Source organism: Polaribacter sp. PL03, assembly GCF_033875165.1.
GTDB lineage: Bacteria > Bacteroidota > Bacteroidia > Flavobacteriales > Flavobacteriaceae > Polaribacter.
In genome coordinates this window covers 1-57,671 of the sequence record NZ_JAWZSV010000007.1, presented here as the reverse complement: position 1 = coordinate 57,671, position 57,671 = coordinate 1, and the positions used below count along the sequence as shown (strand labels likewise).

Annotated in this window: 41 protein-coding genes (1 of these 41 running past the window's edge); 7 read left to right on the top strand and 34 right to left on the bottom strand. The window is 30.5% G+C overall.

The annotated features are described in order from the left end of the window. The 8 genes from SHK09_RS14125 to SHK09_RS14090 form a co-directional block, all read right to left on the bottom strand. On the bottom strand, positions 1-235 hold the start of the coding sequence (locus SHK09_RS14125) for a CRTAC1 family protein (protein ID WP_319811433.1). The gene continues 1,673 nt to the left of window position 1, outside the view; only the first 235 of its 1,908 coding nucleotides appear in the window; it begins with the start codon at positions 233-235; its stop codon lies off the left edge, out of view. 10 nt (positions 236-245) lie between these two features. After that, positions 246-1,898 carry a sulfatase gene (locus SHK09_RS14120; RefSeq protein ID WP_319811432.1) on the bottom strand — a complete coding sequence of 551 codons (1,653 nt, stop codon included), beginning with the start codon at positions 1,896-1,898 and terminating at the stop codon, positions 246-248. A 112-nt stretch (positions 1,899-2,010) separates the two neighbouring features. After that, positions 2,011-3,588 (bottom strand): sulfatase, encoded by a 1,578-nt coding sequence (locus SHK09_RS14115; RefSeq protein ID WP_319811431.1) that lies wholly within the window; start codon positions 3,586-3,588, stop codon positions 2,011-2,013. A gap of 433 nt (positions 3,589-4,021) precedes the next feature. After that, positions 4,022-5,434, bottom strand: a complete 1,413-nt coding sequence (locus SHK09_RS14110) for a carbon starvation protein A (RefSeq protein WP_319811430.1) — start codon at positions 5,432-5,434, stop codon at positions 4,022-4,024. Next, complete coding sequence (locus SHK09_RS14105; protein WP_319811429.1) at positions 5,431-6,552, bottom strand: hypothetical protein; 1,122 nt, start codon at positions 6,550-6,552, stop codon at positions 5,431-5,433. The genes SHK09_RS14110 and SHK09_RS14105 overlap by 4 nt, the downstream gene beginning before the upstream one ends. A gap of 84 nt (positions 6,553-6,636) precedes the next feature. Further along, positions 6,637-8,559, bottom strand: a complete 1,923-nt coding sequence (locus SHK09_RS14100; protein WP_319811428.1) for an FAD-dependent oxidoreductase — start codon at positions 8,557-8,559, stop codon at positions 6,637-6,639. Positions 8,560-8,583: 24 nt separating this feature from the next. Continuing rightward, the gene (locus SHK09_RS14095; RefSeq protein WP_319811427.1) at positions 8,584-10,236 is read right to left on the bottom strand and encodes a sulfatase; all 1,653 of its coding nucleotides are present in this window, start codon (positions 10,234-10,236) and stop codon (positions 8,584-8,586) included. A gap of 17 nt (positions 10,237-10,253) precedes the next feature. Next, positions 10,254-11,159: a hypothetical protein gene (locus SHK09_RS14090; RefSeq protein WP_319811426.1), complete on the bottom strand. Its 906-nt coding sequence runs from the start codon at positions 11,157-11,159 to the stop codon at positions 10,254-10,256. Between the two features lie 150 nt (positions 11,160-11,309). On the opposite strand from SHK09_RS14090, the gene SHK09_RS14085 reads away from it, so the two are divergent. After that, complete coding sequence (locus tag SHK09_RS14085; RefSeq protein WP_319811425.1) at positions 11,310-12,923, top strand: hypothetical protein; 1,614 nt, start codon at positions 11,310-11,312, stop codon at positions 12,921-12,923. A 183-nt stretch (positions 12,924-13,106) separates the two neighbouring features. Here SHK09_RS14085 and SHK09_RS14080 read toward each other — a convergent pair whose 3' ends face one another. From SHK09_RS14080 to SHK09_RS13965, 24 genes are all read right to left on the bottom strand, one after another. Continuing rightward, positions 13,107-14,675 carry an MFS transporter gene (locus tag SHK09_RS14080; RefSeq protein ID WP_319811424.1) on the bottom strand — a complete coding sequence of 523 codons (1,569 nt, stop codon included), beginning with the start codon at positions 14,673-14,675 and terminating at the stop codon, positions 13,107-13,109. Positions 14,676-14,724: 49 nt separating this feature from the next. Continuing rightward, on the bottom strand, positions 14,725-16,590 hold the full coding sequence (locus tag SHK09_RS14075) for a CRTAC1 family protein (RefSeq protein ID WP_319811423.1): 1,866 nt from the start codon (positions 16,588-16,590) through the stop codon (positions 14,725-14,727). 137 nt (positions 16,591-16,727) lie between these two features. Next, the gene (locus SHK09_RS14070; protein ID WP_319811422.1) at positions 16,728-18,563 is read right to left on the bottom strand and encodes a hypothetical protein; all 1,836 of its coding nucleotides are present in this window, start codon (positions 18,561-18,563) and stop codon (positions 16,728-16,730) included. A gap of 15 nt (positions 18,564-18,578) precedes the next feature. After that, positions 18,579-20,963, bottom strand: coding sequence for a hypothetical protein (locus SHK09_RS14065; protein WP_319811421.1), 2,385 nt, complete (start codon positions 20,961-20,963; stop codon positions 18,579-18,581). Positions 20,964-21,184: 221 nt separating this feature from the next. Then, complete coding sequence (locus tag SHK09_RS14060) at positions 21,185-23,176, bottom strand: glycoside hydrolase family 127 protein (protein WP_319811420.1); 1,992 nt, start codon at positions 23,174-23,176, stop codon at positions 21,185-21,187. 44 nt (positions 23,177-23,220) lie between these two features. Next, positions 23,221-24,702 (bottom strand): family 16 glycosylhydrolase, encoded by a 1,482-nt coding sequence (locus SHK09_RS14055; RefSeq protein ID WP_319811419.1) that lies wholly within the window; start codon positions 24,700-24,702, stop codon positions 23,221-23,223. Between the two features lie 12 nt (positions 24,703-24,714). Further along, positions 24,715-26,199, bottom strand: a complete 1,485-nt coding sequence (locus tag SHK09_RS14050) for a family 16 glycosylhydrolase (protein WP_319811418.1) — start codon at positions 26,197-26,199, stop codon at positions 24,715-24,717. A 4-nt stretch (positions 26,200-26,203) separates the two neighbouring features. Continuing rightward, positions 26,204-27,619: a sulfatase gene (locus SHK09_RS14045; RefSeq protein WP_319811417.1), complete on the bottom strand. Its 1,416-nt coding sequence runs from the start codon at positions 27,617-27,619 to the stop codon at positions 26,204-26,206. 204 nt (positions 27,620-27,823) lie between these two features. After that, the gene (locus SHK09_RS14040; protein ID WP_319811416.1) at positions 27,824-29,626 is read right to left on the bottom strand and encodes an arylsulfatase; all 1,803 of its coding nucleotides are present in this window, start codon (positions 29,624-29,626) and stop codon (positions 27,824-27,826) included. Positions 29,627-29,647: 21 nt separating this feature from the next. Then, positions 29,648-30,808, bottom strand: a complete 1,161-nt coding sequence (locus SHK09_RS14035; RefSeq protein WP_319811415.1) for a mandelate racemase/muconate lactonizing enzyme family protein — start codon at positions 30,806-30,808, stop codon at positions 29,648-29,650. 11 nt (positions 30,809-30,819) lie between these two features. Further along, positions 30,820-32,112, bottom strand: coding sequence for an MFS transporter (locus SHK09_RS14030; RefSeq protein ID WP_319811414.1), 1,293 nt, complete (start codon positions 32,110-32,112; stop codon positions 30,820-30,822). Positions 32,113-32,300: 188 nt separating this feature from the next. Continuing rightward, positions 32,301-34,022 (bottom strand): RagB/SusD family nutrient uptake outer membrane protein, encoded by a 1,722-nt coding sequence (locus SHK09_RS14025; RefSeq protein WP_319811413.1) that lies wholly within the window; start codon positions 34,020-34,022, stop codon positions 32,301-32,303. 21 nt (positions 34,023-34,043) lie between these two features. Further along, on the bottom strand, positions 34,044-37,136 hold the full coding sequence (locus tag SHK09_RS14020; RefSeq protein ID WP_319811412.1) for a TonB-dependent receptor: 3,093 nt from the start codon (positions 37,134-37,136) through the stop codon (positions 34,044-34,046). A gap of 329 nt (positions 37,137-37,465) precedes the next feature. After that, positions 37,466-37,633 carry a hypothetical protein gene (locus tag SHK09_RS14015; protein WP_319811411.1) on the bottom strand — a complete coding sequence of 56 codons (168 nt, stop codon included), beginning with the start codon at positions 37,631-37,633 and terminating at the stop codon, positions 37,466-37,468. A 26-nt stretch (positions 37,634-37,659) separates the two neighbouring features. Then, positions 37,660-39,876, bottom strand: a complete 2,217-nt coding sequence (locus tag SHK09_RS14010; protein WP_319811410.1) for a T9SS type A sorting domain-containing protein — start codon at positions 39,874-39,876, stop codon at positions 37,660-37,662. 320 nt (positions 39,877-40,196) lie between these two features. Then, entirely contained in the window at positions 40,197-42,101 is a 1,905-nt protein-coding gene (locus SHK09_RS14005; protein ID WP_319811409.1) for a sulfatase-like hydrolase/transferase, read from the bottom strand. 40 nt (positions 42,102-42,141) lie between these two features. Further along, the gene (locus SHK09_RS14000; RefSeq protein WP_319811408.1) at positions 42,142-42,786 is read right to left on the bottom strand and encodes a T9SS type A sorting domain-containing protein; all 645 of its coding nucleotides are present in this window, start codon (positions 42,784-42,786) and stop codon (positions 42,142-42,144) included. A 129-nt stretch (positions 42,787-42,915) separates the two neighbouring features. Then, positions 42,916-43,779, bottom strand: coding sequence for an AraC family transcriptional regulator (locus SHK09_RS13995; protein WP_319811407.1), 864 nt, complete (start codon positions 43,777-43,779; stop codon positions 42,916-42,918). A 117-nt stretch (positions 43,780-43,896) separates the two neighbouring features. Beyond that, positions 43,897-44,544 carry a bifunctional 4-hydroxy-2-oxoglutarate aldolase/2-dehydro-3-deoxy-phosphogluconate aldolase gene (locus tag SHK09_RS13990; protein WP_319811406.1) on the bottom strand — a complete coding sequence of 216 codons (648 nt, stop codon included), beginning with the start codon at positions 44,542-44,544 and terminating at the stop codon, positions 43,897-43,899. Then, positions 44,534-45,484, bottom strand: a complete 951-nt coding sequence (locus SHK09_RS13985; RefSeq protein ID WP_319811405.1) for a 2-dehydro-3-deoxygalactonokinase — start codon at positions 45,482-45,484, stop codon at positions 44,534-44,536. The genes SHK09_RS13990 and SHK09_RS13985 overlap by 11 nt, the downstream gene beginning before the upstream one ends. 80 nt (positions 45,485-45,564) lie before the next feature. Then, positions 45,565-47,049, bottom strand: coding sequence for a sulfatase-like hydrolase/transferase (locus SHK09_RS13980; protein WP_319811404.1), 1,485 nt, complete (start codon positions 47,047-47,049; stop codon positions 45,565-45,567). Positions 47,050-47,089: 40 nt separating this feature from the next. Next, positions 47,090-47,446 carry a hypothetical protein gene (locus tag SHK09_RS13975; protein WP_319811403.1) on the bottom strand — a complete coding sequence of 119 codons (357 nt, stop codon included), beginning with the start codon at positions 47,444-47,446 and terminating at the stop codon, positions 47,090-47,092. Positions 47,447-47,495: 49 nt separating this feature from the next. Then, the gene (locus SHK09_RS13970) at positions 47,496-48,458 is read right to left on the bottom strand and encodes a family 16 glycosylhydrolase (RefSeq protein ID WP_319811402.1); all 963 of its coding nucleotides are present in this window, start codon (positions 48,456-48,458) and stop codon (positions 47,496-47,498) included. 9 nt (positions 48,459-48,467) lie between these two features. Further along, complete coding sequence (locus SHK09_RS13965; protein ID WP_319811401.1) at positions 48,468-49,403, bottom strand: family 16 glycosylhydrolase; 936 nt, start codon at positions 49,401-49,403, stop codon at positions 48,468-48,470. A 678-nt stretch (positions 49,404-50,081) separates the two neighbouring features. Here SHK09_RS13965 and SHK09_RS13960 point away from each other — a divergent pair. The 5 genes from SHK09_RS13960 (at position 50,082) to SHK09_RS13940 (ending at position 54,915) form a co-directional block, all read left to right on the top strand. Continuing rightward, positions 50,082-51,347 (top strand): site-specific integrase, encoded by a 1,266-nt coding sequence (locus tag SHK09_RS13960; protein WP_319811400.1) that lies wholly within the window; start codon positions 50,082-50,084, stop codon positions 51,345-51,347. A gap of 13 nt (positions 51,348-51,360) precedes the next feature. Continuing rightward, complete coding sequence (locus tag SHK09_RS13955) at positions 51,361-52,374, top strand: hypothetical protein (protein ID WP_319811399.1); 1,014 nt, start codon at positions 51,361-51,363, stop codon at positions 52,372-52,374. Between the two features lie 98 nt (positions 52,375-52,472). Continuing rightward, complete coding sequence (locus SHK09_RS13950; RefSeq protein ID WP_319811398.1) at positions 52,473-52,760, top strand: DNA-binding protein; 288 nt, start codon at positions 52,473-52,475, stop codon at positions 52,758-52,760. A gap of 62 nt (positions 52,761-52,822) precedes the next feature. After that, positions 52,823-53,914, top strand: coding sequence for an AAA family ATPase (locus tag SHK09_RS13945; RefSeq protein WP_319811397.1), 1,092 nt, complete (start codon positions 52,823-52,825; stop codon positions 53,912-53,914). Between the two features lie 113 nt (positions 53,915-54,027). Then, on the top strand, positions 54,028-54,915 hold the full coding sequence (locus SHK09_RS13940; RefSeq protein WP_319811396.1) for a BT4734/BF3469 family protein: 888 nt from the start codon (positions 54,028-54,030) through the stop codon (positions 54,913-54,915). Here SHK09_RS13940 and SHK09_RS13935 read toward each other — a convergent pair whose 3' ends face one another. After that, on the bottom strand, positions 54,916-55,164 hold the full coding sequence (locus tag SHK09_RS13935; RefSeq protein WP_319811395.1) for a hypothetical protein: 249 nt from the start codon (positions 55,162-55,164) through the stop codon (positions 54,916-54,918). Between the two features lie 240 nt (positions 55,165-55,404). Continuing rightward, the gene (locus SHK09_RS13930) at positions 55,405-56,178 is read right to left on the bottom strand and encodes a LexA family transcriptional regulator (protein ID WP_319811394.1); all 774 of its coding nucleotides are present in this window, start codon (positions 56,176-56,178) and stop codon (positions 55,405-55,407) included. A gap of 52 nt (positions 56,179-56,230) precedes the next feature. Between SHK09_RS13930 and dinB the strand changes: the two genes are divergently transcribed. Further along, entirely contained in the window at positions 56,231-57,445 is a 1,215-nt protein-coding gene (gene dinB / locus SHK09_RS13925) for a DNA polymerase IV (RefSeq protein ID WP_319811393.1), read from the top strand. Positions 57,446-57,671 lie beyond the last annotated feature (226 nt).

Sequence of the window (57,671 nt, the reverse complement as noted above, 5' to 3'; positions counted from 1 at the left end):
ATAATAAATCTAAAAAACCATCTTGATCTAAATCTGCAATTACTGCATTATCAAACTTTCTTCTATTTCTATCTTCCAGAGGAATAATTTCACTCTTTTCAGAAAAAGCAAGCTCATTAGTTTCTTTTAATTTTGATTTTAAGTTCGTTGCTGTTTTTTGTTGTGTTGCACATCCAATTAACAAGGCACTTACTGTAAGTATTAAAATTGGAACTATCTTTTTGAATAGCATCATTTTTCTAAATTTAAATTTTCGCTAAATTTCCTTTCCAACCTTTGTTAAACTGCACTAATAATTGTTTTACCAATTCCGGATTTTCATCAGCAACATTTTTAGTTTCTGTTGGATCCTTTGTATGATCATACAATTCTATAAACAATGGTTCGCTTTCTGGTTTTGTATAATCTTTCCAAACAATTAATCTATAATTCTCTGTTCTCATTCCATAACCCATTAGGTTATTTTCAAACAATTCTCTGTCCCATTTAGAACCTTGTTGCTTTTTAATTTTAGCTTCTTGCTCTTCAATTAATGGCCCAAAATACGTTTCTCTCATTCCTTTAGATAAAGGATTCGCTGCCCATTCTCTTAAAGCAGGATTAGGAAATTGACTAAAAGCAGCTTGTTTCCATTCTTTCTTCGGATTAGATAATAATGGCACAAAACTTTGTCCTTCTAAATGTGCTGGTTTTTCTAAACCTGCCAATTCAGATAATGTAGGATACATATCTACCAATTCCACTAAAGCATCAGAACTTGTACCTCTTACTCCTTTTTTCATATCTGGTGTCCAAATAATTAACGGAACTCTTGTACCTATTTCATAGTTGGTAGCTTTACCCCAAATACCCATTTCACCCAAATGCCAACCATGATCAGACCATACAATAATTATTGTATTTTCTCTTAAACCTGCTTCGTCCAAAGCGTTAATCATTTTACCAATTTGAGCATCAACATAACTTACACATGCTAAATATGCATGCTTTAAAACTCTTGCTTGTTCATCACTAATAGGCCCTTTTTTAGGAATTCCGAATCTTGCACGCAATTCAAAAGAAGGATGTAAACCCATTGCTGCTCCATTTTCTGGTGCATTTTTTTGTGCTGCTAATTTGATGTCTTTTGGATCATATAAATCCCAATATTTTTTTGGCGCTAACCAATCTAAATGTGGTTTTTTCATTCCCATTCCTAAAAAGAAAGGTTTGTCAGGATTTTTTTCTAACATATCTTTCATTGTTACAATTGCCAATTCCGCATTGTACCCATCTTCATAAAAAGTATCTGGTACATCTGCATTTTCATAAGCTGGTCCTTTTCCCAAACCATTTCTTGGTGCATCTTTACCATATTTTGCAATCATATCTGCTCTGTTCTTTTTAAACATTGCTTGACTTTCTGGGTTTGCAAAACCACCAGGAGTATTACTTGCCTCAACTGTCATTTTATCATAAGCAGGTTTTCTACTCCAAGACAAACCTAAATCTGCAAATGCTGTTTTATGATAAATTTTTCCTGTATAGGTTGCCTCATATCCATTGTTTTTAAAATGTTGAGGAATTGTTATAATATCTGGATTTGCATCTCTAAAATACGTAAAATTCTCTATAACATTAATGGTTTCTGGTCTTGCACCCGTCATTAAACTTGCTCTAGAAGGGCTACAAATAGCTTCTTGACAATATGCTCTATTAAACATTAAACCATCTCCTGCTAATGCATCTAAATTTGGAGTTACTGCAATTTCTGAACCGTAAACTCCCAATTCTGGACGTAAATCATCAATGGCAATAAATAGAATATTTGGTTTCTTCTTAATTGATGCTTTTTCTTCTGTTTTAGATTTGCAACCAAATGCAATAGTTAATACTAAAAATAGTTGAAGGAATTTCATTTTATAAATTTTGGAAAATCAGTTAATAATATACTGCAAATTACAGTACTATTTCGAAAATACATTACTGAATTATATCTTAAAGTATTACAAAATTATCTTATGAAGGTTTTTAATGATCTCTTTTCAACAATGAAAATAATTCATTATTTAAATCATTTTTAATACTTAAATACTCTTTATTGTTAGCTAGATTATTCCATTCAAAAGGATCTTTTTTATGGTCATAGAGTTCTTCTTTACCGTTGAAATAAGAAATATATCTAAAATTTTTTGATCTTACAGAATAACTTTGTTCTTCTGGAATAATACTTTTCTTATTTCCTCTTACCACCGTTAAAGCAATATCTGGTCCTTGCCATTGTGGATTTTCAGGGTTTTCTAAAAAAGGTCTTAAACTAAAACCGCTTAACCGTTTTCCGAAATCATTTTTAGTATTACTCGATTTTATTCCAGCCAAATCAACTATTGTTGGATACACATCAATTAAAGAAACAGGATGATCTATACGCTGCCCTTTGCTTTTTTTAATTCTCGGATCTCTTATTATCATCGGAATTTTAGTACTTTCTTCCCAAAGACTATTTTTATATAAAAAATCTTTTTCGCCCATATTATATCCGTGATCACTTACTAAAATTACAACGATATTCTTATCAAAACGACTCTTACGTAACGTACTTAAAACTTTCCCAATTTGATCATCAGCAAAAGTAACACAAGCCAAATATGCTTGTACATATTTACGTAAACCATCATCAATAGTATTATAAGACGCCTCTAATTCTTGATAATGTTTTGTCCAAGGCATTGCCCAAGAAAACGTTGAACGATAATATGTATCTTCATTATCATTCTTTTTGATAACAGGAATTTTTAAAGTTTCTAAAGGATACATATCAAAATATTTTTTAGGAACCACCAAAGGTGTATGAGGTCTTACAAAACCTACAGCCATAAAAAAAGGTTTATCTGTATTAGAATTCTCTAAACTTTTTATTTTTTTTAACGCCCATTCAGCGCTTAATTCATCATTTAATAAATCACGATTATCATCATTTACATATTTAAACGGTTTCTTATTTTTAACATCGTACCACCCATAATATCCAGGAGCTTTATCAGTGGCTTTTACATTTAGCACGTCTGCTAAAGACATAAACAATCCATCATTTTTATTATCTGTATACTCTTTTGGCATTGATGGATGTTTAACTACCTTTTTACCATTAAAAGCATAAGGGCCAAAATCATTTTCGATTCCGTATTCTTGCCATTCAGATTTTACTCTGTGGTGCATTAGTTTTCCTGTTGCATAGGTATTGTAACCATTATCACCCATAAATTGTGCAATAGATTTACTGTTTTTTAAAACTGTATTGGTTGTCCAATTATCAAACCAGAAATTTTTAGAAACGTGTGGATAAATTCCTGTTAACATACTTGCTCTTGATGGCGCACAAATTGGTGTATTTGTATGCGCGTTTGTAAATACAGCTCCTTCTTCTGCCAAGGAATCCATATTTGGAGTTTTCACTTGTGGATGACCTCCTAAAAAACCTGTGTAATCATTTAAATCATCAACAACAATTAGAACAATGTTTGGTTTTTTCTCTTGTGAAAAACTATTAAAAAAAACACATAAATAAACTATGCCAAAAAGGATGTTTGAAAACTTAAAATTCATCATTGAATGGTTTTTATATTTCGATGATATAATTTGATTTAAAATTGAATAAGTAGTATCTAAATGTAATTAATATTCTTAAATGAGATAATTAAATAAGTAAAAAAACCGAACCTTATAATTCGTTTGCAACTACCTCAAAAACAAGATCCAAACTTGCAATATTAAGAAACTGAATTAAAAACATTTTACCTAATGGAAGCGGCACACAATCTACACCATCTTATTTGATTTTTGTCCATAAATAGTATTAGCTAAAAAAATAGCTGCTATAATTAAAAAAGCTTTTCTCATTTGTTTGAATTGTGTGTACCACAATATCATTCCAATTGGAAGCTTTTTTTGGATTCAATTTTATCCTATTCAAATAGTTATTTACCTTATTCTCAAAGTAAATTCATAATAAAGAATAATGATGTATGAACGTATTTTTTTATTAGTTTTTAAGTTTAGATATAATAAACCAAAAGGATAGTATAGTAGATGTAAGTAGTCCAATAACCAAAGATATTGTGTAATTTAAACCAAAACCTTCTGGTGCAACAAAAATATAGATAGTTACAACAGCTGTCATAAACGCAGCTGGGATAAGTATAAACCAATAGGTTTTCTTTTGTCTTTTTACATAAACTGCAATCGTCCAAAGAACAACAGTTGCTAACATTTGGTTAGACCAACCAAAATAACGCCAGATAATAGCAAAATCTATTTTTGTTAATGCAAAAGCAATTACAAAAATTGGGATAGTAATTAATAAACGTTTCAATAATTTACCTTGATCAAAATCAAATGCATCTGCAACAATTAAACGAGTACTTCTAAATGCAGTGTCACCAGAAGTAATTGGTGCCGCAACTACTCCAAAAATGGCTAAAATACCTCCGATTTTACCTAAAGTAGTATTGCAAATAATATTCACAACCCAAGCTGCATTGTGTCCTTCAATAGCCATTGTTTCTCCAAGTTCTCTAACCCCTCCAAAAAACGCCATTGCAATTGCTGCCCAGATTAACGCTACAATTCCTTCTGTAATCATCGCACCAAAAAAAACTTTTTTACCTTCTTTTTCATTAGAAATACAACGTGCCATTAATGGAGATTGTGTTGAGTGAAATCCTGAAATTGCACCACAAGCAATCGTTATAAAAAGAAAAGGAAATACAGGATTATCATCTGGATTTGAGTGTAAATTCTTAATGTTTTCAAAAGATAATTCAGGAATTGTATAATCTTGAAAAATTAATGCAAAAAATAAGCCTACTGCCATAACTAATAGTGAAGCACCAAATATTGGATACACTTTTCCTATTAGTTTATCAATAGGAATCATTGTTGCTAAAATGTAGTATGCAAAAATAATTCCGATTAAAAGCGGCACACTTGTGCCCGTTAATTCGTGTAAAATAGTTGCGGGTCCTTTAACAAAAACAACCCCAACTAATATTAACAAGATCACAGAAAATACGCGCATAAAATATTTTACACCTGTTCCTAAATATACACCTACTATTTCAGGAATACTATCTCCTCCATGTCTAATGGATAACATTCCAGAAAAATAATCGTGCACTGCACCTGCAAATATAGACCCAAAAACAATCCACAAGAAAGCAACTGGACCCCATAACGCGCCTGCTATTGCCCCAAAAATTGGACCTAAACCTGCAATATTTAAAAATTGGATTAAAAATATTTTTCCTAATGGAAGTGGCACATAATCTACACCATCTTGTTTGGTAATTGCTGGAGTTGGTCTGTTTGGATCTATTTCAAATTTTCTCTCTATATAATTTCCGTAAACGAAATAACCTAGGACTAAAACTACAATACTTATTAAAAAACTAATCATAATTTATTCTTATTTTCTTGTTGAAAATTATTGAGAATTTCCTTTTGTGCTGCTGATAACTGCTGGTTATTTAAAAACCAATAGGCTCTTCTTGCTTTTATAAAATCTGATTTCAGCAATAAAAACACATTATCAACTACTTTTTTAGAATTAGGTTTTTTAGTTTCCATCAAATCTAAAAAAAACGAAACTTCTTGATACGACCTAAATTTTGTCATTTCATTGCTTAAAGTATCTAAATAAGAATTTGAAACTTTATATTTAATTGATTTTAAGGACCTAATTGCAGCTAATTTTTGTTCTTTTTTTCCTTTTAAAAATAGTTCTTGTGTTGCAGAAAAATAAGTGATTGAAGGTGCATTCTCTAAATAATTAAAAGTAGATTTCAATAAAGATTCTTCTTCTAAAACTCTTTTTGTAATAATACTGATAAATGTTTGTGAGTAATTTTTTCTGCGCTCTAAATCAACTAATGCAATATCAAAATAGGTCTCATTTTCATCAACTAAAAAATCTTGTAATTGCTGATTAGAAACAGATCTACCAGTAATTTCCTTAATCCTATCAACTATTCCTCCATTTGCCCAATGCCATAAAGTATAACATGTTAAAGCTGCTCCAGGAACGGTATCTTTTTCATCTAACTCTAAAGCGGTTGCTCCAGAAACAGCATCCGCATCTCCATGTACATCAACCACAGTCAATATTTCATCAATATAGACTTCTTTAAAAGGAGAATTTCTATTTGCTAAAATGGTATTTAACTTCGGATAATCTTGTGGATCAAATACATCATCTTCATATTTTTCTAAAGTTGCTCCTTTTTCTAATTCATATTTTTTGTAATCACCAATGTTATTCCAAAAAATACGAACAGGAATAATTTTACAAACTTCCTCTAAACAAATTACAGATTGAACATCCATATAATATGCTGCAGGAAGTCCATTTTCGTTTACACTTTGATAAAGAATAACATTTACAGATTCCTTTTCTCCCGGATGCGAGACAATAATATTATGTTTAATTATTGTATCTAAATTAACACCATCATTAGAACTGCTGATAAAAAAAAGTGGAAGAAATAACCAAAAATATGTTTTTATAAAATGTGTCATTTATTTTGATGAATCAGTAACCAATACTAAAATTTTTACTTTATTGATTTTATGTTACCCGAAAAGTGTTTATCTGTTAATGGATTATGCATAACAACGAATTTCGAAAAGTTTAACGTTTTCGGCACCATAAGTTTCCATCATTTTAACTCTAATCGCCGACGTTTTTACGCTATCAAATTTCATTTTTATTAAACGTGTTCTGTTGTCAGTAATTTTTCCTAGTGACACCCAATTCCCACGAACTCTTGCTTCAAAACTTAATGATTTCAGCATTTCTTTTGGAACAGAATTCCCGTACAAATCATCATTTTTACTGTCTTTACGCATCATAATATTACGCTTAACATTGGTATCACATTTAATTTCTATGGATGATAAATAAATCGGAGATTCCCATTCCGCCTGAATTTCCGCAGAAAGTCCTTCTGATTGCCAATGATTAATTTCACCATAAATATCTCTTGAAATTCCGTTTATTAATTTTTTTGCATCACCAGAAGAAGTAGAAGAACCAAAAATGGTACTTGCTTTTTTAGCCAAATCTTTTGGGTCGTTGGCATTTCTCTTCGGAATAAAAACATCATCCCTTAATAATTGTTCTTGCAATTCATTAATGTGCTTTTGGGCAACTTCTCTAGGTAAAATATTTCTCTTACTACAAATTGTTGCTGCTGTACCAACAGCTTGACCTTGCAAAGCACACGTTGCCATAATTCTACTCGATGAAAGCGCAATATGAGTCTGACTCACATTTCTACCAGCAAACATTAAGTTTGAAACATTTTTAGAATACAAACTTCTAAAAGGAAATTGATATACTTCTTTAAAGTGGTAGTGAAAATAACTTGGTGGTTCAGAAATATTTTCTATTCCTCCAGGGTTATGTTCATCTAAAGACCAACCTCCAAAACCAATTGCATCTTCAAAATGTTTATGTTCTGTCATGTCTTTTTCAGAAAGAATATGATCTCCTATAAAACGACGAGATTCTCTTCTTCCTGGTAAAGAACCTACCCAATCTAAAGCTAAATTTTCTGCTTCCGGGAATTTACCAGAGTTTTTAATATAATCCCAAACACCATGTAAATATCCCATTAATTTATGTCTATTCTCTTCTGCTTCGGCAATAATATCATCTTTACTTCCAACTTCTATCCACCAAATCCCTTCATGGAAACCTGCAAATTTTCTTCTTTTATGACCACCTTCATGGGTATATTTAATTGCATAAGATGGAGGTGAATATTTCATCGGTTTCCCCATATCTTTAGAAGACATTAATAAGGTTGCGCCCATTTGCCAACCATCTGCTTCATCTGGCGCGTACTTTTCATTAAATTCGGCTTTACCTTCTCTACCAGTTCTGTATTCTGCTCCAGAAGTTGCTGCTAATAATCCATCACCAGAACAATCTATAAATATTGGTGAATTAATAGTAAACATTGTTTCTGTAGTTGCTTGCCAACACATTGCAGATTTTATTTTATCTCCATCCATCACTGCTTCTACAGCTTGGGTATTCAACATCAAAGTTAAGTTGGGTTCTCTCACTACAAAATCATACAAAACATGATCAAAAACAGGAAAAGCCTCCTGTTCATTATCAAAACGATTGTGTAATAGTATTTCTTCTATAATACCTGTTTCACGTTCTGCTTTTCCTTTTATATTGTTTACTCCGTTTAAATGCACACGCATTTCACTAGAAGCATTTCCACCCAAAACGGGTCTATCTTGAACCAAAACAGTTTTAGAACCATTTCTTGCCGCAGCCACTGCCGCACAAATTCCTGCTGCTCCACCACCAATTACTGCAACATCATATTCGTCTGTTTTTTTTCTAGAATTTGTTCCTGTTTTACCAGTTCCTAAATGATACCATTTATCATTTTTTCTATCATACACCATATCATTTGTACTTGCACATGAAGTTGCGATCATTGGTATTGCTCCAACCGCAATTGCTGCAGTTGCTCCTTTTCTGAAAAAATCTCTTCTTTTCATTCTGATGTTGTTTTAAGTCTTATTTTATATAGATTGTTTAGGAGTATTTCCTTGCCAACCTTTGTTAAATTGTTTCATTAATTCGCCAACCTTTTCTGGGTTTTCATCGGCTATATTTTTTGTTTCTAACGGATCTATTTTATGATCATACAGTTCTATAAAAACGGGTTCTTTTTCTTTGTGTTCTCTGTCTTTCCAAACAATAAATCTATATTGTTCAGTTCTCATTGCATATCCCATTAAATTATTTTCAAACAAATCTCTGTCCCATTTATCTTTTTGCTGATGTTTAATTTTGGTTTCAACCTCGTCTAATAATGGTCCAAAATAGGTTTCTCTCATTGCAGGCCTTATTGGAAAAGCTCCCCATTCTCTTAATGCTGGTGATGGAAACTGACTAAAAGCAGCCGTTTTCCATGCTGTTTTTGGGTTTATTAATAAAGGAGTAAAACTTGTACCTTCAACATGTTTAGGAATTTCCAAACCAGCTAATTCTGCTAAAGTTGGATACATGTCTACCAATTCTACCAAAGCATCTGTCGTTTTTCCTTGACTTCCTTTTGGCATATCTGGTGTCCAAATAAGTAGCGGAACTCTTGTTGCAATTTCATAATTAGTTGCTTTTCCCCATATTCCCATATCGCCTAAATGCCAACCGTGATCAGACCAAACAATAATTATGGTATTTTCTCTTAAACCTTCTTTTTCTAGGGCTGATATCATTTTACCAATTTGCGCATCTACATAACTTACACACGCCAAATATGCGTGTTTTAATGTGATGGCTAACTCCTTATCAATCGGGCCCTTTTTAGGAATTCCACTTCTTACTCTTAATTCTAAAGAAGGATGTAAACCCATTTTTGCTCCATTTTCTGGACTTTCAGTTTGAGTAGATAACTTAATGTCTTCTCTCTTATATAAATCCCAATATTTTTTTGGTGCTACCCAATTTAAATGCGGCTTGTTAAAACCTAGTCCTAAGAAAAATGGTTTATCATCCTTTTTAGCCACCATTTCTTTCATAGTCGCAATTGCAAGTTCAGTATTATAACCATCAGAATAGGTATTATCTGATACATCCGCAGATTCATATGCAGTACCAGAAGCTAAACCATAACGTGCAACTTTACCATATTTGGTAACCATTTCCTTTCGAGTTTTGGCACGATCTATATTGTTCTTTTTTAAAGCGAAACCTACAGGTTTTTTAATTCCTTTTACAGTCATACTATCTGTTGCCGGAAGTCTGCTCCAAGATTTTTCTTCATCTAAATCTCCGTGATGGTAAATTTTACCCGCATAAACAGTTTCATATCCATTATTTTTAAAATGTTGTGGTAGCGTCACAACATCTGGATTCACTTCTCTAAATTTGATGTAATTATGAAATACTCCACTTGTTTCTGGTCGAATACCTGTTAACAAACTTGCTCTAGAAGGACCACAGATTGCTTGTTGACAATAGGCATTTTCAAAAAGCAAGCCTTGTGTTGCAAATTTGTCTAAATTAGGACTTATAGCTATTTCAGATCCATAGCAACCCAATTCTGGTCGCAAATCATCAATCCCAATAAATAATATATTTGGCTTTTTTTGATTTTTTTGATGGTTCTCTAGTTTTGATTTACATCCAAAAATGATGGTAAAAAATAAAATTATGTGAACTATTTTCATTTTAAGTATAGTTATTTTTAATTAGTTAGCTCTATTAGTTTATTTCTAATTATTGGATTCCAAATTGAATAACCTAACTCATTTAAGTGCATACCATCTGCAATAAAAACAGCTGTTTTTAATTTTCCATCAGAAAATAACATAGGTGAGGCCAAATCAATAAAATGAACGTTTTTTTCTTTTTTACTATAATCTAAAAGTTGGGTATTCGTAATCATTTTATTTTTACGAATATTTTCACCAATAAAGTCATCAACCATAACTGGTTTCATTGAAAGCAATAATATGTGGGTTTTTGGAAAATCTGATTTAATCTTATTTACTAATTTTTTAAATGCACTTACAGCTTCTTCTGGTACTTTTCCTTGTTCAACATCAATATCGCAATAAATAGCTACAATTGATGGAGTGTGTTTTTTTATGAGAGTATCATAATAATTTATAATTTCGTGCATATTCATACCGCCAATTCCTCTATTAATAATAGAGAATTCAGGAAATGAAATTGAAGTTTTCCACCCTGCAATACTTGAACTACCTACAAATAAGATTGAATTTTTTGAGAAAGTATTTCTATCATCAAAATTCTGAAAATTTTTAACAGCATTTTCAATTCTGTTTTTTCGTTTTGTATTTACTTTATGAATACTTCGTTTATATTTTTGTTGATTTTTATGAAATAAAGACATCGCTTTTTCATATTTCTCGGGATGTAAATTATAATCTAATTTTCTGTTTTTCCAGTAAGTTCTAGATGTTTTAAAAAAGACATTTCTTGTTTTTTCATTTATAAGTTCATTTTTTAAGGAATCCTCAAGGAATTCAACAAACTTTATGTCATCAACATTTATCTTCTCTTGAGCAAAAGTAGAAATACCAACAAACAATAACACTTTCAGAATTAGTCTAGTGATTTTTAACATTTAATTGTTTTTTTAATACTGCAATATAGTCGTAGTTTTAACGTAAAACACAATTTAAAGGATTACAAAAACTTAACATTAGAATAAATATCAGTATATTTAACTTAATTTTTAAGTTAAAAAACCATTAATAAATATTATCATAAAACATTGAATAATAAATACTTAAACTCAATTAAAAAGATAAATTACAGTTATTTACTACTTAACTTTATTTTTTTAGCATCCTTACAAGGTCAACAATTCAAAAGTTTCAATAATGATGGCATACATCTTATTGAAAGTAATTTTGAGTCTAACTCATCTTTTCTAAAAAAAGAATATGATACTTACCTCTATCAGAAAGACACTGTTAAAATTATTGAAAACTTACTTAATTTAAGTCAATTCAATAGAAAAAACTTAAAGTATGGAGATGCTTTTAATACTGCTGGCGAAGCTTTATTTATAGCCGAAGAATATAAAGACACTATACTGTTAGCAAAGTCTTATGAGGAATTAGGTGTTCTAAATTATTTATATAAACAAGATAATGAAGCAGGAATAAACTTCAAGAAAGCACATTCTTACTTCAAAGTTTATTACAAAAAGAACAGAATATCTGATGCTGTAATCTTTCAGTCTTATTACAACTTGGTTATGTATTATCAGCGTATAGAAAAGGATAAAACGTTATTAAAATATATTGATTCTTGTTATTCATTTTCAGAGATTTTAAAGAAGAAACCTATATTTAAAATTCAGTTAAAAGAAAAACTATCCAGTATTCAAAATAGAAAAGGGAACATAAAATCTTCTTTAGAAATACTATTAGCTGCCGAAAAATCTTATCAATTAATAGATAATAAAATTCCGTTTACCAACACAGCTAACAGTTTTTTAATAATACTATATGGACGAATTGGGAATGAATATATGAAATTGAATGACTTAGATTTAGCCAAGAGCTATTTCAAAAAATCAATTTATACAAAAGACTTTACGGGAGAAAATATTTTTTACAAATCATACATACATAATCGCCTTTCCAATATATTATCAGAACAAGGAAATTATAAATTGGCTTATGAAAATGAATTAAAATCTAATGAAATTAATTTCAAATATCTCAACCCAAGGAATGATAAAAATCAAGATTTTTTAATGATAAAGAATCGTTATAAAGATGAGTTATCAAAAAAGAACGTCTTATTAAATTTAAAAAACAAAGAACTCTCTAACAAGAAAACAAAAATCTTACGCTTTCAAATATTTTTTGTGATTTCAATGCTCCTAATCACTCTAATTGGTTTTATGGTTAGAAGCCGAATTCGTTCTTTAAAACACGAAAAAGTAATGCAAAGTTCACAAGAATTATTAAATATAAAAAATAAAGAACTTACTACAAATACTCTTCAATTAATTGAAAAAGAAGAAATTCTTAAAACCTTAAAAGATCATATTAAAAAGTCTAATTTAGATTCTGGAACTAAAGCTTTTTTAAAGTCAGTAGACAACAATTCAACAAGTTTATGGGACTCATTTAACAACCGTTTTTCTTCTTTAAACAAAGGTTTTTACGATCGATTACAAAAGAAAGTACCCGCTTTAACTTCTGCAGATTTAAAAGTTTGTGCGTTGATTAAACTTAATTTCTCTGGGAAAGAAATGGCGCATCTTTTGGGTATTTCTTTAGGAAGTGTTCACGTTGCTAGACACCGATTAAGAAAAAAAATAAATTTAAATAGAGAAATTAACTTGACAAGCTATATAAATTCTATTTAATAATTCAACTTTGAATGATTTTTATATTGTTGAGATATAACTAGAATCAAATCTAAAATTAAATAAAATGCACAAAGCCTTTTGCTGTAAATATGTGGTATCTATTCGTAAATAATAGAATATAATAAGGCAAAAAAAATCCATCAATAAATTGATGGATTTTAAATTATTTATAAAACTTAATTAACTCTTCTTTAATTTTTCTTGTATCTCCTCTAAAGAAAGTCCCTTGGTCTCTATAAGGTATTTGTATAAAATAATAAGACCAACAAGTACAATTCCTGCATAAATTATAAAAGTTGTGGCTGCTCCAAAAATATCCATTTCTAATGGAAATAAGTATTGAACTAACGCACTAACTGTGCTCGAAATTAAAGCAAATAAAGGAATTGCTACACCACGATTAGAAATTGGAAAAATCTCTGATAATAACACCCACATAATTGGTCCAATGGAAAAATTAAAAGCTGCAATAAATGTTAAAATACTTAACAATATTAATATCGCATTCATGTTAGCCGTTTCCTTAAATATTACAGCAGAATTATCACGAGCAGACTCTACTCCTAAAATTTCGCTTAAAGAGTTTTTAAACGCTACATCACTTTTAAATTCTTTTCCAACTATAGCATTTAACTTTTCTATGTTTGGAATATCTTTCATTTTAACAATAGCCTCATTAGTTACTTGGTATGTTGCTTGTTTAAATCCATAAGAAACACTTGATATACTTATAATAATTAAAACTAAACCACCAATTACTAAAGGCCTACGACCAAATTTATCTATTAAAGATAATGATATTAGAGTTGCAACTAAACCAATTACACCAATCCAAATGGTACTAGAAAACGCAGCATCTGTTCCTAAACCTAATTGCTCAAACATTGTTGGAGCGTAGATCATAACTGCATTCATACCCGTAAATTGTTGCACTACTGCCAATGTTAAAGCGATAATTAAAACGATTCTTGTTTTACTACTAAAAATCTCTTTTAATTGACCCCTTGTTGAAGAATTGCTGCCTTCTGAACTCTCTAAACTATGAACCATTTGCTTAATTTGCACCTCAACTTCAGCTTTTGGATATACTTTTGCTAACGATTTTTTTGCATCATCAATTCTGCCTTTATAAATTAACCAAGCCGGACTTTTAGGAATTAAAAACAATAATAAAAACCAAATAACAGCAGGAACTATTTCTATACCCAGCATCCAACGCCAACCAGTTTCAGTTAGATTTAAGTCTTTTACCCATTGTAAATCTGACCCCATTTGTTGTAAAATCCAATAATTTATTAAATAGGCAGCTGTAAAACCAATTCCCATATTTATCTGTAAAGTAGAAACCAACTTCCCTCTTTGTTTTACAGGTGCAATTTCACCAATATACATAGAAGCTAAAGTAACAGAACTAAAAGCTAATCCCCCTAAAAATCGAAACCAAAATAGTGATAGAAACGATGGTGCAAAAGCAGAACCAACTGCAGAGACAATATAAAATATTGCAATAATTTGTAATGTAAACTTTCTTCCAAATTTATTAGCAGAAAATGCTGTTAGAGGCAATGCAACCAACACTCCAATACCTGGCGCTGAACCAATTAAACCAACTTGTGATGCCGTTAAATTAAATTCTTGTGTAATAAACTTAAATCCTCCCGAAATTAATACAGCATCTAAACCAAAGACAAACGACCCTATAGCGACTATAATAGCATATAAGAATGCATTTTTTGTGTGTTTATTCATAGTTGTTAATTATTTTTTATTAATTATGACTCGAAAATTAAAGGTTTTATTAATTACCAATTACCACCTTATTATTAGTATTTACCATCTTTTCTAAAACTTCTCCGTTAGAATATTTAACAGTCACTTTTACCGTTTTAGCACAATTCCCAATTCCAAAATGAACAAAAGTATTATGGTTTAGCGAATATTGAGAAGCAGAAGCACCTACTCTTTGAACTTGTAAATTTCCACAAGATGAAATAGTAACCAAAGCTCCTAAAGGAGAAATGTTTCCTTTTTTAGAGTTTCTTACCTCAACTGTTAAAAACTTATTTTTGTTTGATAATTCATTTTTAAACAAGTGCCATTTTGCTCTTTCATCTCCAACTACAACATCTACTTTTCCGTCTTTGTTATAATCTAAGCTTTCAATAGCCATTCCTATTCCACCTAAATCTTTTGTTATAATATTATGATTTCCCACACGATTAAAACCAGATTTACCATTGTTTAAGTATAGAATAGATTCGTTTTCAAAAACCAATTTACCTCTTTTAATTACTAATAAATCTTTAAAACCATCATTATCATAATCTGCAACGGTAACTGCCATTGTATATTCTTCTAGTTCTAGATTTGCTTTTTTAGTAACATCTACAAATTTATTTTTTTTATTTTCCAGTAAAAAATCACTAGGTCCTTTTGCTATTTTTTTAGCATTGTATTTTTTTACATTATGAATAACACCAGTTGCTGGTGCCCAAAGATATCCTCCAATTCTCCATTTTTCATTTCCTACATAACCTATATACCATCCTTTTTTCTCCTTAAAATTTGCGTTATCAGGAAAACCTAAAGCATCACTCATTACCAAACTAATATCTTTACCAGAATGCGTTTCTCCACTAAATTCATAATCATAAGAAGCTTCACCAATATAGAATGTATCATTATTTGGCCATTGAGATTGAAAATTTTCCATTTCTAAAACTTCTCCAGAAACAAAATCATCTAATTTCAATTCTCCTCTTTTAGAGAAAAAACCAAGATCCTTGGTTTCTTTATTATAGAAAGTATCTCCTTTTTTGAATTCAGATCCTCTTGTAAAATACAAATCCATATCACCGTCATTATCATAATCTATCTCAGTAATTGCGGTAACTTCATCAATATTAAAAGGAAATATTTTTTTGGTAACTTCAGTAAAAGTTAAATCACCTTTTCCTTGAAACGTTTTTACATTTTCGTAACCATATAAAATAATATCAATTATAGTATCATTATTAAAATCTGTTAATAAAATTTTTTGTCCATTTACTTTACTCGCTGGTAAAGTTGAGTGTAAAATTAATTCTCCAGAACCATTATTTTCATACACATAATTTTCACTTGCTCCTTTTTTTGCCCCATCAGGAAAAGCGAAGTTTAACAAATCTAAATCGCCATCATTATCTAAATCTACAAACTTTACAGTTCTACCTCGCATTAGAGCTAAAGGCTCTGTAAAGTCTGCCATCGGTATAAATTCTCTTCCTTTCACTTTATATATTTTTGAGTTTCTAGCATTACTACCAGAACCTCCACCTCTAGACATAATTATTTCTAAATGACCATCATTATCAAAATCTCCTACAGAAACACCATGTAAATCGCCCATAATAATATCATATGGTTTTGCAAATTTTCCTTTATTATTCCATTGAACTTGAATACCGAAACCATGATCGTTTATCAATAAATCTGGATACCCATCTTTATCTAAATCAGCAATAACAGGTGAATCCCATTTTCTTAGATTCTTTTCTTGTCTAGGAAATTCTTTGGAAACTTCTTTAAATGTTGTTTGAGAACTTATTTGAAGAGTAACAACAAGTAATATTGTAAATAAAACGGATTTTATAAAGGTTAGTTTCAAATAGTTTTTAGTTATCATTTGTGAAATTTAATTTTTATTAGAAATGAAATAAATATGAACACCTACAAAGAAAAATATAAATTACAGATGTAATAACTTCAATATTATCAAATTACACGCTTATTTTATCTTTAGTTGAAGAATAATTTCAGAATTTAAATTTTAATCCTCAATTTCTTTTTATTTTTCTTTGCTGATTTAATATTGAAATATCTAATAGGTACGTTTCCTTCACCAATTTCAATGGTATATGCACCTAATTCTAATACTTTTGGTTGATATGTTTTCCCTATAATTCTAACCGAAGAAACGATTTCTCGAGTAGCACTTTTTCTAATAGTTACCACTTGGTTTTCTTTGGATAAATCTAACGTTGGTAGCAAGAAGAATTCTCTTGGATTAAAATTATCGAATTGAGAAATTGTTATTGGCCAGCCTTTATACTGTTTGGTATTTGGGTTCAAAATATCTACATTTCTTCCCCAACAATCAAAAGTTATAGTTCTTTTAGGTTTATTGTACTTAATAACTCCAAAACCAGCAACTCTAGTAGATAATTTTCCACCTTGTTTTATTTCTTCCAACGAAGGATTTCCAACAGCTTCTACAGTAATTTTATTTTGAAATCCATCTAAAAAATCTCCTGTATAATATGGCGAATTCTTGACTCTATTTTTCCCGGGACTTTTAGGATCCCACCAACGCATCCAATAGTTTGCAATTGCAGGAGTTACAAAAGAGTAACTAGCGTCTCCCCAATCATCAACGCCATGTTTTACAAAAGTAGCTAAATGTTGGTCTCCACCAATCATAGGAGAAAAGCTTTTTCTAATAACTGCTAAGGCTTTATTTCTACCAGATTGTGGCCAACCGTTGGTATCAAAATCTGCAATTATTTCTCTGTCGTGTTTACCTGTGTAATTATTTACCATGGCAAAAACACTTTGGGTTAATACTGTTTTCATTTCAGCGTTTTCCCAATCGGTAGTCCAATGTTCTAAAAACTTTAATTGACGTTCTCCTAACAATTTTGCAGTTGGAATGTCTAATTTTCTAGTATCAATCGTTGGATCAAAAATAGCATCTCTTGTTTTTCCGTTCGGGAAAATTTCTGGAGCATATTTAGGTAAATCTAACAAACCAGACTTAAATTTTCTGTCTTCTAAAATAGCAAAACTAATACCTCCCCAATTTAAATCTGTATAGTACACACCAATTCCTTGTGCAACAGGAGTTGAATCAAACGGATCTGGTAAATGAGCAGTTTGTGCTCTTTCAACTTCTTTTACATACTCAGCGGGTCTGTAATAACCTCCTGAAACCCCACTTAATGTTGGTGAGCTGTCTCCTTCTGCTCCCCATAAATTTCCTTGTCCAACATCATGATCATCAACAATACAAATGGTAGGCGTATTTCTTATGATTTCTTTAAAATCTGTCCCAAATTTTAACCAATACAAGTAATGTTGTGCATGATCATATACTTGATCTCCAGAAAAGAACAATAAATCTGGTTTTAGTTTTATTAGATTTTCTACAATATCTGTTCTTGGAATATCTCCACCATGTCTTGGATAAATAGAATTACAGGTTAAAGCCGCTAAAATAAAATTCTCTTTATGAATTGGATTTTTACGAATAATTCCTTCATAAAATGCTTTGTTATTATGCACAACTCTGTACTTAGCTTCTTTGGTATCATCCCAATTATCAATTCTAAAAAGAGATGTATAACCTGGATATCTAATTGCTGCTTTCGTTTTTTCTATCCATTTACCATTTTCTTCTATTTCTAAAGTAGCTTCAAAAGGTTCATAATTTATAATCGGATAAAATTGCGCTGTCATTTTTACAGTATTTTCATGTACTGTATACATTGCAAATGCAATTCTATCTTCTGGTTTTAAGTTTTTGGCTAAGGATAAATCTTGTCCGCATACAAAACCACCGAAAAAACAACCAATTATTATTACTAAAAATTTAGTTTTCATAATTACCTTTTTAAATTATTTTACCATTAACAACAATACACCATTAGACTTTAATTCGAAATTTGCCCCTAATTTTTGCCCATTCATCATATCAATAGCACTAGCTTTTTGGTTGTTTTTAAAAGATAAATTCAATTTTGCAGTATTTTTACCCACGTTTAAGATATTAATAATAAAACTTCCTTCTGTTGTCTTTGCAACTCTCCAAACACAACCTTTATACTCTGTTCCATTATCTTCCTTTAAAACAATTTCTGATAAATTATTTGAAATAGTTTCTAATGCTTGCTCTCTAATATCTTCAACAGAAACTTCGCCATCCATCATTATTAAAGTCCCTTTTCCTTTAAATAAAGACATCTTTCTTTTCTGTCCATATTCATTTAATGTCAAACTATTCTTACCATCCACAATTACAGATCCTCCTTGGTTTAAATAACTTTGCAATGCCTCAAACTCTCCATTGGTTACATAAGGTGTTTTGTAAACTAAAATTGCGTCCCAAGTAGAATTATCTTGCTTTTTTATTATATTTTCTGTTGCATATCCTACAGGAAATCCTTCAAAATAAAGTGCTTCGTACATATGAAATTGTTGTTTCATATGTAATTTTTTATTAATTGCAGAAGCTTCTGAATGAAATAATCTAATAGGCCTTCTTTGTTTTCTTAATTCAAAAATTTCTTCGGAATATGAATTCAAATCCATCATAACCTGAGTGTATTCATTCGCAACATGAGGCTGTTGATTTACAGAACCCGCCAATGAACCAGCCAATGCAGGGTCGAAAAAATCCAACTCTCCTTCTAACCTATCTTCAGGAGAACCGTCAGGATCTCTAGCCCAAAACCAAGCTAATTGTGCATCCATTCCGTGAAGTGTAGCCAACCAAGTTGTACTTCTTACATAATCTGCAGAAGTGTCTAATTTACGCCACCAAGCAGCAGATAAAAAATGAGATTCTGAATTAAAATGTATTTTATTAGGTGAAACAGACTCCATAAAATCGTATGCAACACTCATTTCTTCCCAGAAATAGGAATATCTTTCTTCCCATTCTTCTGGTTTTTTACTTCTTACATCTCGCTCTCTCATTTTTGCATCATTACCAATCATAGATGTCAAATCTGTTAACGCTTCCGTATCAATACCATGAGAACGCTCGTTTTCTGTGAACATATTTGGCATTATTTTGATACTTGTATCTGCATTCGGATTTACTTTATGAAGCTCTCCTTGCAAAAAAGTAAACCAATCTATACTTCTATCCATATTGTATCTGCACCAGTCATACCAAATTGGAGTTCCTCTTTTTGCTTTATCTATAGGGGTTTCTATTGCTACAGCTGCAAAATTTTTAAAAGAAGTTTTCCAGTTATCATTTAATTCCTTAATATTTCCTTTGTACTTCACTTCTAACCATTTTTGCAATTTAGAAATGGTATGAGAAGACAGTTCTGTCATTTCATTAAAACGAGCTGTCCAATGTTTTTTCTCAGAATACCAATGCGGTTCGTTCGCTAAAACATACCCCATTTGAGTTACTTTTTTATCTTTTGTAAGCGCTCCTGCTTTTTGAATAACATCACTCCAAACTTTTCTAGCTAACGGGTTATCAATATCAAAACCTGTAAAAAGTGAACGTCCTTTTGTAATATCGGGATCTTGTTTGTGTACCCATTCTGGCATCCCCATATTCCATAATATCATAAAACCAACGTTTGTATCTGGAATATCGGTAATCAGTTTTAGTTTTTCTTCATCAAAAGAACCGTCTTCATTTAAAATAAATGGATTAATTGCTCTGTCTTGATTTACCTCGTACAAAGTACTTCCTCCATGATAAATATTTCCTAAATGATCATTGTAAACACTTTTTGTAGTTAAGGGTTTACCTACAGTTTTAGAAAAATAATCATATAAAAAAATAGGTTTCCCGTGACTTAAAAACATATCTTTTGAAACTTCTATATTTTCCCAATCTACTTTAGCAACGGGTCTTCTTGTTCTTTCTCCTGCAATTAATTGTTCTAAATCATTGATAGATTTATCTAAGATCTCTATCACTTTTCTTCTTTCAAAATCAGGTAGATTTTCTGCAGATTTTTCTTTATCATCAGAAAAAGGAGTATAATAACCAAACAATTTCCCTACTTCTTCTTTATGAGCTTCATCCCAATTTGCAAATTTTAAAAACTCATTTGCAAACCAAAGTGTAGTTTCTTCTCTAGTAATATCAATAGAGTTAGCCCGCGATTTCTCTATTAACTTTTCTAATTTATCTACTTTAGACAAAGCCTCTTTTGTTAACGGGTTTCCTTGTTCACAAGAAATAAAAAATACCATTGTAAAAATTAAAAGCAATAATTTAATTATATTTAAATTTTCTTTTAGAGTCATTTTAATTGATGTTTATTTGGTTGTTTTATTTACCTATTACAACTTCTAAAGAACCGAAAAAAAAAGAAGATATTCTTACATTATTGTACCTCATCATATATCAATATTACCATAGTTTAATACAAAAAAAACAGCTTACTCTTTTCAGTTTCCCGAATTGAGTAAGCTGTTTTACCAGTACTAAAAATTTGTTGCCAAGAGACTTAAGTCCCTTGTATTATTTAATTATTCCAAACAACTGGCATAAATACCGTCATTTCTGCTTGCCCTCTATTACTCCACGCGTAATAAGGCACTAATTGTGTTTTAAAAGACTTAAAGACCGGTTTTTTAACGGTTTGATACATATCATCCGATTTACCTTCTCTTAATAAAAGTTCTGTTTCTATTACAGTAACTCCACCTAAAAATTCTGGCTTATGAACAGCTTTTAAAGCAGCATCTCCTTTTATATAAACATCTAAAATTGCTGTATCTTTAGGTAAATCTGGAGTTTCAATTGTATACACAATTGGTCCTCTTTTTACAGCTAATTGGTTTCTCACTTCTTCAATTCTGTTATGACCTTCAATAAAAGTTGGTTCCATTGGCATGTCTAAAACAATAACATCACCTACTTTCCAAGTTCTATTTATGTTCGCAAAATTACCTGGATTTATAACAACTCCTGCAGATTCTCCATTTACTTTCAGAGTACTTCCTACTGCCCATTTCGGAATTCTAACTTGAATTTCAAAAGCTTCACTTTTACATTCATCAACAGTTATTTTCACCAAACCTTTCCAAGGGTATTCTGTATCTTGAGATAATTTTAAAGCAGAACCATCTAACATTTTTGTATCAAGATTATTTCCACCAAATAAAACAACAGCTACTCCATTTTCTGATAAATTATACGCCCATCCAGATGTTTTACAAATTGTTCTCACCAAGTTTGGAGGACAACAGAAACATTCTAAATATGGTTGTCTAACTGGACTTTCTGTTACATCATCATGAGAATCATAATTTCTAGAGTTATTTACCATTCTTAAAGGATTCGAATAGAAATAATCTTTTCCTTCAATACTAATTCCTGATAAACCACTGTTATATAATACTAATTCTATAATATCTGCATATCTAGATTCACCATTAATCCCCATCATTCTATGACTAAACATTGCGTTACATAAGTTTGCACAAGTTTCGTTATAAGCAGTCATATTAGGCATCATATAAGCATCAATAAAACCTTCTTCAATCATATCTAAACTTGTTGAAGCTCCATAATGCGCTTGACCAACAGCTCCTGTTACATACATTTTTTTACCTGTAACGTTTTCCCATAATTTATCTAAAGAAGTTAATAATGCTTTTTCACCAGTTTCTGCATACACATCTGCAGCTCCTGCATAATAATACAATGCTAAAACAGCATGACCAACTGCTTCTTCAGACTCTCTAAAAGGAGTTCTTTCTTGAACCATATCTCCAATAGGATAACCAACTGTAGTAGAATCGTGTTCTATCTCGTAAGTTCCTCTTCTGTTGATAAACTTTTCTGCTAATTTTAAATACTTTTTATCTCTTGTAGTTCTATACAATTCTACCAAGCCCATAATCTGAGTTTGATTGAATCCAAAACGCTGATAATGCTTAGTGTCTGGCATAAAATAAGCATGTAATAAATCTGCCATTTTTACAGCAATATCTAAGAAATTGCTTTGACCAGTTAATCTTGAATGAACAGAAGCAGCAATAAACAAATGTCCAAAATTGTACATTTCATGATACTTTCTATTTTCAAAACGATCTACACCTTTTGTAATCTGAACATGTGTATGTATATATCCATCTTCTTCTTGAGCTTGCCCAATAATATCGATGTATTCATCTAATTCTTTTAGTAAAGTTGCATCTTTAGTTTGTGCATAGATATACATCTTTGCTTCCATAAATTTAAAAAAATCTCCATCATGCCAGTAAAAACCTTTATGTTCTCCTTCTTTTAAACCTGCAGCAATTTTAAAATTATTTAATCCATGACCAATATCACCACACAAAAGATCGCCCATATAGGGTAGCATCTTATCTTCTGCTGTTTTTACTTTTTCTGACCAAAAGCCAGTGCTCCATTTACAATCACCAAAATTGATGCTCTTTAGTTTTACAAACGGACTTTCTGATGTGTTTGTAATTGCCTTATTATGAATGGTTGAAGTAGTACTCATTAATTATAATTTTTGATAAGTTATCTTAACTTTATGTTTTTTTATTAATTTTTTTTGATGATAATATCGTCTATAAACAATTTAGCAGCTCTTGTTTTTGGTAAATCTGATTTATCAATTTCAATAGCAATTGCATCTTTTGCTCCTGATGCAACTTTTCTTGAAATTTTAGATGTTACAGTAATCCATTCTCTTCTTGGTAACTTTCTAAGATCACTAAATGTAACTTTTAATTCAGGATCTTGTAAAACAAGACTAATTTTATCTGCAATAACACCTTGGTCTAACCAAACCTTAGCAGATACCGAAAACTCACCAGCTTCTAATTTTAAAGAACCTTCTGGAGCCATAGCAACCGCTTTGTCCACTTCTAAACTTTCTGTTTTGCTAAAACCAGCAAACTCTAAACTGTTTACACCTTTGTAATAATCGCCATAAGCAATTGATAAATATTTTTCTGAACCACCTTCAATTGTCCAAAATTTCTGATAATCATCTGGCACAGAACTTTCTGGTAATAAGGTTAAAGGTCTTCCGTTTTCTTCAAATAAAACTGGCCCTTCAAAACCATAAAAAGCGGCATCTTTAGCTAACAAATTATCCGAAGGTTTTTGCCAAACTCTCATGTATTCTATTTCGAAATCTACCGGTAATTCTTCTTTATGAGGTAAACCTAACCAAAAGAAAATCTCTGAATCTAACCATACTTCCATAGGGTTATTTAACACAAAAGAAGTTCCTAATTGATCTTGTGTAAAATGACGAATTAGTTTTCCATCAATAAATAATTTTAAATAATCTACACCCCATTCCGCTCCATATACATGAAAATCATCTGCAGTTCTAAAGTCTAAGTTTTCATCATGATTAAATATTTTAGTAGGTCTTTGTGCTGGTGGTCTCCAATCATGTGCCGTTGCTAAATAAGAATCTGCTCTAATATTTCCCTTGTTTTTAGGGTTTCCCATTAATTCATACACATCTAATTCTTGCTCATGCCCAATTGCCCAAAATGCCCCTGTAATTGCAGCATTACCAACTTTAGATTTCACCTCCATATAACCATACAAAAAACGTTTGTTGGTTAAAACACCTGCTGTAGTAACTGGCATTGGAGATCCGTCTTTATAAATACCATATTGAGAAGTTCCCATGTTTCCATCGCCATAACTTTCTTTAATAAACGGATAATCTGGTTCCCAAGCTGTTCTTAGCTTTAACTTACCATCTTCTACTATTACATTTTTAGCAACAAATTGAGAAGGAGCACGTCCTTTCCAAATATAATACTTATCATTTCTACCTTCTACAAACCACTTTACTGTATCTATTTCTGTTCCTATAAATTCATCACTTAAATCTTCATTTAACACCCATCCATTTTCATTCTGTTGGTCAGAAAATGGCATCGGAGAAGTAGTTTCAGCTTTCACATTAACATCAGCATTATTCTGTGTACAACTAATACTAGCAATTGTTAACAATCCAGACAATGCTATAAAAGTATATCTTTTAAATTGTATCATTTAATTAAAATTTTAATTCACTTTTTTAATCTCAATATCATCAATATAAAATTTAACAGCTTTTGTTTCTGGTAAATCTTCTTTTCTAATTTCTATAATCATTCCATCATTTTTTTCTGATGCTTCTTTTCTAGAGAATTTAGTATCAATAGTTACCCATTCTTTTCTTGGTAACTTTTTTAAATCTAAAAAGGTTAATTTTAATTCAGGATTCATTAGAGTTACATGAATGCTATCTGAAATTCTACCTTGATCTAACCAAATTTTCATTGATAGTGAATAATTTCCTTCAGCAATATTTAAAGAACCTTCTGGTGTAGAAACAGTTACTTTTTCTACTTCTAATTTTTCATTCTTTCCATACCCAAAAAACTGCAATGCTTCTACACCACTTGCATAATGTCCTTCTGTAATTTTTAAATATTTTTCTGACCCTTCGTTAAAAAGCCAAAATTTCTGATACTCATTTGCTGTAGCATCTTCTGGAACCATTTTTAATGGCCTTGGGTTTTCCTCAAATAAAATTGGCCCTTCAAAACCATAAAAAGCTTTATCTTTTAATAATAGATTATTAGATTCTTTTTGCCAAACTCTCATATATTCTACTTCAAATGTAGCTGGTAATTCTTCTTTATGAGGTACTCCTAACCATTTAAAAATTTCTGAATCTATCCAAATTTCCATAGGGTTATTTAACACCCAATCTGTACCCAATTCATCTTGTGTAAATTCTTGTACGAATTTTCCGTCTCTAAAAATTTTTAAATAATCTTCTCCCCATTCAACTCCATAAACATGAAAATCATCAGAAGTTGTGTATGGTAAGTTTTCATCGTAACCAAATGCTTTTGTTGGTCTTGTAGAAGGTGGACTCCAATCATGAACTGCTGTTCTATTAGTATTACTACTTATAGAACCTTCTTTAGCTATTTTTGGAACTGCTAATTGCTCGTACATATCTAATTCTTGTTCAAAACCAATTGCCCAAAACGCTGCTGTCATTGCTGCTTTTGGTGCTTTCGATTTTATTTCCATATAACCATTTAAAAACCTTTTCTTACTAACAACAGCTGCAGTAGTTATAGGTAAAGGTTTCCCTTCATGAACACCATAAGTATCTTTATGAGCACCATCTGCATAACTTTCTTTTGCAAAATTATAATCTGGCTCCCATTGTGTTTTTAATATTAAATTCCCATTTTCAACAACTACATTGTGAGGAGCGTATTGAGAAGGAGCACGACCTTTCCAAATATAATAATCTCCATTTTGGCCTTCTACAAACCATTTAGCAGTGTCTATTTCTGTCCCTTCAAATTCGTCACTTATTTCTTCATTTAGAACCCAACCTTCTTTATTTTCTAAATCTGAAAAAGGATAATACTTAGATAATTTAACTTCTACTTTATTTTTTTCAACCTTACCTAAAGTAGCTTTATCACAACTATAGCCAAGGAATATAATGATAATAAATAATATTTTGAAAACTGTTTTCATCAATTTAGTTTTTAATTTTCTGATTTACATTAAATTCTTTCTTCTTATCAATTTCCCAATACTTATCCATCCTATCAATATCTACTTTTTCAAAAGATTTTTTCAGCATCCATCTTGGGCGTTCTAAAGTAAGTTCCCACTCATATAATTCCTTGTACATTTCTTTTAATCTATCTGGTTCTAAAGAAGCTAAATCTTTCAATTCTTTAATATCTCCAGGAATATAGAATAATTTTGCAGGTCTATCTGGAAAACGAATTAACTTCCAATCTCCTTTTCTAATTGTTGCACGTGCATCTTTCTTCCAAAATAAAGTTTCATGAGGCCTTTTGTTAATTTTTCCATTTATATAAGGCAATAAATCTACACCATCTAAGTCTTTTACAGAAGAGACATCTCCTCCTGCAGCCGCATAAAAAGTTGGTAATAAATCTAAAGTACTTATTGGGTTTTTAAAAGTAGTGTTTGCTTTTACTTTCCCTGGCCATTTCATTAAAAAAGGCACCCTAACTCCACCTTCTAAATGATTAGATTTAGAACCACTTAATGGATAATTATCTGATGCATTTTTATCTGAAGGTCCGCCATTGTCATTACTAAAAATTACAATTGTATTCTCTTCTAAACCTAATTCTTTTAACTTATCTAAAACCTTACCACAAGCTCTATCTAAAGCCAATGTCATTGCTGCAACTTCTCTACGCTTACCTGTAAGATTAGGAAACTTAGCCATATCTTCTGGGGTTGCGTTCATTGGTGTATGCACCGCATTAAAAGATAAAAAGGCAAAGAATGGTTTCTCTTTATTTCTTTCTATAAAATCTATAGATTTCTCTGCTAAAACATCTGTTAAATAACCTTCGTGTTCTTTAAAGTTGCCAAAACCTTCTTCTAATTTATTTAAAATTTCTTTTGGTGGATTCTTGTATGGGTAATAACTCCTAGCACCACCTCTAAAGCCATAAAACTCATCAAAGCCTCTTTTAGTTGGATGAAATTTATCTGCTCCTCCTAAATGCCATTTCCCGTAAAAAGCAGTTGCGTAACCTTCTTTTTTAAGATAATCTGCCATGGTAACTTCTTCTACAGGAACTCCCATATCTATACCATCTTGTGCAGAAACAGCACTCATATAACCAGGCACATTATTTTCTTCAAAACCAAAACGTTGTTGATATTTACCGGTTATTATACCTGCTCTAGAAGGCCCACAAGTGGGGTCTGAAACATAAGCTTGCTCAAAACGAACTCCTTGTTTAGCCAATTTATCTAAATTTGGCGTTATCATTACTTTACTTCCATGAAAACCAAAATCTGCATAACCAGCGTCATCTGCGAATAAGAAAACTATATTTGGTTTTTTTTGTGCACAACTAGAAATTGTTACAAGTGCAAAGATTAAAATTATAATATTCTTCATTCTTTATTGATTGAATAGTTCTTTATGAACATTAATAAACAAAAGCTACCCTACAAAGTAAAAGTAAAAATGAACTTTTTAAACGACAAAACTTACCTTTTAATAACACAATTTTACCATGCTAAATCTCCTAAATTAATGACGCAAATAATGCAATTAAAAGATCCAAAAACCTATTTTTATAAAATAAAACAAACTTTTTTTTTATAAGTCTGTTCTTATTACATCTACAAAATGAGGACCTACTGGCAATCTACCCGCTTTAATATACGCATGAAAATTACCTTCTCCTTTTGGTAGTTTTACATTTTTAAAAGTAACTCTTTTTTGATTTTTCCCTAAATTAATTGTCAAATGAACCTTCCCATATTTTAAATGGGCAATTCCTCCATTTTCTAACGTTGGTAAATCATAAGAAATACTGTAAATTCCTTCTTCTGTTTTTACTTGCCAATAACCTAACTGATTATCTTCAACAACTCTTGGGCCGCCATAATCGAAACGTGAAATTACACGTGGACCACCCCAATCGAAACGAGATAAATTAACATGAGGCTGCATTTTATTTCCTAAATAAATTTTCTGAATCCCTCTTGCGTCTCTTTCTTCTGTAACCTCATCAAACCAATCTTCATAACGAGATAACATCTCATTTACAATTACTGGATATTCATTTGCGATGTTTATCCTTTCACTCGGGTCTTTTTCAACATTATATAATTCTAAGTTTTTAACCACATTTCTTAATTCGAAATCTGTAGGTTGATGTACAATTCCGTGTGGAGAATCATGTGGACTTACCAATTTGTATTTTGGCGTTCTTAAACTAAAGTGCATGTACTTAAAAGGTGTTGGCCCATAATGCATTTGCACAACAAAATCTCGCTCTTTTAAATTTTCTGAATCATTTTTTGTCCAAAGCGGTATTAAAGATTTACCATCAATTTTAATGTTTTTTGGAACTGAAACTTTCGCAGCATCCAACAAGGTTGGAAACAAATCTATAATTGCCCCCATTGTTGATGACTCGTTTCTTGGTTTTATCTTTTTTGGCCATTTCACATAAAAAGGCACACGAATTCCTGCATCATACACACTTGTTTTAGTACCTCTTAAATTAGCAACCCATCTTCCTGGATAATGATCATTTTTAGTTCTTCTCGTTCTTGGCCCATTATCAGATAAGAAAATAACAATTGTATTTTCTTCAATTCCTAACTCTTTTAATTTACTTAAAACTCTACCAACATTATAATCTATATTATCAATCATACCATACGTAAGTGCATTGTCTTCATGTAAACCCATTTTTCTAAAACGTTCTGCTCTTTCCTCAGGAACTTGTAACGGTAAATGTGGTAAATTGGTTGCTAAATATGTGAAAAAAGGTTTTCCATCTTTTTTACTCATAAAATCTAAGGCAGCCTCTGTAAAAATATCATCACAATACCCTTTGTATTTTTTAGATACATTATTGTGTTCTAAAATTGGGTCGAAATACGTATTACCTGAAGGACCTGCAGCTTGTCCAATTCCACCACCTTTATGCACTAAAGCCTCCTGAAAACCTTGATCTGTAGGTCTCATTGGTGCATTATCTCCTAAATGCCATTTTCCGAAAATTCCAGTTTTATATCCATTTTCAGCTAAAACTTCAGCAATAGTAGTTTCTGTTGTATGCATAAAATGATCTACTTGTGTAACTGCTGTAACTCCTGTTCTATAAGGATATCTCCCAGTTAATAATGCAGCTCTTGTAGCGGAACAATTAGGATATGAAAAGAAATGTGTCATTTCTATTCCTTGATCTCCAATTTTTTCCATATTTGGAGTTTTCAAATACGGATTTCCGTGCCCACCTATATCTCCATAACCTTGATCATCACTCATCATAATAATGATGTTTGGTCTTTTTTGTGCAGCTATTTTATCCACAGAAAGAAACCCAAGTATCATTACCAAAAAAAAAGATGAGCTATAAATATTTTTAATTTTTGAAATAATCATATGTTTTTATCTTTTTAAGTTTTACCAATTTGTAAAAGAACCATCATTTCGTTTTAACCGAGGAGCTTCTACCATTTTAAATCCTTCTTTTATTGCTAGTTCTTCATTAAAATCAACTCCTAAACCTGGCGCATCTGATAATTTATAACGAGTTCCTTCCAATTTTGGTTGTAAAGGATAATAATTAGCATCATCTAAACCTGGGTTTTCTACATGCGTATTCATTTCTTCTAACCAACTAAAATTAGGACTTGCAGCTGCCACATGCAAAGTAGCTGCTGTACAAATTGGCCCAATTGGGTTATGCGGCATTAAATCGATATAATGAGACTCTGCCATTGAAGCCACTTTCATAGCTTCTGTAATTCCACCAACATTGCACACATCAATTCTTGCAAACTGTGTAATTCCTTTTTCTATATATGGTAAAAATTGCCATTTACTTGCAAATTCTTCTCCAATTGCAAATGGAACATTGGTCATCTTTCGTAATGTTTCATAAGCTTCTGGAGATTCATCTCTAATGGGTTCTTCAATAAAATCGATGGTTCCTACAGGCATTCTCTGTAAAAAAGAAATGGTTTCTGGTACTGTTAATCGGTGGTGATAATCAATTCCTATAACTGGAGCTGAACCCACTTCTTTTCTCAACTCAATTAACCATTCTGCAATAATTGCAATAGATTCTCTTGGTTCAAAAACAGATGCAAATTTTCCTTCTTCATATTCTGCTGGCGCTAAACGCAACATTTTCCATCCTTCTTTTAGTAAAATTTTTGCTCTTTTGATTAATTCTTCTTTACTACTAAAACGCAAAGAAGCAAAACATTCTACATAATCTCGCTGTTTTCCTCCTAACAACTCATAAACAGGAACGCCTAAATCTTTTCCTTTAATATCATACAAAGCCATATCTATTGCAGAAATGGCAGCGGTTAAAACTCTTCCTCCTTCAAAATATTGTCCTCTGTATAAATCTTGCCAAATTGCACCAATTTGACGCGCATCTCTACCAACTAATAAAGGTCTAAAATGATTTAAAGCGCCAATTACCGCCAATTCTCTACCTGTTAGACCTGATGCTCCCCAACCATAAATACCAGCTTCGGTTTCTACTTTTACGTTTAACTGACTTCTGCCTGCAATGTTTACAGGATATGTTTTTATTGCTGTTATTTTCATTTTTTAATATTTTATTTTAATTCGTTTGGTTCATCTAACTCTATCCTTTTTACTTTTCCAACCACAAAAAGGAACGACAAGAAACCGATTAATGTTAAACCTCCAATGAGAAATAAAGCAGGACTAAAATCTCCATCTTGTACTAAAAACCCAATTGCTGAGGGTATAATTACTGCAGATAAACCTCCTATTAAATTAAAAACGCCACCTACCAAACCAATAATTCTTTTGGGAGCAATTAAGGAAACAAATATCCAAGTGATAGATGCTAAACCGTTTCCAAAAAAAGCAATTGTTAAGAATAAAATGATGTAGAAGGTACTATCTGTAAAGTTTGCACCTATAATTAAGGTTGATAAAGACAAACCTACTAGAACGGGTAATTTTCTTGCAAACTCTGGTGATTTTCCTTTTTTGATTAAATAATCTGAAGAAAAACCTGCTAATAAAACTCCACAAAAAGCGGCCAAAAAAGGGATAGATGCTAAAAATCCTGATTTGATAAAATCTAACCCTCGATATTCTACTAAATACGTTGGAAACCATGTTAAAAAGAAAATTGACATTGATCCCATACAAAATTGACCAATGTAAATTCCCCATAATTTTTTATGCTTGAAAGCTTCGTAAAAATCATTCCAATTAAATTTTTCTTTCGTTTCAGCAACTTTTTTATTCTTTGAAAAGCCTCCTCCATCTTCTATCAATTTTAATTCAGCTTCATTTACTGTTTTGTGTTGATCGGGATCTTTGTAAAAAATATACCAAACTACCGACCATACAATTCCTATAATTCCAGAAATAATTAACAAACCTCGCCAACCTACTTTATCTTGAATTAAAGTTAATACGGGAAATAGAAAAGCCAAACCAATAAATTGACCCGAAGTATAAATAGCAATTGCTGATGCTCGTTCCGTTTCTGGAAACCATTTAGTAACAATAGCATTATTTGCAGGATAGGAAGGTGCTTCGAAAACACCAATACTAGCTCTTAAGCCTAATAATAGTTTAAAAGAATTTACAAATCCTTGGAATAATGTTGCTACTGACCACATGAATAGCATAAATGCATATAAAAATCGTAATCTAACTTTATCTACTATTATTCCCCCAGGAATCTGTAGAGCTGCATATGCAATTCCAAATACGGAGAAAACAAACCCCATTTGAACTGTTGTTAGATCTAGAGATTCGCTAATTGCAGAAGCTGCAACAGAAATATTAGTTCTATCTAAATAGTTGATTACAACCGTACCAAATATTAGTGCAAGTATGTTGTATCTTTTTTTTGTTGGTTTCATTTTTAGAATATGGTTTGTGCTGTAATTTCCAATTTTAATTATTGGAATAAAAAATAAATTTCATCGAAACTCAAGGCTATATTATCTAAATTTTAGGTTTGTAGAAAAGAAAAATGCTGTTGAAATTTCTCCAACAGCATTTTAATCAAATCAAATTCAAATAATTATATTATGTAATAAAATGGCTTTTAATATCCTGCATTTTGAACTAATGCAGAAGCTTTTTGAATTTCTTGATTAGGAATTGGTAAGTAATATTGTCTATCAAACCAAGGTCTAGTTACTACTTTATACTCTGTGTTACTTAATACACCTCCAGCACCTTTTTCCCATTTCAATCCTTTAACATCAAAACCTAAATTACTTGGGTTCATCCATCTTCTTTCATCATAAAAATTATGACCTTCAAAAGCCAGCTCAATACGTCTTTCTCTTTTAATAGCTTCCTTTAAAGCATCTCCATTAGAAGTAATTACTGGTTGTAAAGCTCTTGAAGAAACTTTATTTAAGTAAATTTTTGCTTCGGTATCATTACCCATTTCTGCGTTAGCTTCTGCATAATTTAAATACACTTCTGCTAAACGATATAAAATATATGGGCGACCAGCGGTTGTTTCTGTTAAAGTCACAAGACTCTCATTTTGAAATTTTCTAATATTATAGCCAGTTTTTGAAGAATGCCCATCATTACCTGGACTCCCCACTTTAGAACCGTTAGATGAATCTAAACCATCTACTTGAGAAGGATCTGATGCTAAAGCGTAATCTACCTCACGTCCTCTAAAGTTCGATCCTTGAAAGTTTAAATCTGCATAGTATCTCATTTCTCTATTATCATTAGGGTTAGCATCATTAAAAGTAGTACCACTTGTTGTTGTACCATCTTTCATATTAAACTCTAATGTAAAATTATGTGTAGGAGATGATAATGCCCAACCACCGTAACCTGAAGGAGACTGTGTTTGATCTGGTAATGTATTTACATCTAAACCAAAATCATATAAATCACCACCATAAGGTCTTGCAAAAAGAATATCTTCATTTGCAGACAAAAATAAATTTTGGTACGATTTTGCATCTGGTGTTGAAATTAAATTTCGATTACCTACTAAATCTATAACCGCTTTTGCTGCATCTGCTGCATCTTGCCATTTAGTTCCTTTTCCATAATCATATAAAGCCCCACTTGGCGCTGTAGAAGGATCATGTAATTTACTAGCAGCAAATAATAAAGCTCTAGACTTAACAGCTAGTGCAGATAATTTTGTTGCTCTACCAAATTCATTTTCTGGACGAGTACTTGGCAACATAGCTGCAGCCTCATCTAATTCTTTAACAATAAAATTAACACATTCTTCGTAAGAATTTCTTGGTAAATTAAATTCAGATTCTAATCCAAATGCAGTTTTAAAAATTGGTACTCCACCATGCATTTTAATCAATTTAGCATAGATATTTGCACGTAAAAATTTCATCTCTGCTTTTAGAACTGTAACTTTTGCAGCATCAACCTGCATTGCTTCACTAGCATCTACTTTATCTAAAAATTGATTTATTTCATTTACAAAAAGATAATAATCTCTCCATTTATTTCTGAAATCACCATAATTTAAAGCACTCCATCCATTTCCTCTTAACCGAAGTCTATCTAGATCTTTAAAGTTGAATTTTGCTTCAAAAGAGCCAACTTCTACATTGAATCTTCTAGACCACCAAACTGTTTTATTAAGAGCCCAGCCATTAGTGCTATTGTAAGCAGAGAACACCACTCTTTCTAATTGAGCTGGATCACTAAATACAATATCTTCTGGAAAAGCACCTAAATTAGTTGTCTGCAAAACATCTTCACAACTAGTCGTAGATAAAAAACCTATAGCTATAAATAAGTATATCTTTTTTATTTTTTTCATTATTTCTGTTTTATTTTTATATTAAAAAGTAAAATTTAAACCAAAAGTATACGTCTTTAAAGATGGATATGTTGCTCCTCTAAAGTTATTATAACCAGTTGCTTCTGGATCTAAACCTAACTTTTGTACTTCTGAAAACATTGTTAATAGGTTAAAACCTCTTGCAAATATTTTTATATCGGCAAACGTTGTTTTCTTTTTTGATAAAGTATATCCAATCTCAACTTCTTTTAATCTTAAGAAAGAAGCATCATGTAACCATAGGTCTGCGCCTACAAAGTTATCTGGGTTTCCATTTTGAATACCACTGTAAGTATCATTTAAACCAAAAGCTCTTGGATATCTTGCATTTCTATTTTCCGGAGTCCATCTTTGATTAAATACATGTTCTGGTTTTGAACCGTTTCCATCAAAAAACACTAACATATCTGCTTTTGCTTGTCCTTGTAACAAGAAACCGAAGTTAAAATTCTTGTATTTTACCCCTCCTGTAAAACCATATTGTATTTCTGGAATATTTGATGAGTTAACTCTAATATAATCTCCATCATCAATAACTCCATCTTCATTGGTATCAACATAAATTGGTTCTCCTTCTACAGTTCCAGCCTTTTTTACAGCTGTAGCATCTACATGTGCTTGATCTCTAAATATTCCGCTTGTAGGAGCAACAACATAAGAACCTATTTGTGAACCTTCTCTTCTTAATGCTTCTGGCGTATTAGCTGGTTGTGGTAAGAAAATTACTTCGTTTTTTGCTTGTGTTAGATTAAACCCAAGATTATAAGAAACTTCTCCTATTTTATCTGCCCAACCTAAAGTAACTTCTACACCATGACTATCAACTCTTCCTAAATTTTCATCTGGTAATTGAACACCCGTAAAATCTGGTACTTCACCACTATTATCTACTAAAATGTCTTCTCTTTTCTGTTTGTAAAAATTTACTTCTCCAGATAATCTATTATCGAACATAGAAAAAGCTACTGCAATATTTTGCATGGTTGCTGTTTCCCAAGTAATATTAGGGTTTGGAGCTACACCAGTTCTGTAACCATTAAAAACTGAACCCGATTCACCAAATACATAATAATTAGGTCTTGAGCTATTGGGGTTTGTATTACCAAAACTAAATTGAGCTAAATGCTGAAAAGCGGGTATTCTATCGTTACCCATAACAGCATGAGATCCTCTTAATGAAAGTGCATCTAACCAAGAAACATCTTCTAAAAAACTTTCTTTACCAATTGCCCAATTACCACCTACACTATAAAAAGTACCAAATTGATTTCCTGGTCCAAACCTACTTGAACCATCTCTACGTACAGTTAAATCTACAAAGTATTTTTTGTCATAATCATAAGAAAGAGTACCAAAATAACTTAACAACGCATCTTCTCCTGCTGTACCAGAATTAATAGCCGTTTCTGGATCACCTGCAAATAAATAAGGCAAATCTGTTGATGGTAAATTACTTGCTTGCGCATAAAATGTACTTGTTTTTGAAGTTTGTTGTTCAATAGCAATTAAACCACTTAATGAATGTACATCGTTGAAAGTGTTGTTGTAACGAAAAGAGGCATTAATTAAAGCTTCATCAAACTTCCAGAAAGTTTCTCTTAAAATATTCACTTTTCCATCTTGTGAGTTACCCGTTTGTGGACTGTATTCATCTGTAGTTTGATTAAACGTATAATATGTCCATGGAGTATAAAAAGAAGTTTGATCATTATTCATTCTTCTAATTCCTGCATAACTATTAAAACTTAATCCTTTTGTTATTTTATCTAACTTCCAGTCAATTGCAAACCTACCTCGTAAGTCATTTGTACTAGTTTCCTGAAAACCAGATTCTCTACTCGACATTATTACAGGATTAGCACCATCCTCTCCACCTCTTGCAGGTAAGCCATTTGGATATATGCCAACTTCTGTAGGAAAATTTGTATAAATGTGCTTATAAATAAAACCTGCATCTACGCCTGGGGCTTTATTCTCTGCAAACCTACCCGATAAATCTATACTTAACTTAACATCATCTGTAATTTTAACATCTAAATTAGATCTAACTTGACTCTGCTTAAAACCTAAATCTCCAGAAGCAAACATACCCTCTCTATCAATAAGATCTGCACTCACAAAATATTTAGTTCGTTCTGTACCTCCAGAAATTGAAATTGAATTTCTTGTTTCTGGTGCTGTCTTTGCAAACGTAAGTTCTGCCCAATTTGTATTTGGAAAATTAATTGGATCATTACCAGCGCCATAATTATCTATCTCTGTTTGCGTAAAAGGTAATGCAATACCGTTTCTATTTGCAATTTCATTTTCATAAATAGCAAACTGTTCTGATGACATTTGGTCTGGAAAAGCAGAAAATGAAGATACACTATAAGAAGTAGATGCAGTAATTTTTGGCTTACCCATTTTACCTCTTTTAGTTGTTACAATAATTACTCCGTTTGCAGCTCTATTACCATAAACAGCGGCTGCTCCATCTTTTAAAACACTTAAATTATCTATATCTTGTGGAGCTAATTGATTAAAGGTCCCCAGACCAGATTGAACACCATCTATTAAAATTAATGGAGCATTATTATTTAAAGTAGATTGGCCTCTAATTAACAAGGTAACATCATTATTAGATCCCGGGTAACCACCTCTATCTGAAACAATTAATCCTGTAACCCTACCCGCTAAAGATTTAGCGACTTCTTTATTAGAAGTATTCTCAATATCTTCTGCTTTAAGAGTACTAATAGAACCTGTTACTTCACCTCTTTTTTTTGATGTATAACCTACAATAACAACCTCATCTAAACTAGCAATATCACCCTCTAGAACAACATTTATAGTAGTTCTATTACCAACAAGAACTTCTTTAGATTTGTATCCTATAGAAGAGAAAACTAAAATACTATTAGTATCTGTTACAGAAATAGAATAATTTCCATCAAAATCTGTAGCAACACCAGTTGTACTTCCCTTTACCTGAACACTTACTCCTGGTACTGGTCCACTCTCATCAGAAACTGTTCCAGTTATTTTCTGTTGAATTTTTATTTTTTCTGACTTATTATCACCTAATTCTAATTCACCAGAATTGGCAAACATTGGAATAGTAATTAGACAAAATAAGAACAGTCCTATTCTCCTTAAATTTTTAAATAAGGATAAACAAGAACTATTTTTAAATAGCTTTTTTCTCATAATTTTCTGGGTTTTTTGAATTAATAAATTTTGTGAATTTGATAAAATACCTTCTTCATTTTTCAAATTTCGATAAATATTAACTGTTTTTTCAACTAAATTTACCTTTTATTAACACTATTTTACCAACTCTTAACATTTTTTTCACATGTACTTATTACCTTTTTAAACACAAAAAATCTGTTGAAGAAAAACTCCAACAGATTTTTTATATTTAAACTTTATTGCTGTTACTAAAACCCGGTTCCAGGCATTTCTGGGCTTTGAGCTTGTGCCTTTTGTGGGTTTAAAATCATGTATGTACCTAATGCTGTTAATCCTGCATATTTACCATAATTTCCAATTTTTTTTAAAGCGTCTTTACGAGAAATATTTTTAGTGTTTTCTGTTTGTTTTTTCATGATGTTTAATTTAAGTTTCTCGTTAATTATTCTAAAATTATTTTCTTATTTAATTTACCAGATTCTGTAATTAACTTAACTAAATAAACTCCGGTAGCTAATTTTGGCAAAGAGATTTCTTTTAGTCCATTAGCATCAAAAGAAGAACTTAATATTTTTTGTCCTTTAATATTAAATAAAAGTAAAGATGCTTTACCCTTTTGTAAGCCTACAATTTTTAATGTAGCTTTATTTGATTTAAATAGACTTACTCCCTCTAACTCTCCTTTATTTATAGATAAAGTACTTTTAGTAGATGTATGCAAATAAAAACGACCTACACCATCTAATTTTTCTGTTAACGTTACTTTATACTTCTGGTTAACTTCATCTATACGAGTAAATGTTTTTTCTTGTTTGTCTTCTAGGAACACTTTTATACCACTTGGTAAATTTGATACTTCCGCAGAAAAAATAATTTCTTTATTAGCTGGTGCTTTTACACCTACCGGAATTACCATTGACTCTAAATTTGTATTTGGTAACGCTTGTCTTTCTAAACTAATTCCTTCATTATTTTCTAACAAATGAGTATAAATACTTAAATTAGAGCTTACACCACTAAAAAGACCAATATCAAATCCTGGATCTAAACTAGCTGTTTTACCACCTACATAACTAATGTAAGATTTTAACGTTTTTCTACCGCTAGTTATAGAAAGAGTTACTTTGGGTGTAACTGCTCTATAAAAAACACTAGAATTACCAACATCTAAATTATTAGCTTCAGAATTAAATATTGCAGTAGAACCTACACCGTTGGTCTTAATAAAAAACGCTTGCCCTGGCAATAAATTACCGACAGTTAAAGATGTATAAGATGAAGATGAAGCATCCCAAACATATAGTGCTTTATTTGCAGCTGGTAGAGTAGCATTATTATCTGTTAAAAATGTAGCCGAATTTAAATATGAAGTATATTGACTTCCTATTAAATTCCAATCTGTACCATTTGTACCGCCTTGAGATATACCGGTTGTAAAATTTACACCACCTCTAATACCAGTTCCTTTAAACTCAATAATTCCCTTGGTGCTTCTTTTTATACTATAACCAGCACCAACATTAAATGTTTCTTCTGCAGCTCCTCCTTGAAAATATCTCCAATGTCCGGTTGTACTATTTGGTGCCGTATTCACATATCTACCTATTCCTTTATTAGTAGCATTTAATGTACCTGAAGCAATATTATTTGCAGCAACCCAAGCATCGTCATATTTTTCTCCAATAACTGGTGCACTAATCATGTGCCAATTTGTATCTGGTACATCTATCTTGTATGATGCAGCAGCTACACCAGATACATTTGAACCGCTATTTACGTTAAACGAAGATTTAAAACCAAAATAGATATTATCCGTTCCAATATTAACCGGAGTATCATTATTTAGTTTGGCTCCGTTACCTAATGAAATGCTTTTTACTTGAGCAGCACTTACGTTAACATTTAAGTTTGCGTTTACTATATCGCCACCTATGAAAACATCTTCTGCAAGAAAATTTCCTGAAGTAATTTCTTCAGTACCTGGAACGGCAAACAACCAATTATTAGGATTCCCCCAATTATCATTAGAAAGACTTGCATTTGTAAAATGATTATTTAAAAATTCAATTTTTTCAATTTCAATTTCAGCACCTACAAAGTTATAATTAATTCCATTTCCTGAAGAATTATCAGTTTTAAACTGCAGTCTAATGTCATTTCTTATTCCATTCCATTCCGCTCTTGGGTTATTCGTCTGTCCAGTACCAAAACCACCATAAGCAGCTAAATCTATTAAATAAGTTTTAAACTCTGTATCTCCTGCTGTAATAACTTGATTAACAAAGAAATTTTGTGAAGTATTACTCGGTTTAATCCAAGAAACCCTTAAGTAAGTAGGACCAGCCGTATTACTATTCTTTATTGTTATAGCCATTAATCTTCTTGATCTTGCTGTTTGTACATATGTTTGATCATTGGCTGGCGCACCTGTATCTAAAGCTAAATCTAATATTTGAATCGTTGGATTATTTCCTAACGTTGTAGTGTATGTTACAGAGTTTTTATTCTGTATTGAAGTAAGTCGAGTGGTTGTATTCCACCTATCCGTTCCAGTTGCTGCATCATTAAATTCAAAGCGATACTGTGCATTCATCTGAAAACTTAATAAGACAAGAAGGGCTAGTGTTAAAAACCTTTTTTTTTGTAATTTTTTAATCATAATCTAAAGTTTGTATTTTATTAAAAAAATATTCTTTGTAAAATTAACAAACAACATATCCAATTAATTACCTCATCTTATCTTAAAACAGCAGTATTTTAACACTTTTATGTAGTATATTGATAACAAACACTCTGAACAACGTGTTTAAAATTATTTTACCCTTCATATAAAAAAGGCCAATAATAAACTTAGATTGATATTACTAGTTTTCATTTACAAACTGATATTGGTGAAAAAGGAATGAAGTATAGAATTAATTTTTAATTTCTAGTAAGAAAAAAGCCTAAAACACAATTAATGTTTTAGGCTTAAAAAAATTATAATTTTATTATTTTCTCTATGGAAAAATTATTATCAGTTTTTATCCTTATATAATAAACACCTGAACTCAAATTAGCAGTGTCTACCTCTGTCTTAGAATTAATAGTATTAATTGTTTTTATTAATTTACCTGTAGATGAAAATACCTCAACTTTTAAGTTTTTGTACTCTTCATTTAATTGAATACTAAATGTTTTAGAAACAGGGTTAGGATACACTTTAAATACATTTTTAAAAACATTGTTTAACCCTAAAGCTACTTCAGAGCTTTCAAAAAGCTTATCATATTGTGGTAACGTTTGTGTATCAAACCATAAAGTTCTGTGCGGATGGCCTGCTCCTCTTTCATGATCAAACCAAGCTGGTTTTACATCTTTAAATTCTTTAACCCATAAAACGGCTTTATCTAAAAGGTTCTTAATAATAACTTCAGCATCAATTGCCGTAGCCCTTACATCTGTATTTTCTCCAGGATCATTTTTAATATTATGTAATCTCCATTTTCCATTTCCTCCTGTTTTTGTTAATTTCCAAGGATAAGAAACAATTGCTCCGTTATGAAAACCATTTTGAGGTCTAACAACATATAATGCATCATCATCTGCTCTCACTTTTTGATTTGCAATTATTTCATCCATAAACCCTTTTCCATCAATCTTTTTTGTTACCGGAATTGTAGCACCTGCTAAATTTGCTAAAGTTGGATAAATATCTAATGAACTTACTTGATAGTCATACGTACTTGCAGATGTAATTTTATTTGGCCAGCTTACAAACATTGGCACTTTATGACCGCCTTCTAGAACACTTCCTTTTTGTTGTTGTAGCGGGTAATTTACTGCTCCTTTACTCCACCTATAACCACCATTATCACTTAAAAAGATAATAACAGTGTTGTTAAATACATTTATATCTTTTTTTAATTCTGCTACAACTCTACCAATATTATTGTCCATATTAACTGTCATAGTTGCATAAACAATACGGGCTTTTACAAATTCTTCAATTAAAGCATCTTTTTCTGCTTGTGTACTTTTCTTTTTAACAGGATCTGATTCTGTAATATAAGTACTACTTCTAACTAAACTTTCAAAATTAGGATTGTCTGCCTTAAATTTATTTATTTCCGCTTGTTTTGCTTGCAATGGCGTGTGCGGTGCATTGTATGCCAAATACATAAAGAAAGGATCTGTCTTAGTCTTATTTTCTGCAAGATATTGTATTGCATTATCCGTAAGAACATCTGTTAAAAAATCTTCATCCGTATCATCACTATATTCATTTCTATCTATATAGTTTTTGTTTCTTTGTAATGGATCTTGATATTCATTTGTAACAGGATTAGAACCATCTTTTCTATTATAAAAAGAGTTCTCATAATAGCTCTCGAAATAGTTCTTTCCTCCACCTAAAAAACCAAAGAAATGATCGAATCCTCTATCTAAAGGCTGAAATTTACCATCTTCGAAACCTAAATGCCATTTACCTATTGCAGATGTATTATAACCAGCGTCTTGTAATACTTCAGAAAAATAAACTTCAGATTGAGGTATTCCTAAAGGTGTATTAATATCATTTGGTAAATTATATTGCGCACCAATTCTATGAGGATATATACCCGTTAAAAGCGCTACTCTACTTGGTCCACAAAAAGGATGAACTACGTGCGCATTTTTCATTATAACACCTGTATTTGCTAATGCATCTATATTTGGAGTTGGTATTATTCCTTGGTCTGCAGGAAAACTTGCTTCTCTATTAAAACCAACATCTGCATATCCTAAATCATCAGCTAAAATTACAATGATATTTGGTCTAGTTCCGTCTGTTGTTTGCCCAAAAACATTAATTGTAAAAAAGATTACAACCAATAGTGCAGAAAATGTGTATTTATTTTTCATTTAAAATTATTTAATTATTATTTTTTTTTATTTCTCTCTTTTAATTTGAAATTACTGTGAGAAAATAAACGCTAGAAGATAAATTTGCAATTGGTACAGCAAATGGTTCTGTTGTTTTATTCATTTTTAGTAACTGAACACCATTAATATTGTGTAGAAAAAGTTCTTTGGCTTTTTTTGATGAAATATTTATGGTTGTAAATTCTTTCTTATTAATAGAGTTTGGATAAACAATACTTTCTCCCAAATCAATTAAAAAGCTATCTACATTTAAAGTATTTGTTGGTTTAATAAAAATATCATCTATATACATTGTACTAGAACCCGTAGAAATATCTTTTGCTTCTATTCTAACTCTTAAACCATCATTAACAACTTGTGGATTAAAGTTATATTTAGGTCCCCAATTAGTTTGTATTTTTAATTTACCATTTTCTAAACGAATTTTTTCTGTTGAAAACTGCGATGAAGCTCTACCTTGAATAAACCAATGGTTCTCATCTAAATAATTTATTGAAAACTCATCAGAAATATTAGTGTTTAATATCCAATTCCCTGTGTTTTGTATATCTGATAATGGTAAAATTTGTCCGTTTAAATTATTAAAAAAACTTAATAAAAGACAGAAACATAAGAAAGGCAATACGCTAAAAAAAATTCTTTTATAAAGGTTAGTCTTTACCATAATTTATTCTAGATGAACTAAATAAGTTTTTAGTCTATCAAAAATAAGAAGTAATTAAAATATAAGTTAAGCTAAAATTAACCCTAACTAACACTTTGTTGTCACTAAAAGGAAGAAAAAATTAAACGATTAGATAGCTTCTCTAAATTTCTTAGGAGTAGCACCCATAATTTGTTTAAATTGTTTATTAAAATTTGTAAGTGAATTAAAACCAACTATGTAACAAACTTCAGAAATAGGAGTATTTTCTTGAACTAAAATTCTAGAAGCATTTTTAATTCTAATTTCGTTTAAGAATTGTGTAAAAGATTTATTAGTCATTTTTTTAAAGAACCTACAAAAAGAATTTGTAGTCATACATGCAACACCAGAAATATTATCTAAACTAATACTAGACGCATAATTATCTGAAATATATTTTAAAACAGTATCTATTCTTTCTGAACTTTCTGTGGTTGTTTGCCTCATATCTGAAGACGACAAAACAGTTCTATCTTCTTTCGATACTAAAGATAATTTATCTAAAATATCTAATAATTTTATATACTGCCTTGTAGGAGATAATGTAGGTAGCTGTACAATATCATCATGAAGGTGTTTGCTAATTTCTTTACCAAAAGATAAACCAAATTTACAATCATCAATCAGTTTTTTAATTTCATAAAATTCAGCAATTTTAAAAACCTCGTCTCCTAGAAAATCTTTTGTAAATTTAGTTACTATAGTTTTTACCTGCTCTGTAGTTTCTTCAGTATAATAAGATGCATCATTTCGCCATAAATGCGGAAGATAAGATCCTACTAAAACTAAATCTCCTGGAAAAAAAGGAGCAACACTATCTCCAACAAAACGAATACCATTACTTTGAGTTATATAAAGAAGTTCTATTTCTGGATGATAATGCCACATAGCATCCAAACAAGGAACATCTCTAGTATGGATATTCAGTTTTTTACTAACAACAGAATCTGATTTTTTTAAAACTAACTTCATCCTAACAAATATAAGTAATTTTTACATCTGATTAATTAATGTTCTATTTTTTAACATTAGTTAGCTAATTTAAAGAAAATTAGAACATAATATTTACATGAAAAAAAATGAAGAATATTATTTTATATAATTTTCAATCTCTTTCTTTATACTGATAAAATGATTTTTTAAACCTTCAAAATCATTGTTTTTTATTAAGTTTTTATCTAATAAAGAACTTCCCATACCAACACCTACAACACCAACATCAAAAAACGATTTAATATTTTCTTTCGAAACACCTCCCGTTGGTAATAATTTTATAGTATTTAGCGGACCTAAAACATCTTTAATATAAGTTACACCTAATTGAGTGGCCGGAAAAATCTTAACAGCAGAAGCACCTAAAGACCATGCTTTATATATTTCTGTTGGAGTAAAAGCTCCTGGAAAAATTGGAATTTTTCTAGAAACACACGTTTTTATTATTTCTTCATCTATAATAGGAGTTACTATAAATTGAGAACCTGCATTTAAAGCTTTTTCTAAATCTTCTTTATTACAAACTGTTCCTGCACCAACATTTAACTCAGGAAAGTTAGTTACTAATGTTGCTATTATTTTTTCTGCATCAGGAGTATTCATAGTTACTTCTATTGTATAAAAACCAGCTTCTAAATAAGATTTTACAATAGCAAGTGTAGTTTCTAAAGATTGCCCTCTAATAATACCAACAATTGGTGCTTTATCATATAATTTCCAAGAAAAAGAATTGTTATTTAACATATTGTAGTAGTATATTTTTTTGACCTTTTAAAAAGGCCTTTTCTAAATTATTTGCATTAAATTTTACCAATTGATTTTCTTTTAGAATTGTTTTTAAAGCCAATTCATACATAGAAAGCATTGGTTCTGAAGCTGCTAAAAACACAGTTTCATTTACCTTTTTTAAATAAGATAACTCTTCACCAATTAACATTCCGCTTAAAACGTAATAGTTATTCTTCTTTTTAGCGCCATTAATAATGTGTTGCGCTCTAATGGAAAATAAGTTCGATGTTAAGTGCCCGTCAAAACCAGATTGCACACCTTTTGTAAATGCTATTTTTCTTTTTTCTGACCAAGTATTTTTAGACACAGAGTTTTTTAAAATACTCCTCCTAGAAAGTACTTCAAACAATTCTCCAGTCATATAAGTTTTTAGCTTTGTAAACATTTCATTCTCATAAACAATGTGTTTACTGTGCGTTCCTGGTAAAAGCAAAACTCCTTTTTTATATGGCTCTAATAATTCTGATAAACCAACAGCTTGAACCTCTTCTCCTCTCATCATTCCAAGTTCACTTTTTACACCAGAGATTAAAAGAACATCTAATCCGTTTTCAAGTAATAAATGCTTCCAAGAAAGATCATTTTTATTTGGGTTAATTGGTAAGTCTGCATATTCTAATTCTTGAAGCCCAATATTAGCAGAAGCCATACCTGCAATTACTATAATACTTTTTCTATGTTCTAAAGGAAATTCTTTAAGTTGCTCTTTTAAGTAGTTAGAAAAAAAAATCTTTTGAGAAAATTCAGACTGCAAAGTAAATTTTTCATAAACCCTTCTAACTCCTTGTTTTGTTTTATGTTCTTGCAGAACTTTTAGTGAGTCTGTTTCTACTAATCTTAACCTAAAATTAGTAGTACCCCAGTCGCAACTTATAAAATATTTAGGAATTGTCATTTGTATTGTTTGTATAATTTTAAAAACTAAAAATTTTTAAAATCTAGTAAATTATTCTTTAATGTAGCGTTTTCTTATTCTTAGTTTATTTTAAAGGTAACCTCAAATTTAGGCATATTATCTTTTTTCCATTCAATACCTGTTTTCTCGTCATGCCACCAATTTGGTTGTAAGTGGGTTCCGCTCCAATCTTTAGCTTCGCCTACCAATCCTTTTAAGATGTCTAAGTGATCTTTTCTTACATCGTTATTTTCGGCCATATCAACACCAATATTAAATAATTTCCAGTTTTGTTGATACACTTTTACTGCTTTCCAATCGTTTTTTCTAACAGCTACATCACTATAACCATTTCTATGGCGCATAACATAAATATTATCATCTTTATGAGAATTTTTATTCATTAAGAAATTATCCCATATATTCTTTCCGTCTAATCTTTTTCCTTCAGGAATTTCAGCACCTGCTAATCTTGCAAAAGTTGGGTATAAATCTAAAGCAGAAACATTAAAATCGTACTTTTTACCTGCAGGAACAACATTTGGCCAATGAAAAAACATTGGAACTCTAAAACCACCTTCGTAAGCACTTCCTTTACCTTCTTTTAAAGGAAAGTTAGTAGCACCTGCTTTTACTTTACCTCCATTATCACTAAAGAAAACAATTAGCGTATTTTCATACTGCCCAGATTCTTTTAACTCATCTACAATTCTTTTTACACCTCTGTCTACAGCATAAACCATAGCTGCATACGTTCTTCTTTTTTTATTTTTTATATGAGAGAATAGCTTTAAATCTTCTTCTTTTGCTTCTAATGGCGTGTGTGGTGCATTGTAAGACATATATAAAAAGAACGGATCTTCTGTTTTAGATGCATCATCTATAAAACGCACAGCTTCACGAGAAAAAGCATCTGTTAAATATTCTGTCTCTTTAATTTGTTTACCATTATGCTCTATAGGATGCAAATAATCCCAAATAATCTTTCTCCCATTAGCTTCTTGTTGGGCATAAGCTTTTCTATATTGTTCCGGAAAATAATTATGACCTCCACCTAAAAAACCAAAAAAGTCATCAAAACCTCTAACGTTAGGATGAAATTCTGCATTAGAACCCAAATGCCATTTACCAATAATACCAGTTTGGTAACCTACATTATTTAATACTTTACTAATAAAAGTTTCTTCTAAAGAAATTCCTTTCTTAATAGTTTCTCCACTATTTGGAGGCAAATTAAATTGAGCGCCAATTTTATGAGGGTATAAACCCGTCATTAATGCTGCTCTACTTGGTCCACAAAAGGGATGTGCTACATATGCAGAAGTAAAAATGGTTCCGTTATTAGCTAAAGCATCTAAATTAGGGGTTGGAATATCTTTAGAGCCGTTAAAGCCTAGATCTGAATATCCTAAATCATCACAAAGTATTACCAAAATATTTGGCTTATTTGTCGTTTTTTTTACATCAACATTTTTAGTAGCTATTTTACTTTTAGATGAATTACAACTCATTAAAAAGAGCGTAAAAATTACTGTAAAAACTGTTATTTTATTTGATAATTTCATTTTTAATAATCTTAAATATTCAGGTTTAAACTTAAAATAATTACTTAACCTTTTTCAATTCTTCTCTCATTCTTTTAAAAAATGGAGCTAAATCTTTGTATTTTTTACCCGTCATTTTAATTACAGAATTATTAAATTCTTTACTTACTTCTCTATTTTTTGCTTGTTTTTGTTCTTTTGTAATAGCACCGCTTTTAAATGACACCTGAGATTCCCCGTAGGCTACAACCATTTTTGTTCTTATTTCTTTAAGTTCTTTTTGCTGTACTTCACTTAAACTAAATTCTTTTGCTGCTGCTTCTACAAAATATTTACTTTGTCTTTCTTGATATTTATTCTGACCGTAAGTAACTGTAAACGTTACCAATAACAACAATGTTAAAACAATCTTTCTCATGTTTCTATAATTTTAAATTAATAATTAGTTGTTTCTTTCTTTTTCTTTCTTAATTTTTCTGCCAAACTCTTATGTACTCTATTTGATATTCTGCTGGTTTAGGTAAATCTAATTCCTCTGGTATTCCTAACCAAGGGAAGGTTTCTGAATCAAACCAAATCCAATAAGGTACATCTGTAACCCATTTTTCTGGGTTTGCGCCATTATTAGTTAATGTAGATTTTAAAATGGTTCCTTCTGGGTGCAAAACACCATCTATATATATATTTATATATTCTGATGTCCAATCGAAACCATACACATGAAAATCATCTGCTGTATTTTCCTCAACTTGTATATTACTTGTATAAACAGGTCCTTTTCCGTTTGGTAAATAATAAAAATTATCTGGATTCCAACTAATAATATTAAACTTCAACCTTTTTCTCCAATCTGCATTTGTTTTATGGCCTCCAAACATTTCGAACATATCCATTTCAGAAGACCTAGCTCCTAATGCCCAAAATGCACTTGTTATTTGAGCATCTGCAGCTCTACATTTAATTTCCATATAACCATACGTAAACTGTTTTTTACTAATAACGGCTGCTGTGGTAATATTTTCATATTTGTAAGTAACACCATTTACAGTTTGTGTTCTTGTTGGATGAAAATTAAAATCAGGTTCCCATTTTGTAAGAATCTTTAATTTATCATCTTCAACTATTGCATTATTTACAGAAAATTGAGAGGGTGCTCTACCAATAAAATTAGATTTATAAATGTCATTTTTTCCTTGAATTTGCCATTTATCTTCGTTTAAAACACTCGTTTTAAACTCATCACTTACATCCGTATTTAAGACCCATTTACCATTATTCATTTGATCTGATAATGGATAGTTAGAATTTATAATCGTTTCTACCTCCTCTTCTACTTCTCTTACATCTCCTTTAAAAACATCGCTATTCTCTCCACAAGAAAAAAATAAGACTACAAATAAAAGAGCCATTAAATATGTAAATTTCTTCATTTTATTCTATTATATTTTTTGCCAAACTCTCATATACTCAATTTCATAATCTACAATTCCATCATCTTTTTTACCCTCTGGACTATTCAATTCTAAATCTTCTTTACTGTCTGGCACACCATGCCAAGGAAATGTTTCTTGATCTAACCAAATAGAAATAGGCCCATTTAAAACCCAACCATTTGGTAAGTTTTTTTCTTTAGCATAAGCATCTACTTGCTCTTTAGTTGCACCTGTTTTATATTTCCCATCTACATATAACTTCAGGCCGTTTTCATTCCATTCGATTCCATACACATGAAAATCATCTGCAACTCTAAAACCATAATCTAAATGCTCTGTGTACACAGTTTTTCCTTTACCTGCTTTACTCCAATCATGTATAGACCACCAAAGTTCTCTATCTTTTCCATTTGCTTCTTTACGTTCTTGCCTATGATCTCCAAACTGCTCGAAAATATCCAATTCTGTCTGACTTCCAATTCCCCAAAAAGCACTAGTAATTTCTGCATCTGCAGCTTTACTTTTAATTTCCATATAGCCATATTTAAATTCTCTACGACCAATAAAACAAGCTGTTGTTAGGTTTTCAAACTTTGCAACCTCGCCTTCTTTTTTACCCCAAGGTTTTTGTTTGTCATTAGAAAAAGGAAATTCTGGCTCCCAGCGAGTTTCTAATATTAATTTTCCGTTTTCTAATCGATAGTTTCTTCCAGAAAATTGAGATGGTGCACGACCTTTCCAAACCTTTTTATTTGGTTTGTCTGGGTGTATATAAAAAGGGTTCCCTTGAGCATCAAATTTACCAACTATATACCATTTATCTTCATCTATTAAATCTCCATCAAACTCATCACTTATATCTGTTCTTAGTTTCCAACCTCCTTTGTTACTCAAATCAGAAAAAGGCATAATTTTTTCTTTTGAATCAGTTACACTATTCAATATTTTTTTTTGATTCCCACAAGCGAAACAAAAAATAATACATGTTAACAGAAACACTATTCTTAAGTTTTTTATGTCCATTTTTTTTTGTTTTTATAATTTATCTCAATGCTATTAAATTAGAACCTTCACAAAGATAAGTTTAAGATGAAGTAATTATATTCACATAAATTACCCTTTTGTAATTAAATATTATCTTAAAAAATAAAGAAGAATATAAGAGTAGTATTTCCTTTAGCTTAAGTTATATTACTAAAGTATATTTTAATTCTTATTAACCCAATATACTATAAGTAATAGTAGAATTATTTAAAATAGGCTTCAATAAGAAGTAGCTTATTTAGAATACACACCTTAAAATATCTTCTATCTAAATAAAATGAAAGTATGTTCTAAAATTAAGTAATTATGAAGTCTAAAACATGTTTAATGTCTAAAAACAAAAAATCCTATAAACGTAATGTTTATAGGATTTTTACTTGTTGGCCTACAAGGACTAACCAATACTTTTCTATATTTTTCTAAAATATAGTTTTTCCCTTTATATTAAAGGGATTAAAAGCTATTTTAAATAAGCAAGAAAAAGAAAAACAAAGTGAAATAGGTAAAATACCGACACAAATACCGACACAAATAATTATTTAACTATCTTTGGATTGGTTAAAAAATCATTACTTCATGGCTTCGGTTAAATTTCTTCTTAGAGACAAGAAAGCAGCAAAATTTGTTACTATTTATTATGCGGTAAATCTATCTGCAAAAAATAGAATAAGAGGTGCTACAAAATTAAAAATTCACCCAAAGTATTGGGATGATAGAAATCAAAAAATTAGAAACATGAGTGATGTTTCTGAAATTAAAGACAACCTCAATAAAAAACTATCTGATTTTAAAAGTTTTGTTCTAAAAAAAATAACAAGCTACGATTTTTACGAAACGTCAGAAATTGAATCACAACTCAAAAAAGATATTGACATCTACTTTGGCAAAAAAACTACAGAAGAAAAACTAACACTATATACTTTTTCTAGACAATTTATTGACCAATCTAAGAATAGAATTATTGATAGTACAGGCAGAACACTTTCTAATAGAACTATAAAAGAATATGAAAGAACAGTAGATCTTCTAAAGGACTTTGAACAGAAATATAGTTATTCAATTAACTTTGAATCAATAAACATGGATTTCTATGGTTTATTTATTGAATACCTAGAAAGTTTAGATTTCTCATTAAATACTATTGGAAAATTCATTAAACAACTTAAAGTTTTTATGAATGCCGCTACTGAAGAAAGTCTAAACACAAATTTAAGTTTTCAAAGTAAGCGTTTCATAAAACCAAGTGCAAAATCTACACAAGTATACTTAAATGAAACTGAGTTAAATAAAATTATTAATATTGATTATAGTCATGATCCAACACTAAACAATGCACGTGACTTATTTATTATCGGAGCATACACTGGTTTGAGAGTATCGGATTTTAATGGTCTAACCAAAAATAATATCCATGAGAGTAATGGAAAACGTTTTTTTAGAGTAATCGTACAAAAAACAGGAAAGTATTTACCCATCCCTATACACCCAATTGTAGAGAATATCTTAAAAAAGAATGATGGAAACCCACCTAAAAGAATGCCTGAACAACACATTAATTTAGCTTTAAAAAAGATTGGAGCAAAAGCAAAATTAAATGAAGAGATTATAATAAAGAAAATCAAAGGAGGCAAGGAAATTACAGGTACAAAGAAAAAATACGAATTAATTTCAAATCACACATCTAGACGTTCGTTTTGCACCAATGCCTATTTTGCAGGAATGCCTTCCCTAGACATTATGTCAATTAGCGGTCATACTTCTGAAAAAGTTTTCCTTAATTATATTAGAATAACTGATGATGAAAGAGCGTTGAAAATTTCTGAAAATAGTTTCTTTTCATAAAACGAATAAAATTATGAAAGAAGAAAAACAACAAAAGAATAGCATCAAAATAATAAAAGCAATTGAAGAAATTATAGATATTGAGCAGTTTGAAAAGCTGAACAATGATGAAAAAGACAAATATTTAATCAATAAAAAAATATACTTAGAATATGATGATTCAAATAACCCTACATTTAACTTTTCACCAAATAAAAAAGAATATTTATTCAATTTAACTAAAAAAATTAATACGAAGGCATATCACATAAACTTTGAGTTAATAGATATTTTTTTTGACTTTATGTTCAAACATTATTTAAACTCTGAATCAGAAATAGAAGATTTAAAGTTTTATCTTGAAAAAAAATTAGATAAAAAAAGTAGGCTAAAATTTTTAGAAAAAAAATATAGAAAAAATTTAAAAATAATTGAATCTAATTCAGAATACAGGTTATTATTTGAAAAGGATTATGTTCTAGTTTTTGGGGAAACCTTTTTTTTAACAAACGAGCTAAAAACGCATGTAGTTTATAATGAAGGTTTTACACAAATGTTACTTTTACACTTGTGTGGCTATGGCACTATGGAAAGTATGTTACTAGTAGAAAAATGGTCAAAAGCTATAATTGCAAAAAACATCATGGAATTTTGCAAATATGAATTAGAAAAAACTAATAAAAAAATTCCTGAAAATAAAACTAAAATTGAGACAGAAAAACCCTCAAACTACCCTTTAGTTTTTATAAACTTAGAAAAGGAAAATCTATTTAAAAAGTATCTTAAAAGTATTAAAGCTATCGATATAAATAACAAGCCTGTAAAAAATGTCTTTCAACCTGCCTGCAATGCTTTTTTTAAAAACGCAAAAGCCATGCAAAATGATAAAATTATGACTTCAGAACAAATATTTCAAACTGGTAGAAATGAAAATAAATTTATAGCAATGCTTATTAATGAAAATTATTTACCAAAAACTACAACAAAACTTTCAAATCCAAAAAACTACAACAATATTGCAATAAATTTTATAAAAGAGTCATTGTAGAATAAAAAAGAACAAAGTTAGAACTTTATAGAATTTTTACAGAACAGCTTTACTTTCTTTAAATTAGAAATTTGCCATAACAATAAAACAATATAGTTATGGAAAATCCAAAAATCACACAAGTACATCATGTTAATCCAGAAGAATTAACAAAAAGCATTTCTACAGCTGTAGAAAAAATCTTAGCTCCTCTTAAAGATAGTTTTCAACCCCAAAAACCAACAGAATGGATTACTAGAAAACAAGTTGGAGAACGACTATCAATTTCACTAGTAACCGTCGATGACTGGACACATCGAAATATTTTAACAGCCTACAGAATTAGCAACAAGAAAAGATACAAAATACATGAAGTAGAAAATTCATTAACTAAAATCATCTATTAGTTATGGATAAATCACAAAAAAAAGGCACTATAAATAGCACCCAAGATTCGGTTAAAAATCAATTGCAAGATACTAAAAATGAAGTTAATACTGAAGAAGGTTTAAGTTTAAATACCAATAAAACAAACCTAGAACCTAAATCAATAAAACAACTTTTAACAGAGGCGGAAATAGATCCTTTTTCCGCCATTGAAAAGCCTCCAACCGTATTAAGTATTGATAATATTTCTTACGGTACTTTAGGCAATTTCTCTTGTATTACAGGAAAATCCAAGAGTAAAAAAACTTTCTTCTTATCCATTCTAATTGCTGCAGCCATAGACGATAATGGAAATTTTCAAAGAATAAAAACTGAAATCCCAAATACCACAGTATTACATTTCGATACAGAACAAAGCGAGTACCATACTCAAAAGGTATCAAGAAGAATAATATCTCTTATTGATGATAAAGAAATTAGTCAAAAATATTATCGGTGTTTTTGCTTAAGACCTTATGCTCCAAAATTAAGAGCTGAAATTATTAAGGAAGCCATTTACAATACAAAAGACTTAAAATTAGTGGTTATTGATGGTATTGCAGACTTAATCGTAGGCTACAACAATGAAGAAAGTGCCGTTAGCATCGTAAATGATATTATGAAGTGGACTGCCGAACTAAACATTCACTTAATTACAATTGTTCATCAAAACAAAGGAGATAATAATGCAAAAGGGCATTTAGGTAGTATTATTTTACAAAAAGCCGAAACTGTTCTTTCTGTAGAAAAAGACAGAGATATTTCAACTGTAACTCCATCACATAGTAGAGGAATAGACATACAACCTATTAGTTTTTCCGTTAACGAGAATGGCTTACCATACTTTGTTGATAATAGTCACAGCACTAGTAATTCTGAAAAAAGGATAAGGTTACCTAGAGACACAACAGAAGATGTTCACAAAACTATTCTGAATGAAGTCTTCATTGACAAAACAGAATTGTTAAGTAAAGATTTTCAACGATTTTTAAAAAACATATTAGCTAAATACGATATCAATATTGAAAACACAGCAATAAGAGACTGGAAAACATTTTATGAAGCAAGTAAAATGATAATCAGAAAAAACCAGCAAGAGCCTTTTAAACTTTCTGATAGATTTAGAGCTAGTTAGTCAAAGCTATGTATATACATACAACCAACCGACCTACTCTACATAAAGGTTGGTTAATCAATTAACAAACTTGACCAACCAACTTAACAAACCTTTAAAACTTATTTTCAATTATGATACAAAAATCAATATTAGACATCAATATCAGTGCTTTTTTAAACTATAAAGCAACTGAACCTAAAGAAATAAATTTATTAGCTTGGTTAAATTCCACAAAGCATTACCTAGAAGTCGAAAAAATAAGAAACACCACAGATGAAGAAATCAAAAAAGTTTTAAAATCTAAACTTCCTGCAATTACTCCTAGTGGAACATTTTCTAAAAGATGCGCAAAAAATCTTATTAAACATTCTGGATTTATTCAATTTGACATTGATTACAAAGATAATTTGCATATTAAAAACTATGAAAACTTAAAAAATGAAATTAGAAAAATAAAAGAAGTCGCTTATTGTGGTTTATCTGTTTCTGGAAAAGGTTATTGGGGATTAATTCCAATAAGTGAACCAACAAAACACCAACAACATTTTGAAGCGTTGCTATTAAAGTTTAAAAACCTTGGCATTGTAATAGATAAAAGCTGTAAAGATATTTCAAGACTTCGTGGATATTCAATAGATGATGATGCATATTTTAATCATTCAGCAACAAAATTCAATCAAATTTTAAAAAAAGCAACAAAACAGCAACAAAGAAAAACGTATATAAAAACAAATGATTCAAATACCATTAAAAATAATGTTGAGAAAAAAATAAATGAAATTCAACAAAAAAATATTGATGTTACTGTTGGTTATGAAACTTGGTTTTCTATTGGCTGCAGTTTTGCAAATGAATTTGGAGAAAGTGGCAGAAACTACTTTCATATTTTAAGTAAAATAAATAGTGAGTATTCTAATTCAAAAACTGAAAGACAATATAATCATTGTTTAAAAAATAAATATTCATACAGTATTGCAACGTTTTTTCATTATTGCAAAATCCACAATATTCCTAATTAACTATTTAGAAGATGTTAATACAATTGTAATAGTTATTGCAATTGTTATTGTAATAGTTATTGCAATTGTTATTGTAATAGTTATTGCAATCGTTATTGCAATAGTTATTGCAATTGTTATTGCAATTGTTATTGTAATAGTTATTGCAATTGTTATTGCAATAGTTATTGCAATTGTTATTGCAATTGTTATTGTAATAGTTATTGCAATTGTTATTGCAATAGTTATTGCAATGACTATTGCAGACAACCACATATTGTAAAATCCCTTAAATCAAGACGTTTAAGAGTAAATTCAATAATAATTGCAATTTATCTTTTTTATTGCAATTATTATTGCAAAACTAAGTACAAGAATTAAACGTTAGTGCTTAAATGTGGTATCTAAGCAATGGAATGAACTACTATGAACTTAATGCAAAAGGGTATTACATTTTAGATTTAGAGGACTTTTTGCAAAAAAAACATACTCAAAATTACTTAATTCAGTTTACTTAACCAACTTTTTCAACTGCTTTAATTCCACCCCTAATCCATTAAACATTTGCATAATACTACTCAATTTCAATTCGTGTTCTTCATATTCTTGCGTATTTATACTACAAGTAAATTTCCAAAGTTCTAAGACTTCTTCTAAAGGGACTTCATAAGACTGATATTCTCTGTTATCTGGTTTTAAGAGTAAACTTCTTTTTTCCTCAATTTGGCTATACACTCGTTTGTAGGTCATACCATCATTTTTAGTGACTACGATATAAGAAGTTCCATTTTTAATATCTATAATATTTTCTACAAATTCAGCAACCACGTAAGAGCCATCTTTCATAGGTAACATTGAATCTCCTTTAATAGGGAATGCTCTATGTTTACCAGTGGGTAAAAAAGGTAGTTTTATCTTTTCTAACTGCTCAATATATTCAGGGTCATCATAGCCCAATAAATAACCAGCAGAAGTTTTAGCAGAAACTACTTCAATTAAATTTTCATTTTCCGAATCGACAGTAATAGGAAATAAGACACGTTTACTTCCTATTTCTATAAATGAAACATCATTGGTTTTTGTCAAATCGTTTTTCAATAAAATATCAATTGGAATTTTAAAATAATTAGAGAAATCTATTAAGAATTCTAAAGTTGGTGAAGATCTATTCTCTTCATAAGAGCCTATTCTAGATCTAGTTACTTTTAAATCGTCTGCTAAACGTTCTTGAGAAAGTTCCTTTAAACCTCTTAAATGACGGATGTTTTTTGATATAATTTTCATAATACTACAAATGTAAGCAATAATTGTTTGTTTTTGTAGTTAATTTTGTAGTGTGAAAAAAAATATATTACATCTCGATTTAGATACTTTTTTTGTTTCGTGCGAACGCTTGATAGATAGTCGTTTGCAAAATAAACCATTGCTTGTTGGTGGAACAGGAGACAGAGGTGTTGTAGCTGCATGCAGTTATGAGACAAGGAATTTTGGTGTTCATTCTGGTATGTCAATGAAGGTTGCAAAGAGGTTATGCCCAGAAGCAATTACTATTCGTGGGAATACAAGTATTTATTCTAAATATTCTCAAATTGTAACAGAAATAGTCAAAGAAAAAGTACCTCTTTTTGAAAAAGCAAGTATAGATGAATTTTATGCAGATTTAACAGGAATGGATGCGTTTTTTGGAAGTTATAAGTATGCTTCAGAATTAAGGCAACGCATTATAAAAGAAAGTGGTTTGCCTATTTCATTTGGAATGTCTCAGAATAAGATTGTTTCAAAAGTAGCTACAGGAGAAGCAAAGCCAAATAATCAGTTGTTAATTAATGAAGGATTTGAAAAAGAGTTTCTTGCACCTTTATCAATTCGTAAGATTCCATCTGTTGGAGAAAAAACATACCAAATTTTAAGAAATTTAGGTGTAGAAAAAGTACAGGTAATTCAAGAAATGCCTGTTGAAATGATGATTAGTGTTTTAGGGCTAAATGGAAAAACTATCTGGAGACGTGCTAATGGAATTGATAACCCACCATTAATACCTTTTCATGAAAGAAAATCAATTTCTACAGAACGCACTTTCAATAAAGATACTATAGATGTAAAAAAACTAAATGAAACTATTTTTGCAATGGCAGAAAACTTAGCTTATCAATTGAGGAAAGGTGATAAGTTAGCTTCAGGAATTAGTGTTAAAATTAGATATTCAGATTTTAATACTTATACAAAACAGATTAAAATTCCATATACAAGTGCAGATCATATAATAATCCCTACAGTATTGGAATTATTTAAAAAACTGTATCAAAGAAGATTGTTAATTCGTTTAGTTGGAGTAAAGATTACAGATATTGTTAGTGGTAATTATCAGATTAATTTATTTGATGATTCGCAAAAAATGCTCGATTTATATAATTCTATGGATGATATTAGAAATCGTTTTGGAGAATTGAGTGTTATGAGAGCGAAATCTATGGGAGCAAAGTCCATAGGTCGTTTTGATAATCCTTTTAACGGAGAACCACCAGTACTTTTAGCTCATAGAAGACAATGATGTATTTAAATTGTCATACATATTATTCTTTACGTTTTGGTACTTTTTCCGAAATTGAACTTCTGCAATTGGCAGTAGAAAATAATGTTGAAACAATTGCACTTATGTACTTTCCTGAAATAGGTTGACTAAAAATTAAACACTTAATTATAGTCACTTATGAAAACACAAAAAGATCCCTGGCGAAAAAAAACGTACGAAAAAGCAACTTTAGAACTCAAATTAT

What these genes read in the sequence shown, in the direction of transcription:
- SHK09_RS14030 (WP_319811414.1), bottom strand. Translation starts at nt 32,112, where the DNA reads ATGAAACCAACAAAAAAAAGATACAACATACTTGCACTAATATTTGGT.
- SHK09_RS13970 (WP_319811402.1), bottom strand. Translation starts at nt 48,458, where the DNA reads ATGAAGAAATTTACATATTTAATGGCTCTTTTATTTGTAGTCTTATTT.
- SHK09_RS14120 (WP_319811432.1), bottom strand. Translation starts at nt 1,898, where the DNA reads ATGAAATTCCTTCAACTATTTTTAGTATTAACTATTGCATTTGGTTGC.
- SHK09_RS14075 (WP_319811423.1), bottom strand. Translation starts at nt 16,590, where the DNA reads ATGATAACTAAAAACTATTTGAAACTAACCTTTATAAAATCCGTTTTA.
- SHK09_RS13955 (WP_319811399.1), top strand. Translation starts at nt 51,361, where the DNA reads ATGAAAGAAGAAAAACAACAAAAGAATAGCATCAAAATAATAAAAGCA.
- SHK09_RS14065 (WP_319811421.1), bottom strand. Translation starts at nt 20,963, where the DNA reads ATGACTCTAAAAGAAAATTTAAATATAATTAAATTATTGCTTTTAATT.
- SHK09_RS14045 (WP_319811417.1), bottom strand. Translation starts at nt 27,619, where the DNA reads ATGAAGAATATTATAATTTTAATCTTTGCACTTGTAACAATTTCTAGT.
- SHK09_RS14055 (WP_319811419.1), bottom strand. Translation starts at nt 24,702, where the DNA reads ATGATACAATTTAAAAGATATACTTTTATAGCATTGTCTGGATTGTTA.
- SHK09_RS14110 (WP_319811430.1), bottom strand. Translation starts at nt 5,434, where the DNA reads ATGATTAGTTTTTTAATAAGTATTGTAGTTTTAGTCCTAGGTTATTTC.
- SHK09_RS14080 (WP_319811424.1), bottom strand. Translation starts at nt 14,675, where the DNA reads ATGAATAAACACACAAAAAATGCATTCTTATATGCTATTATAGTCGCT.
- SHK09_RS13975 (WP_319811403.1), bottom strand. Translation starts at nt 47,446, where the DNA reads ATGAGAAAGATTGTTTTAACATTGTTGTTATTGGTAACGTTTACAGTT.
- SHK09_RS13985 (WP_319811405.1), bottom strand. Translation starts at nt 45,484, where the DNA reads ATGACAATTCCTAAATATTTTATAAGTTGCGACTGGGGTACTACTAAT.
- SHK09_RS14000 (WP_319811408.1), bottom strand. Translation starts at nt 42,786, where the DNA reads ATGGTAAAGACTAACCTTTATAAAAGAATTTTTTTTAGCGTATTGCCT.
- SHK09_RS13995 (WP_319811407.1), bottom strand. Translation starts at nt 43,779, where the DNA reads ATGAAGTTAGTTTTAAAAAAATCAGATTCTGTTGTTAGTAAAAAACTG.
- SHK09_RS13930 (WP_319811394.1), bottom strand. Translation starts at nt 56,178, where the DNA reads ATGAAAATTATATCAAAAAACATCCGTCATTTAAGAGGTTTAAAGGAA.
- SHK09_RS14050 (WP_319811418.1), bottom strand. Translation starts at nt 26,199, where the DNA reads ATGAAAACAGTTTTCAAAATATTATTTATTATCATTATATTCCTTGGC.
- SHK09_RS14070 (WP_319811422.1), bottom strand. Translation starts at nt 18,563, where the DNA reads ATGAAAACTAAATTTTTAGTAATAATAATTGGTTGTTTTTTCGGTGGT.
- SHK09_RS13980 (WP_319811404.1), bottom strand. Translation starts at nt 47,049, where the DNA reads ATGAAATTATCAAATAAAATAACAGTTTTTACAGTAATTTTTACGCTC.
- SHK09_RS13960 (WP_319811400.1), top strand. Translation starts at nt 50,082, where the DNA reads ATGGCTTCGGTTAAATTTCTTCTTAGAGACAAGAAAGCAGCAAAATTT.
- SHK09_RS14040 (WP_319811416.1), bottom strand. Translation starts at nt 29,626, where the DNA reads ATGATTATTTCAAAAATTAAAAATATTTATAGCTCATCTTTTTTTTTG.
- SHK09_RS14115 (WP_319811431.1), bottom strand. Translation starts at nt 3,588, where the DNA reads ATGATGAATTTTAAGTTTTCAAACATCCTTTTTGGCATAGTTTATTTA.
- SHK09_RS14105 (WP_319811429.1), bottom strand. Translation starts at nt 6,552, where the DNA reads ATGACACATTTTATAAAAACATATTTTTGGTTATTTCTTCCACTTTTT.
- SHK09_RS14100 (WP_319811428.1), bottom strand. Translation starts at nt 8,559, where the DNA reads ATGAAAAGAAGAGATTTTTTCAGAAAAGGAGCAACTGCAGCAATTGCG.
- SHK09_RS13940 (WP_319811396.1), top strand. Translation starts at nt 54,028, where the DNA reads ATGATACAAAAATCAATATTAGACATCAATATCAGTGCTTTTTTAAAC.
- SHK09_RS14025 (WP_319811413.1), bottom strand. Translation starts at nt 34,022, where the DNA reads ATGAAAAAAATAAAAAAGATATACTTATTTATAGCTATAGGTTTTTTA.
- SHK09_RS14095 (WP_319811427.1), bottom strand. Translation starts at nt 10,236, where the DNA reads ATGAAAATAGTTCACATAATTTTATTTTTTACCATCATTTTTGGATGT.
- SHK09_RS14060 (WP_319811420.1), bottom strand. Translation starts at nt 23,176, where the DNA reads ATGAGTACTACTTCAACCATTCATAATAAGGCAATTACAAACACATCA.
- SHK09_RS14010 (WP_319811410.1), bottom strand. Translation starts at nt 39,876, where the DNA reads ATGATTAAAAAATTACAAAAAAAAAGGTTTTTAACACTAGCCCTTCTT.
- SHK09_RS14015 (WP_319811411.1), bottom strand. Translation starts at nt 37,633, where the DNA reads ATGAAAAAACAAACAGAAAACACTAAAAATATTTCTCGTAAAGACGCT.
- SHK09_RS14035 (WP_319811415.1), bottom strand. Translation starts at nt 30,808, where the DNA reads ATGAAAATAACAGCAATAAAAACATATCCTGTAAACATTGCAGGCAGA.
- SHK09_RS13950 (WP_319811398.1), top strand. Translation starts at nt 52,473, where the DNA reads ATGGAAAATCCAAAAATCACACAAGTACATCATGTTAATCCAGAAGAA.
- SHK09_RS14005 (WP_319811409.1), bottom strand. Translation starts at nt 42,101, where the DNA reads ATGAAAAATAAATACACATTTTCTGCACTATTGGTTGTAATCTTTTTT.
- SHK09_RS14090 (WP_319811426.1), bottom strand. Translation starts at nt 11,159, where the DNA reads ATGTTAAAAATCACTAGACTAATTCTGAAAGTGTTATTGTTTGTTGGT.
- SHK09_RS14020 (WP_319811412.1), bottom strand. Translation starts at nt 37,136, where the DNA reads ATGTTTGCCAATTCTGGTGAATTAGAATTAGGTGATAATAAGTCAGAA.
- SHK09_RS13990 (WP_319811406.1), bottom strand. Translation starts at nt 44,544, where the DNA reads ATGTTAAATAACAATTCTTTTTCTTGGAAATTATATGATAAAGCACCA.